Annotated in this window: 49 protein-coding genes (2 of these 49 running past the window's edge); 30 read left to right on the top strand and 19 right to left on the bottom strand. The window is 42.6% G+C overall.

The window, feature by feature from the left end; translation table 11 throughout:
- The 4 genes from HNR44_RS12365 to HNR44_RS12350 form a co-directional block, all read right to left on the bottom strand.
- Positions 1-498 carry the 5' portion of an AAC(3) family N-acetyltransferase gene (locus HNR44_RS12365; protein ID WP_184404604.1) on the bottom strand. The gene continues 327 nt to the left of window position 1, outside the view, so only the first 498 of its 825 coding nucleotides appear in the window; the start codon lies at positions 496-498; the stop codon falls past the left edge of the window.
- Positions 499-656: 158 nt separating this feature from the next.
- Positions 657-2,927 (bottom strand): 5-methyltetrahydropteroyltriglutamate--homocysteine S-methyltransferase, encoded by a 2,271-nt coding sequence (gene metE, locus HNR44_RS12360; RefSeq protein WP_281381421.1) that lies wholly within the window; start codon positions 2,925-2,927, stop codon positions 657-659.
- A gap of 269 nt (positions 2,928-3,196) precedes the next feature.
- A complete protein-coding gene (gene hemQ / locus HNR44_RS12355) occupies positions 3,197-3,943 on the bottom strand; it encodes a hydrogen peroxide-dependent heme synthase (protein WP_184404602.1) in 747 nt (248 codons plus the stop codon).
- Between the two features lie 163 nt (positions 3,944-4,106).
- Entirely contained in the window at positions 4,107-4,862 is a 756-nt protein-coding gene (locus HNR44_RS12350; protein ID WP_184404601.1) for an enoyl-CoA hydratase/isomerase family protein, read from the bottom strand.
- Between the two features lie 283 nt (positions 4,863-5,145).
- Here HNR44_RS12350 and HNR44_RS12345 point away from each other — a divergent pair, with 283 nt between their 5' ends.
- On the top strand, positions 5,146-6,585 hold the full coding sequence (locus tag HNR44_RS12345; protein WP_184404600.1) for an SLC13 family permease: 1,440 nt from the start codon (positions 5,146-5,148) through the stop codon (positions 6,583-6,585).
- A gap of 54 nt (positions 6,586-6,639) precedes the next feature.
- Here HNR44_RS12345 and HNR44_RS12340 read toward each other — a convergent pair whose 3' ends face one another.
- Entirely contained in the window at positions 6,640-7,467 is an 828-nt protein-coding gene (locus HNR44_RS12340; RefSeq protein WP_184404599.1) for a lipoate--protein ligase family protein, read from the bottom strand.
- 116 nt (positions 7,468-7,583) lie between these two features.
- Between HNR44_RS12340 and HNR44_RS12335 the strand changes: the two genes are divergently transcribed.
- The 3 genes from HNR44_RS12335 to HNR44_RS12325 all read left to right on the top strand — a co-directional run bounded on the left by HNR44_RS12335 (position 7,584) and on the right by HNR44_RS12325 (position 9,705).
- The gene (locus tag HNR44_RS12335) at positions 7,584-7,787 is read left to right on the top strand and encodes a hypothetical protein (RefSeq protein WP_184404598.1); all 204 of its coding nucleotides are present in this window, start codon (positions 7,584-7,586) and stop codon (positions 7,785-7,787) included.
- Between the two features lie 72 nt (positions 7,788-7,859).
- Complete coding sequence (locus HNR44_RS12330; RefSeq protein WP_246407367.1) at positions 7,860-9,173, top strand: HD domain-containing protein; 1,314 nt, start codon at positions 7,860-7,862, stop codon at positions 9,171-9,173.
- Positions 9,174-9,186: 13 nt separating this feature from the next.
- A complete protein-coding gene (locus tag HNR44_RS12325) occupies positions 9,187-9,705 on the top strand; it encodes a YwgA family protein (RefSeq protein WP_184404597.1) in 519 nt (172 codons plus the stop codon).
- Between the two features lie 44 nt (positions 9,706-9,749).
- On the opposite strand, the gene HNR44_RS12320 is transcribed toward HNR44_RS12325, so the two are convergent.
- Positions 9,750-10,697, bottom strand: a complete 948-nt coding sequence (locus HNR44_RS12320) for a bile acid:sodium symporter family protein (RefSeq protein ID WP_184404596.1) — start codon at positions 10,695-10,697, stop codon at positions 9,750-9,752.
- A 529-nt stretch (positions 10,698-11,226) separates the two neighbouring features.
- On the opposite strand from HNR44_RS12320, the gene HNR44_RS12315 reads away from it, so the two are divergent.
- The 8 genes from HNR44_RS12315 (at position 11,227) to HNR44_RS12280 (ending at position 23,427) form a co-directional block, all read left to right on the top strand.
- The gene (locus HNR44_RS12315) at positions 11,227-11,922 is read left to right on the top strand and encodes a C40 family peptidase (RefSeq protein ID WP_221434293.1); all 696 of its coding nucleotides are present in this window, start codon (positions 11,227-11,229) and stop codon (positions 11,920-11,922) included.
- 170 nt (positions 11,923-12,092) lie between these two features.
- Positions 12,093-12,644: a YwhD family protein gene (locus HNR44_RS12310; RefSeq protein WP_343069488.1), complete on the top strand. Its 552-nt coding sequence runs from the start codon at positions 12,093-12,095 to the stop codon at positions 12,642-12,644.
- A 405-nt stretch (positions 12,645-13,049) separates the two neighbouring features.
- A complete protein-coding gene (gene nagE, locus HNR44_RS12305) occupies positions 13,050-14,975 on the top strand; it encodes an N-acetylglucosamine-specific PTS transporter subunit IIBC (protein WP_184404595.1) in 1,926 nt (641 codons plus the stop codon).
- Positions 14,976-15,051: 76 nt separating this feature from the next.
- A complete protein-coding gene (locus HNR44_RS12300) occupies positions 15,052-17,106 on the top strand; it encodes a glycoside hydrolase family 3 protein (protein WP_184404594.1) in 2,055 nt (684 codons plus the stop codon).
- A 278-nt stretch (positions 17,107-17,384) separates the two neighbouring features.
- The gene (locus tag HNR44_RS12295) at positions 17,385-19,493 is read left to right on the top strand and encodes a glycoside hydrolase family 3 protein (RefSeq protein WP_184404593.1); all 2,109 of its coding nucleotides are present in this window, start codon (positions 17,385-17,387) and stop codon (positions 19,491-19,493) included.
- 560 nt (positions 19,494-20,053) lie between these two features.
- On the top strand, positions 20,054-20,947 hold the full coding sequence (murQ, locus tag HNR44_RS12290; protein WP_184404592.1) for an N-acetylmuramic acid 6-phosphate etherase: 894 nt from the start codon (positions 20,054-20,056) through the stop codon (positions 20,945-20,947).
- 17 nt (positions 20,948-20,964) lie between these two features.
- Positions 20,965-22,326: a PTS transporter subunit EIIC gene (locus tag HNR44_RS12285; protein ID WP_184404591.1), complete on the top strand. Its 1,362-nt coding sequence runs from the start codon at positions 20,965-20,967 to the stop codon at positions 22,324-22,326.
- An 18-nt stretch (positions 22,327-22,344) separates the two neighbouring features.
- Entirely contained in the window at positions 22,345-23,427 is a 1,083-nt protein-coding gene (locus HNR44_RS12280) for a MupG family TIM beta-alpha barrel fold protein (RefSeq protein WP_184404589.1), read from the top strand.
- 36 nt (positions 23,428-23,463) lie between these two features.
- Here the strand turns inward: HNR44_RS12280 and HNR44_RS12275 are convergent, their stop codons facing one another.
- Both HNR44_RS12275 and HNR44_RS12270 read right to left on the bottom strand, forming a co-directional pair.
- Positions 23,464-25,872: a penicillin acylase family protein gene (locus HNR44_RS12275; RefSeq protein ID WP_184404588.1), complete on the bottom strand. Its 2,409-nt coding sequence runs from the start codon at positions 25,870-25,872 to the stop codon at positions 23,464-23,466.
- Between the two features lie 177 nt (positions 25,873-26,049).
- Positions 26,050-28,131: a PBP1A family penicillin-binding protein gene (locus tag HNR44_RS12270; RefSeq protein ID WP_184404587.1), complete on the bottom strand. Its 2,082-nt coding sequence runs from the start codon at positions 28,129-28,131 to the stop codon at positions 26,050-26,052.
- A gap of 658 nt (positions 28,132-28,789) precedes the next feature.
- Here HNR44_RS12270 and HNR44_RS12265 point away from each other — a divergent pair.
- Genes HNR44_RS12265 through HNR44_RS12250 form a run of 4 tightly spaced genes read left to right on the top strand, consistent with a single transcriptional unit; the run spans position 28,790 to position 31,957 of the window.
- Positions 28,790-29,809, top strand: coding sequence for a TRAP transporter substrate-binding protein (locus HNR44_RS12265; RefSeq protein ID WP_184404585.1), 1,020 nt, complete (start codon positions 28,790-28,792; stop codon positions 29,807-29,809).
- Positions 29,810-29,830: 21 nt separating this feature from the next.
- Positions 29,831-30,412, top strand: coding sequence for a TRAP transporter small permease subunit (locus HNR44_RS12260; protein ID WP_184404584.1), 582 nt, complete (start codon positions 29,831-29,833; stop codon positions 30,410-30,412).
- On the top strand, positions 30,412-31,683 hold the full coding sequence (locus tag HNR44_RS12255; RefSeq protein ID WP_184404583.1) for a TRAP transporter large permease: 1,272 nt from the start codon (positions 30,412-30,414) through the stop codon (positions 31,681-31,683). The genes HNR44_RS12260 and HNR44_RS12255 overlap by 1 nt, the downstream gene beginning before the upstream one ends.
- A gap of 16 nt (positions 31,684-31,699) precedes the next feature.
- Complete coding sequence (locus tag HNR44_RS12250) at positions 31,700-31,957, top strand: HPr family phosphocarrier protein (RefSeq protein WP_184404582.1); 258 nt, start codon at positions 31,700-31,702, stop codon at positions 31,955-31,957.
- Positions 31,958-32,068: 111 nt separating this feature from the next.
- On the opposite strand, the gene HNR44_RS12245 is transcribed toward HNR44_RS12250, so the two are convergent.
- The 4 genes from HNR44_RS12245 to HNR44_RS12230 form a co-directional block, all read right to left on the bottom strand.
- Positions 32,069-32,563 (bottom strand): shikimate kinase, encoded by a 495-nt coding sequence (locus HNR44_RS12245; protein WP_184404697.1) that lies wholly within the window; start codon positions 32,561-32,563, stop codon positions 32,069-32,071.
- A gap of 295 nt (positions 32,564-32,858) precedes the next feature.
- On the bottom strand, positions 32,859-34,358 hold the full coding sequence (locus tag HNR44_RS12240; RefSeq protein ID WP_184404581.1) for a tripartite tricarboxylate transporter permease: 1,500 nt from the start codon (positions 34,356-34,358) through the stop codon (positions 32,859-32,861).
- A gap of 12 nt (positions 34,359-34,370) precedes the next feature.
- Positions 34,371-34,856 carry a tripartite tricarboxylate transporter TctB family protein gene (locus HNR44_RS12235; protein ID WP_184404580.1) on the bottom strand — a complete coding sequence of 162 codons (486 nt, stop codon included), beginning with the start codon at positions 34,854-34,856 and terminating at the stop codon, positions 34,371-34,373.
- A gap of 18 nt (positions 34,857-34,874) precedes the next feature.
- Positions 34,875-35,918 (bottom strand): tripartite tricarboxylate transporter substrate binding protein, encoded by a 1,044-nt coding sequence (locus HNR44_RS12230; protein ID WP_184404578.1) that lies wholly within the window; start codon positions 35,916-35,918, stop codon positions 34,875-34,877.
- A 464-nt stretch (positions 35,919-36,382) separates the two neighbouring features.
- Between HNR44_RS12230 and HNR44_RS12225 the strand changes: the two genes are divergently transcribed.
- From HNR44_RS12225 to HNR44_RS12185, 9 genes are all read left to right on the top strand, one after another.
- Positions 36,383-37,153, top strand: coding sequence for an IclR family transcriptional regulator (locus HNR44_RS12225; protein ID WP_184404577.1), 771 nt, complete (start codon positions 36,383-36,385; stop codon positions 37,151-37,153).
- Positions 37,154-37,167: 14 nt separating this feature from the next.
- A complete protein-coding gene (locus HNR44_RS12220; protein ID WP_184404576.1) occupies positions 37,168-38,016 on the top strand; it encodes a citryl-CoA lyase in 849 nt (282 codons plus the stop codon).
- Positions 38,013-39,443, top strand: coding sequence for an aldehyde dehydrogenase family protein (locus tag HNR44_RS12215; RefSeq protein WP_184404575.1), 1,431 nt, complete (start codon positions 38,013-38,015; stop codon positions 39,441-39,443). Before HNR44_RS12220 ends, HNR44_RS12215 begins: the two co-directional genes overlap by 4 nt.
- A 14-nt stretch (positions 39,444-39,457) precedes the next feature.
- The gene (gene aroD, locus HNR44_RS12210; protein ID WP_184404574.1) at positions 39,458-40,225 is read left to right on the top strand and encodes a type I 3-dehydroquinate dehydratase; all 768 of its coding nucleotides are present in this window, start codon (positions 39,458-39,460) and stop codon (positions 40,223-40,225) included.
- Complete coding sequence (locus HNR44_RS12205) at positions 40,215-41,219, top strand: zinc-dependent alcohol dehydrogenase (protein WP_184404572.1); 1,005 nt, start codon at positions 40,215-40,217, stop codon at positions 41,217-41,219. Before aroD ends, HNR44_RS12205 begins: the two co-directional genes overlap by 11 nt.
- A complete protein-coding gene (locus HNR44_RS12200) occupies positions 41,219-42,976 on the top strand; it encodes a thiamine pyrophosphate-binding protein (RefSeq protein WP_184404571.1) in 1,758 nt (585 codons plus the stop codon). Before HNR44_RS12205 ends, HNR44_RS12200 begins: the two co-directional genes overlap by 1 nt.
- A gap of 56 nt (positions 42,977-43,032) precedes the next feature.
- Positions 43,033-43,857, top strand: a complete 825-nt coding sequence (locus HNR44_RS12195; RefSeq protein WP_184404570.1) for a sugar phosphate isomerase/epimerase family protein — start codon at positions 43,033-43,035, stop codon at positions 43,855-43,857.
- A gap of 81 nt (positions 43,858-43,938) precedes the next feature.
- Positions 43,939-45,147: a CaiB/BaiF CoA transferase family protein gene (locus tag HNR44_RS12190; RefSeq protein ID WP_184404569.1), complete on the top strand. Its 1,209-nt coding sequence runs from the start codon at positions 43,939-43,941 to the stop codon at positions 45,145-45,147.
- Positions 45,148-45,386: 239 nt separating this feature from the next.
- Positions 45,387-46,679: a hypothetical protein gene (locus HNR44_RS12185; RefSeq protein ID WP_184404568.1), complete on the top strand. Its 1,293-nt coding sequence runs from the start codon at positions 45,387-45,389 to the stop codon at positions 46,677-46,679.
- Between the two features lie 167 nt (positions 46,680-46,846).
- Here HNR44_RS12185 and HNR44_RS12180 read toward each other — a convergent pair whose 3' ends face one another.
- The 6 genes from HNR44_RS12180 to HNR44_RS12155 all read right to left on the bottom strand — a co-directional run bounded on the left by HNR44_RS12180 (position 46,847) and on the right by HNR44_RS12155 (position 52,869).
- Complete coding sequence (locus HNR44_RS12180; protein ID WP_184404566.1) at positions 46,847-47,971, bottom strand: zinc-dependent alcohol dehydrogenase family protein; 1,125 nt, start codon at positions 47,969-47,971, stop codon at positions 46,847-46,849.
- Between the two features lie 167 nt (positions 47,972-48,138).
- Entirely contained in the window at positions 48,139-49,179 is a 1,041-nt protein-coding gene (locus tag HNR44_RS12175) for a ribonucleotide-diphosphate reductase subunit beta (RefSeq protein WP_184404565.1), read from the bottom strand.
- The gene (locus tag HNR44_RS12170; protein WP_184404564.1) at positions 49,172-49,615 is read right to left on the bottom strand and encodes a class Ib ribonucleoside-diphosphate reductase assembly flavoprotein NrdI; all 444 of its coding nucleotides are present in this window, start codon (positions 49,613-49,615) and stop codon (positions 49,172-49,174) included. The genes HNR44_RS12175 and HNR44_RS12170 overlap by 8 nt, the downstream gene beginning before the upstream one ends.
- Positions 49,615-51,921, bottom strand: coding sequence for a ribonucleoside-diphosphate reductase subunit alpha (locus tag HNR44_RS12165; RefSeq protein WP_184404563.1), 2,307 nt, complete (start codon positions 51,919-51,921; stop codon positions 49,615-49,617). The genes HNR44_RS12170 and HNR44_RS12165 overlap by 1 nt, the downstream gene beginning before the upstream one ends.
- A gap of 141 nt (positions 51,922-52,062) precedes the next feature.
- Positions 52,063-52,284, bottom strand: coding sequence for a hypothetical protein (locus HNR44_RS12160; protein ID WP_184404561.1), 222 nt, complete (start codon positions 52,282-52,284; stop codon positions 52,063-52,065).
- Between the two features lie 78 nt (positions 52,285-52,362).
- Complete coding sequence (locus tag HNR44_RS12155) at positions 52,363-52,869, bottom strand: hypothetical protein (RefSeq protein ID WP_184404560.1); 507 nt, start codon at positions 52,867-52,869, stop codon at positions 52,363-52,365.
- Positions 52,870-53,087: 218 nt separating this feature from the next.
- On the opposite strand from HNR44_RS12155, the gene HNR44_RS12150 reads away from it, so the two are divergent.
- The 3 genes from HNR44_RS12150 (at position 53,088) to HNR44_RS12140 (ending at position 55,616) form a co-directional block, all read left to right on the top strand.
- Positions 53,088-53,516, top strand: coding sequence for a YwiB family protein (locus tag HNR44_RS12150; RefSeq protein ID WP_184404559.1), 429 nt, complete (start codon positions 53,088-53,090; stop codon positions 53,514-53,516).
- A 4-nt stretch (positions 53,517-53,520) separates the two neighbouring features.
- Positions 53,521-55,197 carry an arginine--tRNA ligase gene (argS, locus tag HNR44_RS12145; protein WP_184404558.1) on the top strand — a complete coding sequence of 559 codons (1,677 nt, stop codon included), beginning with the start codon at positions 53,521-53,523 and terminating at the stop codon, positions 55,195-55,197.
- A 254-nt stretch (positions 55,198-55,451) separates the two neighbouring features.
- Positions 55,452-55,616 carry a hypothetical protein gene (locus HNR44_RS12140; protein ID WP_184404556.1) on the top strand — a complete coding sequence of 55 codons (165 nt, stop codon included), beginning with the start codon at positions 55,452-55,454 and terminating at the stop codon, positions 55,614-55,616.
- Positions 55,617-55,655: 39 nt separating this feature from the next.
- Here HNR44_RS12140 and HNR44_RS12135 read toward each other — a convergent pair whose 3' ends face one another.
- On the bottom strand, positions 55,656-56,393 hold the full coding sequence (locus HNR44_RS12135) for an aspartate/glutamate racemase family protein (protein ID WP_184404555.1): 738 nt from the start codon (positions 56,391-56,393) through the stop codon (positions 55,656-55,658).
- Positions 56,394-56,551: 158 nt separating this feature from the next.
- Here HNR44_RS12135 and HNR44_RS12130 point away from each other — a divergent pair, with 158 nt between their 5' ends.
- Together HNR44_RS12130 and HNR44_RS12125 are read left to right on the top strand one after the other, a co-directional pair.
- Complete coding sequence (locus HNR44_RS12130; RefSeq protein WP_184404554.1) at positions 56,552-57,331, top strand: alpha/beta fold hydrolase; 780 nt, start codon at positions 56,552-56,554, stop codon at positions 57,329-57,331.
- Positions 57,332-57,390: 59 nt separating this feature from the next.
- Positions 57,391-57,671, top strand: the 5' portion of a protein-coding gene (locus tag HNR44_RS12125; protein ID WP_184404553.1) for an ABC transporter ATP-binding protein. It continues 514 nt past the right edge of the window; the window shows 281 of its 795 coding nt (coding positions 1-281); it begins with the start codon at positions 57,391-57,393; the stop codon falls past the right edge of the window.

Raw genomic sequence — 57,671 nt, 5'->3', positions numbered from 1 at the left:
TTCATATATGCTAGCCAATGGAGAATTTTCTCCAAGTCCATTCTTTAAAGAGTGATGATCAATGATCGTGTCACGATGTTTGCCCCAAGCCGCAAAGGAATGAACGGGGTGATAGCTTCGTTTTACATCAGGAAATGATCGGAAAGTTTCTGCAACACTTCCCATGGCCAGTGTTGGGGTTATATTCGGATCAAATGCTGGCATTTCTTCCCTTACCGTTGTCACCCAAGATTTAGGAATGGATGGATTGCCCCACTCTTTTGGGTCAGAGACATTCGCACTGTGTGTTGGCATCACAAGCGTTCCATTTGCGGTAATAACATCTTGTATAGATTGGATAACTGCTACGGGCCCCCCACATACCCAGCCGAGGGCACTCATAGAGGAGTGAACAATTACTATCATTCCCTCTTTCAAACCTAAATCTATTAGGCTATTGGACAATGAAGTACGCGTTTGCGGTGATAAAGATGCTTGAATGACTTTTTCTTCAGACATTATCTTTTCCTTTCTAAATAGAATATTAATAACTATTATACTAGAAAAAAAGGCCGATTCTTATTCCCTTAGAAACGAGCCAGGCACGCAACCGTCTATTCATCATAAAAGAAAAGCCTCCGCGACCTGTGTCGTCGGGAGGCTTCACTATCGATTCCTTAGCTCGTTACCTTGTTTCGTGCTTTTTGAGCGGCACTGACCATTTCTTTCAATGCTGCAATCGTTTCTTCTTCATTACGGGTTTTCAAGCCACAGTCAGGGTTGACCCAGAAAAGATCGGCAGGCAGAACACTGAGTGCACGGTCGATCACGTGCAGCATTTCATCTTCCGACGGCACGCGCGGACTGTGGATGTCATAGACCCCGAGACCAATTCCTTTGTCATAGACGTTGTCTTCGAACGTTTCCAGGATGTCTCCCTGACTTCTCGAAGTTTCAATGGAGATAACATCAGCGTCGAGAGCGCTAATAGCTGAGATGATATCCTGAAATTCACTGTAGCACATATGAGTATGGATTTGTGTCGTGTTTTTCACGTGGGATGAGCTCAGGCGGAACGCATGAACAGCCCAGTCCAGATACGTTTGCCAATCTTCCCGTTTAAGGGGGAGCCCTTCTCTTAAAGCAGGTTCATCGATTTGGATCATTTCAATGCCTGCATCTTCCAATGCGCTCACTTCTTCCTTGATTGCTTCTGCAATTTGGAAAGCAACTTGTTGTTTTGGCAGATCATCCCGTTCGAAAGACCAATTAAGAATGGTTACTGGACCGGTTAACATTCCTTTGACCGGTTTATCAGTTAAAGATTGAGCATACAGCGTTTCTTCAACCGTCATTGGTGCTTTGAATCGGACGTCTCCGTAAATGATTGGCGGCTTTACTCCACGTGAACCGTACGATTGTACCCAGGCGTTTTTCGTAAATGCAAAACCATCTAAGCGTTCTCCAAAAAATTCTACCATATCATTACGCTCAAACTCCCCATGTACAAGGACATCCAAGCCAATCTCTTCCTGGTGTTTGATCCACGTTTCGATATGAGATTTAATTGCTGCCTGATACTCCAGATTGGAGAGTTCGCCTTTTTTAAAACGGGCGCGTAGGCGACGGACATCTCTCGTTTGCGGAAAGCTGCCAATGGTTGTCGTTGGAAGAGTTGGCAATTGCCACTTCTCCAGTTGCTCTTTTCGGCGTTCTTCATAGGGAAGGGTTCGGCTGACTTCTTTAAATGCAGTGCGATCCGGCTCTTCTTGCCGCCAACCTTTGGCTTTAAGGTCTGCAAAAATTTGTTCATTTTCTTGTAATTCGATAGAATCTGCCGAAGCTTCATTTGCAGCCAGCTTTTGAAGGGTAGAAATTTCGATCATTTTCTCATCCGCAAATGAAAGCGCCTGTATCAATGTTTCGTCAAGGTCAGGTTCATTTTTTACGGTGACAGGTGTGTGTAATAAACTTGCTGAAGGCTGGAGCCAAATCTGGTCGTCATTTTCAACAACTTTTTGGATTTCCTTCAACAATACAAGTTTATCTTTCATTTTCGCTTTCCAGATATTTCGCCCATCAATAATTCCGGCGCCGAGGACTTTGTCTTTTGGGAACCCTTGTGATTGAATCGCATGAAGATTCTTTCCTTCATCATGGACAAAGTCCAAGCCAAGGCCGGCAACAGGGAGCTGACTTACTTTTTCATAATGACTGACAGCATCAAAGTAGGTTTGCAAAAGTAGATTGAGTTGTGGCACTTCTTTATTGAGAGTTTCATAAGTTTTTGAAACAAGTGTAATGTCTTCTTCCGGAATTGTAGTCACAAGCGATGGCTCGTCTACTTGGACCCATTGAACCCCTTCATCGGCAAGTTCTGTAAAAAGTTGGCTATATACTTTTGTCAGATTTTCGAGCAGTTCAGGAAAATCGCTGTGCTTATAATGCTTCGCTAATTTAAGGAAAGAATAAGGTCCGATGATGACAGGTTTTCCTTCAATGTCTAGCTCTTCTTTTGCTTCTTTATAGGCGTTGAGCAAGTAATTTTCCGTTAAGGATGGGGTTGTGTTTTCAATCTCAGGTACGATGTAATGATAGTTCGTGTTGTACCATTTTGTCATTTCTGCAGCATGGATTTCTTTATTCCCGCGCGCCATTGCAAAGTAAGTATCTAAAGGGACTTGCCCGCCTTCGTAGTCGAAACGTTCAGGGATAAAACCAAACATTGTGGCTGTATCCAAGATGTGGTCATAATAAGTAAAATCACCAACCGGGATCCATTCTACACCAGCATCTTTCTGCTTTTGAAGATGGCTTAAACGGATACGTTTCATTTCTGCATGAAGTTCCTCTGAGGAGGTGTCACCTGCCCAGTGGGATTCCAATGCTTTTTTCCATTCCCGTTTTTCTCCAATGCGGGGATAGCCTAATAGACTTGTTCTCAACATCATCGCCTCCTACTTGTGATAGAGGATGTTCAAAAGTCAGGGAAATAGAGCCGTTATTCACTGCTTCTGTATTCCTCAACCATTTGTTAAGGTTCTCGAAGTTCAGTTTTCTTTGGCTATTCCGTCATTCTAAACATCATTGATAGTAAAAAAGGATATTTTTACCCCAATGGAAGGTAAAAATATCCATTGTTCCTAACCATTTGTATTTACGTGTATACTTTAAACAATAAAAGAAAGAAGGAATTCTGTCAAGGGTATTCCGATAATTATACTTGGAAATACACTTCAATCTCGTCCTTCTTCAATACGTTCCCGATGTAAAAGGGTCCAAATTCACTAAACCGTGCAGATACTTCGTCAAAACGCATTTCATAAATGAGTTTCTTAAACTGAAGCACATCATGGGCAAACAAGGTGACCCCCCATTCCCAATCGTCAAAACCGGTAGAGCCAGTGATGATTTGTTTCACGTGTCCGGCGTACTTCCGGCCAATCATTCCGTGGGAATACATCAATTGACCGCGTTCTTTCGCAGGTAGCGAGTACCAGTTATCGTTTCCTTCCCTTTTTTTATACATGGGATAGAAACAAACATGTTCCCATTTCGGCAGGATGGGGAAAACGCGTTCCCGGATGCTTGGATCTTCGAGAGGATCTCCTTCCCCTCGGAACATATATTTACCAAGTTCAACAACTGAGACATACGAATATGCGGGGATCGTGTATTCAGCTAAACGTGTTTTGTTAAAGGCTTTTTCAATTTGTTCTAGTTCTTTCATGGTAGGGCGGAGTAACATGAACATAATATCCGCTTTTTGTCCGATGATAGAGTAAAGGGCATAGCTGCCTTCTGCCCTATTTTCATTGTCTGCCCATTCTTCAACCATGGAGATAAATTCCGCTAAAATGCTATGTCTTTCATCTGCCGGTACTCTTTTCCAGGACGTCCAATCAATAGAGCGGAAGTCGTGGTAACAATACCAGCCGTCAATCGTTTCTGCTGGCTCACCCATAAGGCTATACTCCTTTCTTTCTCTTAAAGGACCCTAGTCTGTTGGATAGAAAGGTTGTTGGTCTTCTATCACCTGTCGACTTTTTTATTGCCCAACTTATGTTTATACTCCCTATCATAGCACATTTGCAGAACGTAAAAAAATTATAGCCAGCGAGTATTAATTAATGTGTCGATCTTCCGAGAAATTGTTGAAGGGCTGCCAAATGTTCTTCGGAGGATCCTGCTTTGCTTTGTGCTGTGACTTCCATTTCTAGCACCTCAGCAAGGCTTTTCTCAAACCCTTCTTTCATGTTTTGTTTCATCCATCCATACGCTTCAGCCGGGGTATTCGCTAATGAAGCGGCTAACTCATCAGGTGAACCAATTTTGTTAATCAGGTTAATACGGTAGGCTTCTTCTGCGGTTAAGGATTCGCCTAAAGCTAATTCCATTGCTTTTCCAAGCCCTACGAGTCGGGGGAGAAAATAAGAAGCACCCGCATCCGGGACTAGTCCAATTTTTAGAAAGCTTAAAGCTACTCTTGCATCATAGGAAGCTACACGAAAATCACAAGCAAGGGCGATGCTTAATCCTGCACCAACGGCTGTACCGTTGAGATAAGCAATGATCGGCTTAGGGATATCTGAAATGAAAAGAATAAGCCGGTTGTACGTTTCGCGTAAATAATGGCCGTAGTCAATGTTCTCCCGATCTTCAAGAGAAAAACTTTTTAAATCAGCTCCGGCACTAAAAGCATCACCTGAACCACGTAGGATGATGACTTTGACATTATTGTCGTGATTTGCTTCATTGAAAGCCGCAAATAATTCATCATGCATGGCAAAATTAAGGGCATTTTTCACTTGTGGGCGATTCAAGGTGATGGTCGCCACATTGTCATTCATTTCATAAAGCACTGTCTCTTGTTTTAGTGTCATCTCTCATCCTCCATTTACACTGAATCATTATTCATTTTATTGTACCATTATTTTGAACTATTTGCAGGGAGAAGAAGAGGGCAAAAATACACTTTCATTTCCTATACTCTATGTATTGTCAATTTAATCTATTATGAGTAACATTGATACATATCTGTGTTTGTCGAAAAAAGTCGAATTCTCTAATTAATACTGAAAGCGGGTACAGAGATAAAAAGTGATGTTTGATTCTTATATAATTTTACACAACGAAGATTGACTGGAGAGAGGGTGGAATGTATTCATGCAAAAACGTCAAGTCATAGGACTCGTACTGGGTCCTCTTTTATTTTCTTTATTTTACTTTGTACCAGATATAACAGGGCTTGATGATTCGCCAAGAGCGGTGTTAGCTGTAACGGCTTGGGTAGCTAGCTGGTGGGTCACAGAAGCTCTACCTATTCCTGCGACCTCGCTTTTACCGATTATTTTGCTGCCGTTAACAGGTGGCACTGATGAAGAAACGGCTACAATGGCGTATGGGGACCCCATCGTTTTTATGTATATGGGCGGATTTACGATTGCACTTGCGATTGAAAGATGGAACCTCCATAAACGTATCGCTATGACTATTATTGCGATGATTGGGACAAGCGGTCAAAGGATTATTTTAGGTGTTGCTGTTTCAACCGCACTGTTGTCCATGTGGATCTCCAATGCTGCTACAGCGCTTATGATGTTACCGATTGCACTGGCGTTAATTAACGAAGTCAAAGACAAAAACTTTTTTGACGAACGCTCTCTAAATAGCTTTGCTAAAGGTCTATTATTAACCGTTGCCTATTCTGCATCCATAGGAGGACTTGCTACCCTTATTGGCTCGGTTCCCAACGCAGCGTTTGCAGCTGTTGCCAACAATATGCTTGACACAACGGTGACGTTTGCAGATTGGTTTTTGTTTGGTTTTCCTGTGACGGTTATTTTGATCACTGTTTTGTTCTTTTATATTACCCGGATTCAGTTTAAAGTCACCCAAAGCGGAGAAATATCTGAGGACTTTGCAAGAAATCAATTGAACGAACTTGGCCCGATGTCTTATGAAGAAAAAGCGGTGCTTGCCATATTCAGTGTAACTGGATTTCTGTGGCTTTCGACTGGGTTTATACCAGAAGATTGGCAAGAGGTTCTCAATATATCAGACACATCGATTTCCATTTTTGGAGCCCTCGCGATGTTTTTAGTGCCCAGCCGTCAAGAACAAGGCGGTTTGATGACTTGGAAGAATATGAAGGAACTCCCCTGGGGATTGTTAGTGCTTTTCGGTGGTGGATTGTCTCTAGCCGCTGCTTTTGAGGATTCTGGTTTAACCGAGTGGTTCGGTGATTTGTTAGAAGCTGTAGAAGTTCTACCTTATGTACTCATTTTAATTGTTCTAGCAGCAGCCATTTTATTTATGACCGAGATTTTGTCTAATACAGCGCTTGCTAATATGATGATGCCCATTAGTATTGGGCTTGCACTGGGTATTGGTGTGGACCCGTATAGTATTATGGCCATCGTTGCACTTACCGCTTCCTGTGCGTTCATGCTTCCGATTGCGACACCTCCAAATGCAGCAGTGTTTAGTTCTGATTACTTGCAGATGGATGATATGGTTAAAGCTGGTTTTTGGATGAATATCATCGCAATTATCGTAATTGTTGTGTTTGTTTATTTCTGGCAGCCTATTGTTCTAAGTTTTTGAGTTGGCTGGCACAACTGAGCGCCGCATCACTAAGGAAGTGGTGCGGCGCTTATTTTAGTCCCGTAACACTTTCTCATTTCGTTCAGTGACCAGTCTTAATCGTTTATGAAAACGGTGGGTTTCATTAGGAGACAAAGAGGTTTTTGTCAATTTCATACCATAATCTCCAAATACGCGAAGCATGCGTTCCACGCTCTCAGCGACAGTTATTGGACGCTGGTAAAGTTCTGATAATGATGCCATCGTTTCAGGCTGGACGGATGGTGTTGAGGTGCGGTATTCTCCACCCGCTGTTTGATAAAAGTCACGAACAACCTCAGCCCGTTCAGAGCCGGAGCCTGTAATTGCAAGGTAGACCTGTACGGAAATGCCATTCCGAAGCCGTCGCTGCGAAATGCCCGCGAATTTTTTGCCATTAATGCTCAGATCATAATTACCCGGGCAATACGAGCCAACAATTTCCCGGGCAATAATCGCTTTTGTCGAATCGTTGTACATTTCTTGAACAAATGCATGCATTATTGCGTAACTCGTATCAATAGAAAGATCTTTTGTATCTTTCATGATAAGAGAGATATTGAGAATGCCTGGATCAAGATAAACGGCTAAGCCTCCGGAGTTACGTACGATTACTTCGACACCTTTTTCATTTTGTTCTTTAATCGCTTCATGTATATATGGCAGTCGACTGTCTTGCGTACCTAATACAATAGTTGGGTGATGAACCCACGTATGTACCACGGGGTGAGAATATTCTTTGCCAACACTTTCGCAAATGGTATCATCATAGGCAAATGAATGCAGTGGACTATAGTAAAGAGCTGCTTTTGAATGATCTAACCAACGCCATTGCTTGCCCTGTAACGATTTAACACTAGTCATTCATCGATCTCCGTTCCAAATATAATTCAAATCTCTTCATAGTATAACATGTTAACAATATACCGTTTTATGAGATTTATAATACGGGTATGGATTAATATAAAGGTGGGATCGAAATGAGGAGCTTGAAAGCGATTATTACGACCGGTGCAATTATTGCTGTTTCACAATTTGTTCTCACAGTTATCTATCAAGGGTTATTTGCTGAACAGATCCATTGGCCGTTTGTTATCGTTAGTACATTGATTATGGCTATTTTGGTGATAACCACAGCTATTGCTCGTAAGAGAATGGTGAAAGAAACTGAAGAAAAACCTTGAATTAAAACTTGCATGTAAATCATACCTTTCATTTTATCTTCCTCTTTCTTCCGTTATAATAGAGGAAAAGAGATGGAAAGGCTGGCTTTGCCCATGGTTAGAGGCAATGCATTATTAAAAGAGGAAAAAGTATTTAAAGATCCGGTACACCGTTACATTCATGTTCGTGATCAGCTGATCTGGGATTTGGTCGGAACGAAAGAGTTTCAGCGATTGCGGCGTGTTCGCCAGTTAGGCACAACATTTCTTACGTTTCATGGGGCTGAGCATACACGTTTTAATCATTCGCTTGGCGTGTACGAAATTATGCGCCGGATGATTGAAGTGTTCAATGACCATCCCCATTGGAATGAAGACGACCGTTTACTTTGCTTGGCGACGGCACTTCTACATGATATTGGCCACGGTCCCTTTTCCCATTCGTTTGAAAAGGTGTTTGAAACGGACCACGAAAGTTGGACTCGCGCTATTATTACGGGAAAAACGGAAGTGAATGCGGTTCTTCGCCGTATGGGGGATGAGTTTCCACGTGAAGTAGCAGATGTTATCGAGAAAACTCACCCAAATAAACTCGTCGTGAGTATGATTTCTAGTCAGATTGACGCGGATCGAATGGATTATTTGCAACGGGATGCATTCTATACCGGTGTTAGTTACGGCCATTTTGATATGGAGCGGATCTTGCGTGTAATGCGGCCGACAGAAGATCAAGTTGTCATTAAAAGTACCGGAATGCACGCGGTGGAGGACTATATTATGAGCCGCTACCAAATGTACTGGCAAGTGTACTTTCATCCTGTCACACGGAGTGCCGAAGTCATTTTAAATAAAATATTACGACGAGCGAAAGCACTGTATGAAGAAGGATATGCATTTGAACAAGCTCCCCATCATTTCATTCCTTTTTTTGAAGGAGAAGTGACCATTTCGGATTATTTAAAGTTGGATGAGTCTATCGTATTTTATTACTTTCAAATGTGGGAAGAAGAAAAAGATGGCATACTCGCTGATTTGTGCAGCCGTTTTCTCCATCGTCGATTGCTTCAATATGTTGAATTCGATCAAAATTTTATTATGAACGAATGGGCTGGGTTGCAAGAGCGATTTAAAGCGATCGGCATTGACCCTAATTACTATCTAGTCGTTGATTTTTCTTCTGATTTGCCTTATGATTTTTACCGGCCTGGTGAAGAGGAAGAACGAATGCCGATTCATTTACTTATGAACGATCAGAAACTCCGTGAGTTGTCGCGGGAATCCGATGTAGTAGAGGCCATTTCTGGAAAAAAACGGACAGATCATAAATTGTATTATCCTAGCGATATTTTAAAAACACCGGGACAAGAAGAAGAGAAACGTAAAATCATGGAGATTTTGTCAGGTTGAGGAGGGACGCGGCGTGTTAGAACAGCATGTCAAAGTCATGTCGCTACTAAAGAGTGTTGGAGAAATAACCGGGCGTAAAAAGTTTCAAAAAATCATCTATATCAGTAAGAAAATGGGGATGCCTTTTCAGGAAAAATATGACTTCCATATCTACGGGCCTTATTCAGAAGAATTAAGCATGCGTATCGAAGAACTTCAGCAATTTGGGTTTGTTTCGGAAGTAAGAGAAGAGAAAGCGGGATACCACCAGTATCGATATCAGCTGGCAATGGCTGGTGAACAGTTTCTTGAAACCAATACCCAACGACAGTCTTTTGAGCAAGAAAAGACAGTGATTGACGAAATGAACGCCTGCACCTCCAAATTTCTTGAGCTTGTGTCTACGGTTTTATACTTAGAACCTGCCCCAAAAGAAGAAGTGGTTGAGAAAGTACATACATTGAAGAAAACACAAAATTACTCTCGTGATGATATCGAGGAGGCTTTTGCCTACATTAGACAATGGCGTCATAAGGCAAATAGTGAAACGTAAGGCTATGCCGATCATGTTCGGTACAGCCTTACGTTTTTATCATTTCATTTCATTGATTTTTTAGCTGGAGGAAGAGGTCTCCGGTTCCAGAAATTTACTAATATTGGACCGGAAATATTATGCCAAACGCTGAAGATCGCCCCAGGTAATGCAGCTAGCGGACTGAAATGTGCACTCCCGAGACCGGAAGCTAGTCCTGAATTTTGCATTCCAACTTCTATAGAAATTGCACGGCATTGAGCAGGACTTACCTGCAGGATTTTTGCAATCAAGTAACCAATGAAGTACCCTCCACCATTATGCAGGATAGCTGCTGCTAAGACCGGAATACCTACTTCATAAATGTTATCCGCATTCGCTGCTACAACTCCCATAACAATCAAAATGATAGTGGTAACGGATATAAGAGGCAGAGCGGGTGTAACCTTTTGCACTCCTTTTCTAAAAAAATAGTTGCAAATAACACCGAGGATGATGGGGATCAGGACAATTTGCGTAATCGAAAGGAAAAGATCTAAAGGATTTACTGGAAGCCAGTTATTCGCGAAAATATACATAATAAATGGAGTGGCTACTGGTGCAATTAACGTTGCAATGGTAGTCATGGTAACGGATAATGGTAAATCTCCTTTTGCTAGATAAACCATAACGTTGGAAGCTGTACCTCCAGGCACTGAACCCAGCAAAATAATCCCTACAGCTAATTCAGGGGGAAAATTGAACAACCAGACAATTAACAATGCCAGCAAAGGCATCAGGGTAAATTGAGCGCTTACCCCGATAATGACATGCGCAGGTTTTTTGAAAACCATGGAGAAATCTGTTGCCCTCAAGGTTAACCCCATCCCGAACATAACTATACCAAGAAGAATGTTAATTGCGTTCGAAAGCACAGATAATTCAGTGAAAAAATAAGCGAAAACGGCAGTTGCGATGACAAGAGGTGCAAAATATTTACCTGACCAGTTACTCACGCTTTCTATTGTATTCAAGAAAACGGCCTCCTTCTTTATCGCGATAAAGTTTTAGTATAATCATAATGTAGTAAAATGACAAACTTAAAGCAATAATATTGATAAGTTTACTAAAGAATATTTCATGTTCGAGCTCGTACACTTTGTAATAAACAATACCTAGATTCTTTACAATTTTCTGCTGGATACTTAAATCAAAAGGGAAAGTATGAGGAGAATTACATGATTTTAAGCTTATTATTAATCAAGAACTATAATAAATATATAAGTCTCTCTATTACACTGAGATAACAAACGTGTAATAGTTATTGTGAGCCTCTAAAATACAATCTATAATGCAATTTGTGAGTGACAAGCATTGGCTTGATAAAATTATTATTAAAACTGGAGGTGTAGATTCACTCTATCATATCGTTCGTCTTACACCTTTAAGAGTTTCACATCAGGAATTAATAGAGTTACATATGGAGTCAAAACTCGTCGCATTTAATAAATACAACATACAACTGATGCTCCAATGCGAACAACAGATGAGTGAACAAATGTTATGATGAAAAAATATGTAGTTAGTACGGTGGTTGCAGCAGGGATCGTATTTGCACCAAGCGTTACGGATGCAGCACTTCTAGACAACGGTTCCATGGAATATGGGGATGTCAATAGCTCCGTTAATGTTCTTCAGGAAGAACTAAAAGCAAAGGGACACTTTGAGGGATCAACAGGCAACCGATTCGGTCCTCGGACGCTAAGTGCTGTGCAATCCTATCAATCTGAAAATGGGATCTCCTCATCAGCGGGGAACTTCTATGGTGTAGCAGGACCGGCTACCCAGAGCGCAATTTGGGATGGTGAAGTTAAAGGAGCCTCTACGAGTGACAGCAGCAGTGGTTCCAGCGATAGCGGGATCATTTCTACAGCTAAAGATTATGTAGGGGTGCCTTATTCATTTGGCGGAACTTCTCCAAGCGGTTTTGATTGCAGCGGCTTCTTGAACTACGTCTTTGATCAACATGGAAAAGATATTCCACGTACTGTATCGGCCATCTATAGCGCAAGCACAGAAGTTGCAGACCCAAGCCCCGGAGACATAGTTTTCTTTGATACAAGAGGCGGCGCTTCCCACGCTGGAATCTACATTGGCGGTAATGAATTCATTCACACCAGTTCTTCTAACGGTGTAACCATCGACAGTCTCGACAACTCTTACTGGGAGCCACGTTACATGGGAGCGGGAACTCTTTAAATCTTTAAAACGAAGCGGTGTACTACTTTAGTGCACCGCTTTTTACTTATGGATTTACGGCATTGACGACAAGCTAGTTTCCCTAAGGTAAAAGCCATCACTGTTTATGAACAGGGTGGTTGTGATACACTAAAAGTTAAAGAAGAGTTCTTTAGGAAGGAGATGATCCCGTGGGAAATCCTTTTAGGAAAAATATAGAGAAGCGACAAGGATCAGGATTCAATATATTAAGCGGCGACTCGACGGACGGCCATGGCGGCTTTGGCGTCGGCTCCCTTAGTCTTGATAATTTAACCCCTGTTATTATTGACCCGGTAGAAGAACGTGTCTTCCTTGATATGGGCGCAATTCATGCGCGTTCAGAAATTGAAAAGAAAGTAAAACTGCTTGAAAATAAGGAAGAACTCAACGATCCAAGGGAATACTGGATGGTTTGGGTGACAACGGCTCATACAGATGAAGGCGAACCAAAGTATCATGGTATCGGAGCTTGCCGATTTTATCGTGAGGTCGAGCCACCCGAAGGTAGTCGTTTTTGTAGAGGGTACAAAAGCATGCCTGAACACGTCAACCATATGGATAAAGCATTAAAAGGCCATGTGATTATAGATCATATGGATGATAAACCCCGCTACATGCTAAGGGAGTATTTAAAAGGGTTTAGTGAGGATTACTGGAATAATGCGGATGAAAAACTTAGAGAAGCTTTTGTAGATGAATAAAATATGAACGATTTGTGAACAAAAACGTCACTTCTTGTAATTATCGTCAAAAATATGTACCCTATTACTAGACCTTATTTTTACAAGACTAAGACACTAAAGTGCGCAGAGGGAAAAGAGCCCCTGCGCGTTTTAGTGTCTTTTGTTGAGAATGGACTTTCTTTAAAGAGTAGTCGATGTAAATTTTTATACCTTGAAAATGGGCGGATGTGTGACGTTTTCAAATGAATGTGATAAGATAAAATATAATTTCAAACGCTTGTTGGTAGGATAGGGAATGGTACAAGTCCAAAGCAATTTTCTTCAATATCAGAAAATAGAGACATAAACTGAGAAGAAACTTTTCAAGAGACAGGCTAATCGTCATACATATATTAATAATAGTAATAGAAGGGTGGTATATGAATGTTGCGTAGCTTAGGGCAATTTCTTCAACGTATCGGTCGTTCGTTGATGTTGCCAATTGCTGTTCTTCCTGTTGCGGCGTTGTTATTAAGGCTAGGGGCTGATGATGTACTCGATATTCCGTTTATGCACGAGGCTGGTGCTGCTTTATTTGATAACTTGCCATTAATTTTTGCAATCGGGATTGCTATAGGGTTTTCGAAAGATGGACATGGTGCTGCAGGTTTGGCTGGGGTTGTTGGTTACTTAGTCTTGGATTATAGTATGGCAGCTATTGATGATTCCCTGGATATGGATGTTTTGGCGGGGATCTTAGCTGGTATCGTTGCTGGTATACTCTATAATCGTTTTAAAGACGTAAAGCTGCCAGAATGGCTTGCCTTCTTCGGGGGGCGACGGCTGATTCCGATATTAACAGCGTTTGCAATGGCATTATTTGCTTTTTTACTGGGTTTTTGGTTATGGCCTCCAATGCAGGCGTTAATCGATACTGTTGGGGACTGGGTTACACAAGCCGGGGCTCTAGGTGCTGGTGTATATGGAGTGATGAATCGTCTTTTGATTCCAACTGGTCTTCATCACATCGTCAATAGTTACGTTTGGTTCGTCTTTGGAGAATATGAAGGCACAACGGGTGAGATTAATCGGTTTTTTGCTGAAGATCCTTCAGCCGGGCTATTTTTAGCTGGTTTCTTCCCGGTTATGATGTTTGGGATTCCAGCTATCTGTTTAGCGATGATTTTTGCGGCTAAAAAAGGTCGCAGGAAAGCAACTGCAGGCTTTTTAGGAGGCTTGGCATTTACGGCATTTTTAACCGGGATTACCGAGCCGGTGGAATTTTCATTCATGTTTTTGTCACCACTGTTGTATGTCGTACACGCTTTGTTGGCGGGTTTAGCTTTAGCAACAGCTTTCATGCTTGAAATGAGACATGGATTTGGTTTTTCCGCTGGTTTTATCGACTACGTGTTAAGTTTTAATATTGCTGAGAATCCTTTAGGGTTGCTAGTTGTAGGTCTCGTCTTTGCGGTCATTTATTTCCTTGTTTTCTATACATTGATCCGTGTATTGGATCTTAAAACGCCAGGACGTGAAGATGATGAAGGAGAGAGTGTCATTCCTAGTAGCGGAGATGATTCGGATGACGACGAGTTTCAGCAAAAAGCCGCTAACTTCTTAATTGGACTCGGCGGGAAAGAGAATTTGCGAACGCTTGATTATTGTGCGACTCGGTTAAGGTTAGAAGTCGAGGATATGGAAGAAGTGAACGAAGGGCAACTGAAAAGAAGCGGCGCAAATGGAGTCATGAAGGTAGGCGGCAATGGACTACACGTGGTTGTCGGTACGCAAGTAGAATTTGTCGCAAATGCGATGGAATTACTGATGAAACAAGGAGATGGGAAAATTACAGAAAAAGCTCAGGCTGATTCTTCAAGTTTCAGTGATTCCACATATAAAGAAGCAGAAATTCAGAAAGACGAATTTTCGGCACCGATAACAGGACGTATTTTACCTCTATCAGAAGTTCCAGATGATGTATTTTCAAGCTATATGATGGGGGATGGATTCGCGATAGAGCCGAACGATTCCAAGGTTGTATCTCCTGTCGATGCAGTGATTGATAACATTTTTCCGAGTAAGCATGCCATTGGTTTGAGACTCACAAATGGCCTGGAAATTCTCATTCATATAGGGTTAGAAACTGTGCAGTTAGAAGGGAAAGGCTTTAAGGTTTATGTGAATGAAGGGGATCAGGTGAGAAAAGGTGATCTTTTAATGGAACTCGACCTTGATGTTATTAATCGAGAAGCTGCTTCCACGATTTCTCTAATTATATTCACGAATCTACCGGAAGGAAAAACCATAGAAATGCTAAAAATCGGCAAGGTTCAAGGAAAAGAAGATCAGATTCTCCACTTAAAATAAAATGAGAGATGAATATCCCCTGGGTAACCGGGGGATTTTATCATTGATCAGGGATTTTGATTAAGGAGAATTTGCCATGAGGCAGCCTGTTAAAAAAAGTACCTTTTTTCTTTTACTTGGTGTACTATCATTTTCACCTCACAGTCATTCTCAGGCCGAAGGTAGTGTGCAAGACTTTATCCTTTATGAAAATATTGAACAAGCCGATGTTCAGCCAGGAGAAAGTACCACTCTTCAAGGAATGAATATTTATGAGGATGGGCATTTTACATTTGTTGATGAAGATATTATGTGGAGTTCGACGAATGAAGATGTAGCTAGGGTCGATCAAGACGGGCACATTACATGGACAGGACGACCTGGAAAAACATACATAGAAGCCTCCAATGGGAATCATGAAGATCGAATTGTACTCCAAAATGGGGAGAGAACTAAAATCATCAAGCAGACCGACGATAGGCATAAGCTCATCGACAACGCGATCGCTGGGATGACGATAGAAGAAATGGTGGGGCAAATGCTTATGCCGGATTTTCGCACATGGGGGAAAGAAAATGTGACTGAAATGCCCCCAGGTATTGAGCAGCTTATAAAAAATTATCATCTAGGCGGTGTGATCTTTTTTGGGGAAAATATAAAAACACCCGCACAGGCAACAGAGCTGATTGCTGATTATCAAGCTGCCTCGGAGAAATATGCGATGCTCACCACGATTGATCAAGAAGGGGGGCTTGTCAATAGGCTGCAAGCAGGAACGAGTATGCCCGGGAATATGGCACTCGGAGCCGGAAATGATCTGGGTATGTCATCGAAAGTAGGAAGAGTCATTGGAGCAGAATTAGAATCCCTTGGCTTCAATATGAACATGGCTCCGAGTATGGATGTCAACAATAACCCTGATAACCCAGTCATCGGTATTCGTTCTTTTGGTGAAGACCCATCGTTAGTAGCTAATCATGGCGTAGCTTTTATGGAAGGTATGCAAGAATCGGGAGTAGCAGTAACAGCAAAGCATTTTCCAGGTCATGGGGACACGGATATAGATTCACATGTTGGGTCTCCAAAAATTTCCCATGATCGGAATCGGTTATATAATGTTGAATTGTATCCTTTTCAATCAGTGATGGATCATGATGTGGACGCGATCATGACTGCTCACGTTACACTTCCTGAAATCGATAGCAGTACGTTCGAAGGTACAGAGAGCCTTATTCCTGCCACTTTATCGGACAAGGTTATAACGGGCCTTATGCGCGAAGAAATGGGTTATGATGGAGTCATTTTCACGGATTCATTAAAGATGAATGCCATTTCTTCCCACCACCCCCCTGTAGATGCTGCCATTCATGCAGTGCAAGCTGGTTCAGACATTGTACTGATGCCTGTAGACGTTGAAGAGGTCGCTGAAGGGATGATCAATGCCGTCCATCAAGATGTGATTTCTGAAGAACGTATGAAAGAATCGGTAGCGCGGATTTTAGAGTTAAAATTAAAACGGGGGATTGTCAAAGAAGAACATCCCTTACCATCAGAGGAAAAAGTAGCTCAAGCTGAAGACACTTTGGCCTCAGAAGAACATTTAGAAATAGAAAGGCAAGCGGCTAAGCAAGGCATTACCGTTGTTAAAAATGAAAATCAAACGCTCCCTCTCAACCTGAGGGAAGATGAATTGGTAGTGGTCATTGGCAATGAACTCATAGATGGACTTTCTAGCGCGATAACCGCTCACCACCCTAACGTAGAAACGATGGCTTTACCGGAAAATGGTCAATTAAATGGAATCCAATGGGAGAAAATCTGTCAAGCCAGCCATGTCATTGTTGGAACGTATACCTCAGATTATGAGTCAAGACAGTCGAATCATCCACAAATGGAAATCGTTCGTCGTATCCAAGCAGATATCGAAGGTCCTTTAATTACGGTCGGGATTCGTAACCCCTATGATATAATGGCTTACGCAAATACGGATGTTTATCTTGCCCAATACGGATTTGCAAGGGCTAACTTTGAAGCAACAGCAAGTATATTATTTGGAGAAATAGATTCGGTAGGAAGATTACCAGTCACAATCCCTTCACTCGAAGGAGGTGTTCTTTATAAAGAAGGGCACGGCTTATCGAATAGGGAATAGATTTTAAGGGGATGCCCAAAGCCGGGTGTCCTTTTTTTGGGCAGATAAGAAAGTATAACTCAACTTTCTTATCTGCATAAGTACAACCAAGGCTTTCACCATAAAAGCTTGGCGAACAGCTAAGTTTTCTAATGTTACCATGTTCATTTTGTGACGGATATGCTCTATTCCCTTCGTAAGGTGTCTAATAATATTTTTTATTACGAATAGTGCTAGACAATCAATCATTTGGTAGATAGACTCATGATAACCTTTAAACATCCAAAGGAGAATCTGAAATGATACGCTATGTAAACAAAATCACGCTTATTGTTTTTATTAGTTTCTTCGCATTGTCAAGTTGGACTATCCACCATTCGCTAGCTGAAGATCAAGAACAGATTAAAGATTTCATCCTTTATGAAAATATTAAAAAGATTGATGTGCAGCCGGAAGAACGCATGTCTCTTCAAGGTATGAATGTTTATGAAGATGGGCATTTTACCTTTGTTAATGAAGGTATTACATGGAATTCGACGAATGAAAATGTGGCAACTGTTGATCAGGATGGCCAAGTAGAGTGGACAGGCCAGCCTGGAAGGACCTACATAGAAGCTTCAAATGGAGCACACCAAGATCGTATCGCTTTTCATCATCGACCGGAGCAAGCTGGAGGTTCTGAAATCATAAAAGAGACAGATGATAGACATGCACTGATCGATGATGCCATCAACGGGATGAAGATAGAAGAAAAAATTGGCCAGATGCTAATGCCGGACTTTAGAACGTGGAATGGGGAAAATGTGACTGAAATGCTTCCGGAAATTGAGCAAATCGTCAAAGATTATCACTTGGGAGGGGTTATTCTATTTGCTGAAAATGTAGAAACGACTGCACAGACCGCTGAGTTAGTTGCTGATTATCAAGCCGCATCTGAGAAATATGGAATGCTTACTACCATTGATCAAGAAGGAGGTACGGTGACAAGGCTGCAATCGGGTACAGATATGCCGGGCAATATGGCACTTGGAGCTGGAAATGATGTAGAAATGACTTCTAAAGTGGGAGGGGCAATTGGAGCAGAATTAGAATCTCTTGGTATTAACATGAATTTGGCCCCAACCGTAGATGTTAATAATAATCCCGACAATCCGGTGATTGGGGTGCGTTCGTTTGGAGAAGATCCTTCATTAGTGGCTGATCATGGCGTGGCTTATATGGATGGTATGCAAGAATCCGGAACAGCGGTCACGGCTAAGCACTTTCCGGGTCATGGAGACACAGATGTAGACTCCCACGTTGGTCTTCCCGAAATCCCACACGATCGGGATCGTCTATTTGATGTCGAACTTCCTCCGTTTCAAGCAGCCATGGACAATGATGTTGATGCAATTATGACTGCTCATGTTACATTTCCTGAGATTGATAGCAGTACAGTCATTTCTAAGGAAACAGGTGAGGAAATCACTATTCCTGCTACCTTATCAGAAGAAGTGTTGACTGGCCTTATGCGTGAAGAGATGGGTTATGAAGGTGTGATTTATACGGATGCTCTAAACATGGATGCCATAGATGAACATTTTGAACCGGTAGATGCAGCAATCCGGGCAGTTCAAGCAGGATCAGATATTGTATTAATGCCTGTAGGATTAGAAGATGTAGCTCATGGGCTGCTCGAGGCGGTGAACAACAAGGAGATTTCTGAAGAACGCATTGAAGCGTCCGTTGAGCGAATTCTGGAATTGAAATTAAAACGGGGGATCGTAAAGGAGGAAAATCCAACACCTGTAGAAGAAAAAATCGCACAAGCTGAAGAAATCGTAGGTGCAGAGGAACATCTCGAAGTAGAAAAGCAAGCAGCCGAGCAAGGGGTAACGCTTGTAAAAAATGAAGGGGACGTACTGCCTCTCAACTTGGACGAAGATGAGTCGGTCGTCGTTATTGGAGATGAATATGTAAAGCAATTATCAGATGCTATTGAAGCCCATCATTCAGAAGTAGAGGCAATTGAACTCCCGGAAAGTGAAGATTTTAGTGAGGGACAATGGCAGATGATTCAGCAGGCCGATAAAGTAATTGCAGGCACCTATTCCGCTGATAATGAAGCGAGAGAAGTTAATCATCCTCAAATGGAAATGGTTCGTAGTGTACAGGAGGAGGTGAATACCCCCTTAATCTCAATAGGCATCCGTAACCCCTATGATGTCATGGCGTATCCGGAAGTAGAAGCGTATCTAGCGCAATATGGATTATTAGAGGCGAATTTTAAAGCGACCGCCAATATATTATTTGGAGAAACAGAGCCCGTAGGTCAACTGCCAGTCACGATCCCAACTGTAGATGGGGGTGTATTATATGAAGCAGGCCACGGTTTATCTTACGAAAGAAGGGAAGAAGGGGAGACTTAGCTTAAGCTAGTGAAATGTTTCAAAAGAGCTTTCCTTGAAAAGGGGGAGGGCGAATGATCGAGCACGAGCAAAATGGGATTGGGACGGGGGTGGATTTTTCGGCGCAGCAACACATTTATTCGGCGTACTAGGCACTTTATTCAGCGCTTGAGGAACTTTTTCGGTACGGCACTCGGTAGGTAGATCCATGCGGATATTTTATCGCATGGATCTTTTTTTACGTTTTTATTCACTCCTCATACTCTTTCCAAATTGAAAGAAATAAGAAGACCTCTGACGGTTACCTGATCATCAATCTCAACATACTTCTCAAAACTTTCCATATCCATATTGAACCTCCGCTCTTCACTTTAATTCCGATTCGTTTTCGATACAATCTCTCCGTTGGATGCAGCAACGGAATCTCCTTCTTTCTCCGATAGTAAAGATCTTCCCGGAAACTTCTGTGTTACAAGTGAATTATTTTATTAAATTTTAAATATTAATTGATATTTTATTTCAGATTGTCATATAATTTATGAAACCGCATTCATTTTTTGTTAATAAAGAGAGGTCGTTTTATGTTCAACAACTTGACAACCGAAGCAAGAAATCCCATGACCATGAATTTGGATGAGATGTCCATTTCCGAGGTTCTTTATACGATGAATGAAGAAGATCAGGGTGTTCCGAAAGTGGTAAAGGGTGCCATTCCCAAAATCGAAGTACTCGTGAAAGAAGTCGTTCAGTCTTTAAAGGGAGGAGGGCGCCTGATTTATGTTGGCGCGGGAACGAGCGGACGACTTGGAGTCCTCGATGCCGTCGAATGCCCCCCAACGTTTGGTGTACCTTCTTCTACCGTCATCGGGCAAATCGCGGGAGGAGATGCTGCTTTTACAAAAGCAAAGGAGGGGGCTGAAGATTCAAAGGAAGCTGGTCAAAAAGATTTAAAACAACTTTCATTGACCTCTAAAGATGTCGTCATCGGGCTCGCCGCCAGCGGACGAACGCCTTATGTGATTGGAGCCCTTCAATACGCCCAAACATGTGGAGCTGTTACTGGAAGTGTTTCTTGTAACGTATCAGCGACGGTGAGTGAATATGCGGATTATTCGATCGAGGTAGACACAGGTGCTGAAGTACTCACGGGCTCGACCCGCTTAAAAGCTGGCACTGCTCAGAAGTTGGTACTTAATATGATCTCTACCTCCGCTATGATCGGAGTAGGCAAGATCTATGAAAACTTAATGGTGGATGTAAAAGCAACCAACAACAAGCTTATCCAACGTTCCCACAATATTATTATGGAAGCAACAGGGGTTGACGAAAAAACAGCTGCAAGGGCATTTCATCAATCTGGTCAGCATGTGAAAACAGCTATCGTTATGATTCTTGCGGATATCTCAGAAACAGAAGCGAAAAGCAGACTGACAGAAGCCAACGGTTTTATTAAAAAGGCAATCCAGGAGCCGTAAAAAAGGAGGAATCAAAAATGAAAAAAGAAAAAGCGATTGTGCGGGATATACTCCCCCTTTTAGGTGGAAAGGATAACATCACTTCGTTAGCCAACTGTATGACGAGGTTACGATTGAACGTAAAGAATTACGAAAAAGTCCAACTCGACGAGCTCCGTAATACAGAAAACGTGCTAGGTGTCGTCGAGGATGAAACATTACAAATTGTACTTGGCCCAGGAACCGCGTATAAAGTGGCAACAGAATTATCTAAAACGACCGGTCTATCTGCCGGTGATGCTGAGGATGACCATGTAGCCGAAGATACCAAGGCCAAAGTGCAACAAAGGAATAAGACGCCGATTAAAAACTTTCTCAAACGGATCGGAAACATTTTCATCCCGCTTATCCCAGCTCTCATTGCATCCGGGCTTATTAACGGAGGCGCTAGTTTTGCAGAAAACGCAGGTGTGGACCCTGAAACGACTTGGCTGCAGATTCTTCTTGTCATCGGTGGAGGGCTGTTTTCTTTTCTCAGTATACTTGTGGGCTGGAATACAGCACGGGAATTTGGCGGAACTCCAGCACTTGGTGCGATTGCCGGTATTTTAATTATTAATCCTGAGCTTGAACAAATTACTCTTTTTGGTGAACAACTTGTGGCAGGCCAAGGTGGTATATTTGCCGCTATATTAGCTGCATGGGTAATGGCAATTTTTGAAAAGTTGGTACGAAAATTTGTACCAGGAAGCCTAGACGTCATCCTTACACCGTTTATTACCGTGCTCGTTGTCGGTGTCGCTACGATTCTTGTTTTACAACCGATTGGCGGTGTGATTTCAATGGTTATTCAAACAGGAATTAATGGTGTATTGGAAATTGGCGGTGCCTTTGCTGGCGCAGTATTGGCCGGTACATTTTTACCATTGGTTATGGTAGGAATGCATCATGGTCTAACCCCGATTCATCTTGATTTTATTGAAAATCTGGGAAATACACCGCTCCTCCCAATTTTGGCCATGGCAGGCGGCGGTCAAGTGGGTGCAGCCATTGCTGTCTATGTAAAAACAAAAAGTCAAAAGTTAAAAAACACAGTGAAAGGGACACTGCCTGTTGGTTTTCTTGGTGTTGGTGAACCTTTATTATATGGGGTGACCCTGCCGCTTGGCCGTCCTTTCATAACGGCATGTTTAGGGTCAGCTGTTGGTGGTGCCTTCCAGGCAATTATGGCTACAGGAGCTACAGGTGTGGGAATTTCCGGCTTATCCTTAATTCCTTTGATAGATGATGGACAATATCTTTCCTACTTTATAGGCCTTGTGATTGCTTATGCATTTGGTTTTATCTTTACGTATTTGTTTGGTTTCAAAGAGGAAATGGTACAAAATCTTGAGAAGTAAGGAGAGAGAGTCTTTTCTATGAAGGGGTTTTCTATCTATTTAGGACAGCAGTCAGAGGAAGAACAGTATCATACGCTGAAGAAGATGAAAGATGCCGGTTTTCAATCGGCCTTTACATCCCTTCATATTCCTGAAGATCATCCTGAGATGTACAGAAATGCTTTGGGGGTTTTGGCAAGGCAAGTACGCGAATTTGATTTGGAATTATTCGCAGATATCTCACCTGAGTCACTTTCCCATCTTGGCTTAAGCTGGGATAATGCTGACGACCTTTTAAAATGGGGGATCTCTGGTTTACGGGCGGATTACGGGATTGACCCCTCGCTACTTGTCTCGCTTTCCAAACAGATGACCATTGCATTAAATGCCAGTACTTTGGATGAATCAATGTTGCAAGGGTATATAAGGAAGGGTCTCTGTTTGGAAAATATTGAGGCATGGCATAATTTTTATCCACGTCCAGAAACCGGGTTGTCGCTCACCGATATTGAACAAAAGAACAGGATGTCTCATTCATACGGTATACGTACAGCAGCCTTCGTTCCGGGAGATGACCTGAAACGAGGACCTGTACACTTCGGTTTGCCAACTGCTGAACATAATCGACGTATCAACCCTTTTGCAGCTACTCTTGAGCTTTGGCGAAAAGGAAATACAGATAAAGTGCTGATTGGGGATCCTGCTATATCAGAAAAAAGTCTTGAATCGTTTAAAACCTTTGAGGACGGGATCGTGCCCATTATGATCGATATGAAACCTTTAGAGAACGATGCCATCAAGGGCCTCATTCTCCAGCCTCATCAACAGCGCTTGGATGCGGCACGTGACGTTATTCGCTCCGAAACGTCGCGACCCTACGCTCAACGTGAAAAAATGATGATCCCTGCATCTGGGGGAGAGCCTCGCCCTATAGGGAGTATAACGATTGACAATAAGCACTACGGCCGTTACCAAGGAGAATTGCAAATCACCAAAACTGACCTTCCGAGAAATGAGGCCGTCAATGTTATCGGTCAGGTATTGACGGGGGATCTGCCTTTGTTGCATGTTTTAAGGAAAGGAGAAAAATTTACATTCACTCCGGTGGAAGCGAGAAACTGACGGAGACTTATTGAAAAACAAACAACCTCCCTTTCCTTATTGCTCTGGTACTAATCGTAAATGATCACTATCTGTTTGATATTCCGCCATATTCGTCGTATGGTACTCACCTTCAACCCAATCGAGCAATTGATCATGATAATGATCACCCATAACATGTCCGGACTGTCCTGGCGCGACGATGTGGTAACTTTGACTTAAATCAGATAGGTCCATAACACCACGCCATCCGGCTCCGTGGATCATGTCACCGGTTTGATTATCAAAACTTGCAGCCATTACTGTAATACTGCTGCCATCTACAGGCTGAGGGCGCGGATTAAAGAGTAAGTTTAGGGGTGCCATAGCCCCGAGAGGATGAGCAAATGTTGCCCGATGATAATCTCCCCAAAGCCAATTCTCTGGTGACTCACCCTGAAGGTCTTTAGCATAATCAGCCGCGATCTGTAAGGATTCAGTTGCTACTGTCGCTAAGCCTCCATTTTTTTCAATCCAGGGCCCTTCATTCCCCTGGGCTGCATCCCGTAGTAACTGATCAACCACGTTCGCTTCACCTTCAAAAATGTCGAGAATACTTTCTGGAATATCGGATGAAAACAACACATGAGGAATGGCATTCATCCATAAATGGAAGATGAAAGGGCCTGCTTCTTCCTTTTCGTCAACTTTATTCCAATCTCCTAATACATCAAGCACTTCTTTATCAATGTCGCGCAGTTCTTCTTCTGCCACAGCCTTCGTGAGGATGGGGACGAACTCTTCTGCTTGTAAATTCTGTGTATCCATCTGCATCGCTTGCATATCTTCGACTGTAAAATCATTTCCTGCCTCAAGCATTTCCAAAATCCGCTGATGACGATAAGGTTGAGCCCATGTATGTGAAAGGTGATAGTCATAATCCTCATCGTCGATCTGATTATTTGCCGTTGAGATCATCCCTGAATCTGGGTTGATTATGGTTGGTAATTCGTCCCAGGGAATGTACCCTTGCCAATCATGTTCGCCAGTCCACCCAGGAACGGGTAGAAATGCATCATCGTGAGGGCGAATAGGAATTTTTCCGTTGGCACGATAGCCAATGTTACCATTTGTATCCGCATAAACAAAGTTCTGTGCGGGGGCGTGGAAGTGTTCTAACGCCGTCGTAAAGCTCTCCCAATCATCCGCTCGATTAATGTTCATGATCGCCTGCAGCTCTGTCGACGGTTCGTGAGCGGTCCATTTTAACGCGAGGGCTTCATCGATTATAACGCCTTCCTCATGGGCGTATTCGGAGATCAATGGGCCATGTCGTGTGATGACGGTTTCATGTAAAAAAGGTTCGTCATATCCATCAACTTCAATAAATTCCTCAGTCACTTCCGCCTCATACCATTCGTCTTCATATAAAAATTGATGCGGATCTTCCGGATGTCTCCGCTCGATATATAATTCTTGTACATCGGGGCCTACATTCGTTACGCCCCAGGCAATTTCTTCGTTGTGCCCGAGAATAATTCCTGGGACGCCGGCAAAAATCACGCCAGTAACGTTCACCGATGGTGATTGCAGATGGGTCTCATACCAGACCGATGGCGTATCCAGTCCGAGGTGGGGATCGTCCGCGAGTAAGGGGGCGCCGGAAGCTGTATGTTCTCCGGAAATGACCCAATTATTACTGCCGTTAAAAGGCTCTGGCTGATAATTGCCGACGTCAGCAAATACTTCTGCCATATCGATCGTTGTATCTTTGGCCATGTCAAGAATTACGGGGCCGTCATCTGGGTATGTGGGCATTAAGTCGAGCGCCTCTTCTTCGCTCACATTGTTCACGAGCCAATGGCGAAAAGCTTGACCTTGCCAATTCCCGCCAAGGTCATATGCCATAAATTTACCTATCGTTAGTGAATCGAGCGCGGTCCACGGTTCAGGTTCGTAACCGAGAAGGCGGAATTCTACTGGAAGTTCATTTTCCGAAAGGGCATGCGTAATGTATTCGTTCACACCGGCGGTGTAAGCATCAAGCGCGGTGAGGGCTTCCTGATCATAGGCATTAACGGAAGCCTCAGCTGCGCGCCGTAAACCAAATGTACGAAAATAACGATCTGAATCGAGGGCGTCCTTACCAACCACTTCACTGAGCATCCCCGACGCTTGCCTGCGACTCATGTCCATTTGAAACATTCGATCTTGCGCTGTCACGAACCCTTGTGCATAATACAAATCTTCCTCGTTTTCAGCTTCGATATGAGGGACCCCGTTCTGATCACGATAAATATTAACTTCTGCTTCTATTCCTACCACGTTGTGATCACCTACCACTTGTGGCAAGCCGCTCATTAGTTGGGTGTAGCCCCATGTAACTGCACCACCGACCAATAGTAGCAATACAAGTAAGACCCCCCAGGTAATCTTCCAAAAGTAGAATAATCGCTTCCGTTCCGGCTTATGTACGGGTCTGCTCATTCGTCTTTCACCGCCTTTACCTATATAGGTATAGATTCGCTTTATGAAAAAAAGAATCCTGCTTTTATGTAGGAGAAAAAACTTGACTTATTTTCAAGCCTAAAGCGGAAGTTTTGGTTTTTCTATACGAAAAAAATCGCCCAAGAAGTCTGGGCGAATTCAAAATTAATTCTTTTATTATTCTTCGTGGGTGCTAAACCAACGTTTTAGTTTATCCATCAGTTTTTCGTTTTCTCTTTCTTCCTGTTCTTCCTGAGCCTCTTCGTCTGCCTCTTTATCTTCAATCATCTCGACGCATGAGTCTTGTGGTGCTGTATTCTCTAAAAAAGCAACGGTATAGGAAGGGCCACAAGCTTCATCAGCTAATAATCCTGTCCCAACGTCGATGTCGACTTCTTCGACGCCCTCTGGTGTTGAAAAATCTTGTTTGAGGCCATCATCCAGACTGCCTTCAAGAGTATTGATCCAAATACGTTTGGCTGTCTGGCCGTGTTCGCTATGCTCAAGTTCGGTGTTATCATCATATCCGACCCATACACCGGTCACAAGTTCAGGTGTAAAACCTACCATCCAACTATCAGACGGCGTTGACCCACTTTTCCCAGCTGCTGGTCTTTGCAAAAGGTGGGCAATTGAATGCCCGGTAACAGATGTATAATCATTCATGCGGGTGTCAAACATTAACGTCATTAAATCGGTCATGATGTAGGCAAGGGCAGGATCGAAGACTTCTTCTTTTTCAGGCTCAGTTTCCAGCAGCACATTGCCCTTGTGATCTTCTACACGCTCAATTAAGCGATGTTCCACATGTTCGCCGCCGTTAGCAAAGGGACTGTATGCGTTCGTTAACTCGAGAACACTGACTTCAGAAGTACCAAGGGCAAGTGAAAGGTTGGGGGATAAAGGACTTTCAATCCCTGCAGCCTCTGCAGTTTCAATCAATGCTTCAGCTTCTTGCAGGACGTGGGTTTTTACCGCAAATATATTGTCGGAATAAGCGATTGCTTGTGCTAGTGTGATGAAATCGTTCGCATAGACTCCTTCATAATTGCCGGGCTCGTAAGGGTCTTCCCCATCTGGGTTCGGAAAAGATGTCGGTTCACTTTTAAGCGGAGTGGCCGGTGTGAAACCATTTTCCAGGGCTGCATAATAAAGAAAAGGTTTAAAAGCAGATCCTGGGGAACGCCTTGCATCAACAGCTCGGTTAAACGGGCTTTCCCTGTAATCTTTTCCCCCAACCATTGCTTTTACATCACCGCTGTGCGGGTCCATTGAAACCACTGCCCCTTGCACGGGATCGTCCCCTGGAAGTTCTGATTCCATATAACGTTCTGCAGTTTCCTGAAGATCAGGGTCAAGGGTGGTATAAATATTCAAGCCACCGGCTTCAACGATTTCCGGATCAAGATCATAACGCTCGACAAGCTCCCGTTCAACGGTATCTTGAAAGTATGGAGCAACCGTGGATTGTTCATCTTCCGATGTTTCATACGTCAATTCGTAATGGATCGCTTCTTCGTATTCTTCAGTGCTTAGAACATCTTGTTCATGCATCATTGATAGAATCAATTCCTGCCTATCTTCCGCGCGATCAGGATGGGCATACGGGGAGTAATAAGAAGGCCCCCTCGGAAGACCGGCTACTAATGCTGACTGGGCAGCATTCAATTCAGAAGCGGGGGTGTCAAAATACATCTGTGCCGCTTGCTCAATGCCGTAAGCACCGTGACCAAAGTTTATCGTATTAATATAGCCTTCAAGTATATCTTCTTTTGGTACATGCCACTCAAGACGCAGGGTATAGAAGGCTTCGCGTATTTTACGATCCCACGTTTTATCATGATTTAAGAATAAATTCCGCGCGTATTGTTGCGTAATCGTACTAGCTCCTTGCGACATGGACAGCGTCTGGATATTTTTCAAAACAGCTCCGGCGATCCGGGTATAATCAAACCCGTGATGCTCATAGAACTTGCGATCTTCTACTGAAATAAAGGCGTCTATTACGTAAGGGGAGACATCCTCAAGATCCGTCCATTCTCGTTGCCGTCCTCGGTGCTGCTCATTAATCACTTCCCCATCAGCACTATAAAGAGTGGTAGATTGTGATAACTCCATCGGAGGGGGTCCTAATGTATAAGCATATATAAATATAAAGAGTAAACTTAAGACGCCAACAATCGCTAGCACCATCGTTAAACGAAAGAGTCCACGAAGTTTACTTTTGCGCGTTTTTCCCCGTCTCGTTGTAATCTCCACATTCAGCACCTCATCTATTATTAAGATATGAGACTGCTAACAGCTTCGACTTATTAGAAGGAAAATAAACGTGGAGATGGGTACGGTTTTGGTGCGTTGAAGTCTGTGGGCTTACAAGGAAAATACTTTTGAAAGGTTCGTACTGTATTAAAAAACCCTTGAAATCGCTAACATTTCGTTTTAAAATGACATTTAAGTTTCATTCATATGAATGTGATTCCGCTAAATGGAATTTGTGGGCACTTTAAAAAATAAAAGGTATTACAGTTTCAGAAAAGCGAAGAGATCAACAAAGTCTAATAAATATGTATATCTTCCATGAGGTGAAGGACTCTGCTTCTGTTATGCTTGAGGCAAAAAATGGTGCGGTAATTAACTGTTTCATCTCAGATGGCGTTCCTGCTCCTTGAATTTAATCTTCATGAAAATCCTAAATATCATTATTATGACGAGGATTGTTATCACTTCTTTGGTACAGAGGGGAGTAACGCATTTCCTAGCTTCAGAATGTTTTCATATGATGATAATCATTATGGTTGGGAACACGAATTAATTAGAGAGGATTTTGACGTTTTATTCTATCGACTGAACAGCAGAAAAAAGTCACGATTCCAAGTAACTTTTAGAAAAATAACAAGTATAAATGGAGGTGGGTATTATGCGAAAACGTACACATATTCTCCTGATGGCTAGTATTTTCCTGTTGCTTTCAGCATGCGAAAGTTTAGGGGAAGCATCGGATAGAGAAGACGATAAAAAAATGAGATTGGCAAATGCAACACCAGAGGGGAGATCCTTGAGTGATGCCTTATATTTATTTGGAGACATTGTAGAGGAAGAGACAGATGGAGAGATTGATGTTGAAGTTTATACAAACAGTCAAGTAGGCGGAGACCGAGAGGTCTTTGAAGGTATGCAAATCAATACGATTCAAGGTGCAACGATCTCAACAGGACCTATTTCCCAGTTCGCACCCCGTTTTGATGTTTTGGACTTACCTTTTTTGTTTCCTGACGAAGAAAGCGCATATGAGGTTCTGGATGGTCCCATTGGGGAAGACCTTTTAGCAGATCTGCCTGATCAGAATGTTATTGGGCTAAACTATTGGGAGAATGGATACAGGACGTTAAGTAATGATATTAGGGAAATTGAAACTTTAGAAGATGTTCAAGGACTAGATTTGCGTACGCTGGAGAGTCAAATGCATATACGTTTGTGGCAACAGCTAGGCGCAAACCCAACTCCTATTAATTATGGTGAACTATACTTGTCGATGGATCAAGGTACAGTTGACGGGCAAGAAAATCCAGTTGGAAATGTGGTCAATGATAACTTTTATGAAGTTCAACAGTATATAACACGAACGGACCATATCTATAATGCAAGTCCCTTAATGTTAAGTAAACCTTTTTGGGATTCCCTTACAACAGAGGAACAAGAAATTATTTCAGAAGCTGCCGATAAAGTGAGGGACTACCAAAGACAATTAAACAGGGAAGAAACAGAGGATAGTTATCAATATTTAGAAGAACAGGGGATGACAGTAACCGAATTATCTGAGGAAGAGCAAGAACGTTTTCATGAAGCGGTTGAACCTATTTATGAAAGCTATGAACAAAGTGAGAATGGAGATTTAATGAAACGAATCCTTAAAGAGGTTGAAAGTGTTGATAATTGAAGCGGCTAAGGGGGGAATGGGGTGCAAATAATAAAATGGTTAAATGAACATATTGAAGAATGTTTGCTTGTGATTTTAACCTCAATCATGGTAATTATAACAGCTTTACAGATTTTTATGAGATTTGTACTCGGCTCTTCACTTGAATGGTCTGAAGAACTAGCCAGGTATTGTTTTATCTGGATGATTTATATAGGAATTAGTTATGGAGTCAAAAAACAACGTCATATAAAAGTTGATGTACTAATGCTCCTTTTTAAAGACAAAGGAAAAGTCATTTTAAATATGATCGCAAACGTTATATTCCTGGCATTTGCTATTTTTATAGTCATTTATGGCACGAATATAGCGGTGCAAATTTTTGGTTGGGGACAAACTTCTCCTGGCTTGGGTCTTCCAATGGCATTTGTATATTTCGCTACACCGGCAGGCATGAGCTTAACTGTGATTCGTCTCATTCAGCAATTGGTAAAGCAATGGAAGTTCTTACAAGGATCTTACGTGGATAAAGATGAAGTTATTGAAGATCGAGAAACCGATTTATATGGAGCACAGGATAACTTGAACGATAGAAAGATCTCAGCTAATGAGGGGGGAAGGTAATGACAGCAGGTGTTTTATTTGGAAGTTTTGGGCTTTTATTGTTACTAAGTGTGCCCATTGGTATCGCCTTAGGTGTCGCTTCCTTAATTGCTCTCATTTATTCAGGTACGCTGCCAGTTGAATTTATCGTTCAAGGTCTCGTAACTTCTGTAGATTCCTTTCCTATCATGGCAGTTCCTTTCTTTATACTAGCTGGTGAGATTATGGGAAAAGGAGGAATTACCAACCGATTATTTAATGTAGCAAACACCTTAGTAGGGAATAAAACAGGTGGGTTTGCGATTGCTACTGTGATTACCTGTATGTTCTTTGCTGCCATGTCAGGATCTGGGCCTGCAACTGTAGCGGCGATCGGAGGAATTATGATCCCAGCTATGGTTTCAATTGGTTATGATAAAAAGTTTGCTACTGCTCTTATAGCAGCTGCAGGTTCTTTAGGTGTTATCCTTCCTCCTAGTATTCCGTTAATCATGTACGGGACCACAGGTGGATCTTCTGTAGGTGACCTTTTTCTTGCAGGTATTATACCAGGTATTTTCGTTGGTTTTGGCTTAATGGTTTTCGCGTACTTTTATTCTAGGAAAAACGGTTATCATGGGACAGGTATACCTTTTGATTTCAATACGTTTGTAAGAGCCAGTTGGGAAGCAAAATGGGCACTGTTTATTCCCATCATTATTCTCGGGGGAATATATGGAGGTATTTTTACACCAACAGAGGCTGCCGCTGTGGCGGTTATATACGCTTTAATTACTGGGATGTTTCTATACAAAGAGATAAAAATTAAAGATTTACCTAAAGTTATGGTGGACGCATCTCTAACAACAGCGACTGTATTATTAATTGTAGGAGCGGCTACCTCATTTGGAATCTTATTGACGATTGAACAGATCCCAGAACAAGTTACTGAAGCGATGTTAGCACTTTCGGAAAACCCAATCATTATTGTAATAATTATTACACTTCTTTTATTAATCGTTGGGACATTTATGGATACAGTAGCAGCAATTATTATTTTAACGCCAATATTACTCCCCGTTGTTTCAGAATTAGGTTTTGATCCTATCCATTTCGGAATCTTGATGGTTGTTAATCTTGCTATTGGATTTATTACGCCACCGTTAGGGGTAAATCTTTTTGTTGCTTCAGGGATCTCGGGGCTTTCTATAGAGTCGTTATCCCGTGCTATTATACCATTTTTTGTGGTAATGCTTATCACGTTATTAGTCATTACATTTGTTCCGCAATTGTCCTTGATGTTTTTGGAGTGATAAAAAAGGAGAGTCTATGTACGAACGAAAGGAAGAAATCACTGTTAATATTTCGGAAGAGCAAACGATTATTGAGTTAAGTAATTGCATGCAGCCATTTAAATCGGAACTATATATACAGAAAGTCGTTCAAGGAAGTGTGTATGAAATTAATTTAAAAAGTTTACTGGGGTTGATAAATTTGCAGTTATCAAATGGTGATTACATCTCCGTTAAGGCGATAGGGGTTGATGCCGATAATGCATTAAGTAAGGTAGTAAATTATTTAACCTAGAAGTTAGATCGCATAATTGGTCAGGTAATATAGTGGATTAATTTTACCGATCAATAACCCTGTATTCTGGGCAGGGTTATTGATCTCATATGAAATCAGTAGGAACATGAATTAATTATATAATTCCCACGATGTTTTTAATGAATCAATGACGTACTGACTAACTTCTTCAACATTGAGGTCATCAGTATTAAGTTTTGAATTGTGTAGCGCGTATATACCTTTACGATTATAGAAAAGCTCTCTAATATCATCAATGGAACGTCCTTGTAAAACAGGACGGCTTTCCACGAGAATATCAAGCCGATCTTTCCAAGAATCCCAAGATAAATCAAGGAAAAAAACAATACAATTCTCTAAGCAAGTATTTCTAATTTCCTCTTGCAAAAAAGCACCTCCCCCGACGGAGATAACTTTTAAGCGATGTAAACTATATTTTTTTATGAGTGCTTTTTCTCTTTCTCTAAATTCTTCCTCACCGTATTGATTAAATATCTCTGTCACAGACAACCCATACTCGGACTCAATCGTTTGGTCAATATCGATAAAATCTCTATATAATTTTTTGGCAACGGCTTCTCCAATCGTCGTTTTTCCCGATCCCATAAAACCGATAAAAACGATACTTTTTTCTTTATAAGGTACACTGTTTTGGATCACAGAGCATGTCTCTCCTTTAGAAATGGCTGACTTATTTAATAAATATTGTAACAAAAATTATAGAGGGAGTGACAGTTAAAAATAAACTGATGTAACGACCCATCAAGTTGAAAGATGGTACTCCTTAGGAAAGGACCGTGTATTGGAACAAGTGATATGAAATGAGGAGAGTAGGACCGCATAGTACCAGACAATCGGAGAATGCCGAAGGAGGGGAGACATTGTAATATGTCCCCACCCCTCAACGTTCTTTCAATTTTCTTTTGAAACGTTCATACCAAGTGGTCTGAGAGAATAAGGTGAATACCAAAGCCAAGGTCAAAATCAGACTGATGGGGGAATTGACAAATCCCATTAAAAATTCTGGAGTCCCTTGGGCAGCCATGTAAGCTCGACGGAAGGATTCATCAATCAATGGCCCCAATATTAAGCCTAACACGAGCGGTGCGACTGAGAAGTTATGCACTTTCATGAAGAAACCGACAAGACCAAATCCGAGCAACCAGTAAACATCGGTCATGTTGTTATTCATAGCATAAGCACCGATGACTGTAATGACCGCAATAATAGGAAGGAGAATCTGCTTGGGGACGGTTACAACCCGTATAAAAATGGATACAATCAATAAGCCAAAGATTAATAAAAAGACATTGGCAAGGACGGAAGAACCGACCATGACCCAAAACAGATCACCGCTTTGTTCCATCAAGAGGGGGCCGGGTTGAAGACCATGAATAAATAAAGCTCCAATGAAAATAGCGGTCACCGCGTCTCCAGGAATTCCGAGGGTAAGCAAAGGAATTAATGCTCCTCCAATAGCGGAACTGTTGCCGGCCTCTGGAGCGATTACCCCCGCATAAGCCCCTTGCCCAAACGGTCGATTCGGCTTCTTGACCGTTCGTTTCGCATGATCATAAGAGAGCAAGGCCGCAATTTCTCCCCCTGCTCCAGGAAGAGCACCGATGAGCACACCCATAACGTTCACTCTGAGGGAAAGAGGGAGAAACTTAAACACTAACCGTAAGGGAGGAACTATCATTTTCTTCAACGTGATAGTTTGTCCTTTTTCATTTAATGTTTTCAGCTGATATAAAATTTCGGCCATACCAAACAGGCCTAAAATTGCTACTACAAAATCAATTCCGTTCATTAATTGAAGGGAACCAAACGTAAAACGAGTGCCTCCGCCAATGGAGTCCATGCCCACAAGGCCTAATATAATCCCGGCCCCCGCGGCAAAAATACCTTTGGCCACGGAGCCTTGACTCAGACTGCCGATTAATAAAAGCCCAAGTATAGCAAGGAGAAAATAATCGATCTGCCCAAACTGAATAGCAATCGTCGAGACGAGGGGAGCAGCGGTCGCTAATACGATAACGCCAAAGAGCCCTCCAATAAAGGAAAAGATGGTTGTTAAAGTGAGAGCGGTACGTGCTTCGCCTCTTTGGGTTAGAGGATATCCATCCAATGACGTTGCCACATTCGAAGGAGCCCCTGGGATATTCACTAAAATAGCAGCTCTTGAGCCTCCGAACACCCCGCCGAAATAGACACCCAGCATGAGAGCAAGAGCTGGAAGCATTTCCCATGAATAAGTTAGGGGCAGTAAAAGAGCAACGGCCATCGTTACCGATAGGCCCGGAATGGCCCCAATAAAAATACCCGCAAACGTCCCAGCTGCGACTAATAGAAATAATTCGACATCTAGAAATGGAATCAGGAATTGTTGAAGGATGTCCATGCTAAAATCTCCTTACGGGAACACAATATTAAACAGTTCCGAAAATAAGAAATAAATAACGAAGATGGCTCCAAGAGAGACAAGAAGATTTATGCGCCATGAAACGCCCTTGAGAAAAAATATACTCGTCACTAAAAATAGAAAAGCGGCCGGGAAAAAGGAAATTATCGGAAGTATCACGACAAACCCAATCACCAGGCAATAATAAAGGAGAACCAGTTGATAGTCCTTTTTATCAAATGTATTTGTTGTGGAAGCTACGTCTGGATCGTTGGTGCCTTCTGTCTCTGTGTTCCCATCAGAAGGGGTAGATCGTCGCTCTTGCAAGAAGGTAACTCCTCCGGTTACAAACATAATCAAGCCAACGATGGCAGGGAAGAAGCTGCCGCTTGCTGGGTCAAGGATGGATGTATCATCCATCCCTATGGCCTGGCTTAAAACGATCAGACTAATCATCATCATCAGAAGACCAGGGAGCAATGATTTCAATGTTTTCATAGTTATTCTCTCCTTGAGCTACTGTTGATCTACTCGTGGAATATCAAATTCCTCAGGAGAATTTTCAGCTGCTCCTGCATCGTATAGCATCCAGCTGGAAGTAGAGCGATTTTGTTCTAAATATTCAATGGCTTCTTCACCGTTAATATTTAAGGGATGTACACCTAGGTTTTCTAACGTCTCTTGAAACTCTTCATGTTCTTGTGCATTTTCAAATGATTGCGTAAGCTCGTTTATAATTTCATCCGGCGTATCTGTGTGAGCGAACACTCCTTGAAAAGGCCCCCAAGGGAGGTATTGTTCAAACTCAGGGTACTTCTCGGTAATTGCTGGAGTGTCTGGGGTAGAATCTAATCGTTCATCGTGAATGACAGAGAGCATCCGAAAGTCCCCAGCTTCAACATATTCTTGGGCTGCTGAGACAGCAAGAATGGTAGCATCAATTTCATTCCCTAATAAAGCGGTCGCTAACGGTCCGTCCCCATCATAAGGAACCTGGTTAAACTCGGTGTCTAACTCAGCCTGGAGCATTGCACTCGCAACATGAGGAAGACCACCCTCACCAGATGTACCCATCGTAATGTCACCAGGGTTTTCCACAGAATAGTCAATCAAGTCTTCTAACGTTTCAAAATCGGAACCTTCTCGGACTACGATCCCTGCATAGCTTTGTCCAATAATGGTGATCGGTTCGAAGTCAGTCAGATAATCTCGTTCAGAAATGCCAAGCACTTGATAAAGGTTTGGGTTTTCGGCTCCAAAAAGCAAGTCATACCCCTCTGCAGGTTGATCGTATACGTATTGTGCACCAGTTGCTCCCGTAGCCCCTTCAATATTCTGCATTACCATTGAAGCGCCCAATTCGTCTTCAACGAGTGGCGCTAAGGTTCTAGAAATATTATCCGTAGCTCCACCTTCTCCCCATTGAATAATGCCGTTTATATCCTTTTCTGGATAATCGGACATATCTTGCCCAGCTTCTTCACTAGAAGCATTACAAGCTGTAAGTAGAAGAAACGATACCAGAAGTGTTGTACCTCCGAATTTGAAGTTTCTTTTCATCGTGTTTTCCTCCTCGTAGTATTTTCAATTGTTAACTATTATCACAACTTCATAGTGTTTCGATACGAATACATCCCCTACCTTTCCAGTCAAAATATAGAAAACGCTTACATTAAATGGATTTCAATGCGATTCCGTTAAGTGGAATTGTGTATTGCTAAATAGAACTTTAATTAAAAGTATTGTAGCAGGCAAAAGTGAGTATGTCATTAGTTATTAAAAAATTTTCGTATCTTAACACAATTTTATCGACAGAAAAGTAATTTTCTTTCCTAAAGATATGACTTTTAGTGAAGCAGGGACTTTTTACCATCCATGAACTGACGCTAACACCATTTTTTGAGGTGCTTGATACAAGGTTCTCTTAATTAAGGCTTGAAATTGTAATGAATGCATTTTAAAATATGATTAAGTTCCATTTAACTGAACTAACTTCCATTAAGTGAAACTAAGGAGGGGAACCTTTGGAAAAAAATGAGCCTCCGAAAGGTATACGTACTCTACAAAGAGCGATTGATATTTTAAATTGCTTCCATGTAGATGAAGCAGAGCTAACGCTTACAGAAATAGCAAACAAAATTGATTTAGCAAAATCAACGACAACAAGATTATTGGCAACATTAGAGCACAATCATTTTGTGGAAAAAAACCCAGTTACGATGAAGTATCGATTAGGGAGACAGCTGTATTTTATTGGTCATGTTGCGGGTCAATCGATTGAACTAAGATCAGTATCTGAATCCACTATGAAACGTCTTCGGAATCAAACGAAGGAAACGGTTAACCTCTATGTATTAGATGGTGAACAAAGGGTGTGCATACAGCAATATGAGAGTACGCAATCAATTAAACATATGGTTAGTATCGGTCAAAAACTCCCTATAACCGTAGGTGCCAGTGGAAAGGTACTTCTTGCTCATCAATCACAAAAATTTATTGAAGAGGCAATGGTTCAGCAACCGATGAAAAAAAATAAAGTGGACCTAAAAAATGAACTCAACATGATTGTAGAAGAAAAATATACAGTAAGTATCGAAGAAAGAGAAACTGGAACATCAGCAGTATCTTCTCCAATTTTTGATATCAATGGAAACATACTAGCTGCATTATCCGTTTCTGGACCGTCCAGCCGCTTTAAGCCCCAAGAGCGTCCGGAATTAAAAACAACTCTCTTGGCAGCTGCCATGGAAATATCCAATAATCTGGGTTATCCATTTAATCACACCGCTGAATAATAAGGAGGCACCCTATGTCTAAAAGAAGTGCTCTTGAATCGTATAAACAAGGAGAAGGCTGGTGGAAAACGGATATCAGCCAAATCAAAAAAAATGAGGTTAATATTCGAGGATATAAAATGGAAGAGCTTATAGGAAATGTTTCTTATAGCCAAATGCTTTATCTCTTATTGTGTGGGGATGTCCTCGATGAAAAGAAGGCTAAGTTATTTGAAAGCGTTTTAGTTGCAGGAGCTGATCATGGTCCACGCGCCCCTTCCATTGCAGCTGGTCGAATGGCCGCAACATGTGGTATCTCTTTTAACTCCGCGGTAGCGACAGGAATTAATTTACTTGGAGATTCACATGGAGGGGCCACAGAAAGAGGCATGAAACTGCTTTATGAAACTTGGGAAGAAGCTCTGGACAACGATAAAGAACTGGATCAAGTTATAGATGACAAACTTGAAGACATGCTTGCAAAAAAAGAAAAACTCCCTGGAGTCGGTCATCAGTTGCATGATGATGATCCAAGAGTACATCGTCTTTATGAATTAGCAGAACCAATGGTGGAAAATAAGGATATCTCAGGTGTTTATCTTCAAATCGCTGAACAATACCAAAGATTACTTGCTGAGAAAAAAAACCGTGAGATTACGATGAATATTGATGGAGTAGCGGCTGCCATTCAGTGTGAAATCGGACTTCCGGCTGAAGCTGCCAAAGGCATTTTTGCACTTTCTCGTGGCATGGGCATTACAGCTCATGCATTTGAAGAAATGAATACCGGAGTACTCGTAAAGGGTCCATGCCCGAATGATGAAGAATTAGTGAAATATACAGGTGTGGAAGATCGAAAGCTAGGGGGAAGGGAAGAAATATGATCATAAAAACAGCAAAACCACTCGTCAATGGAGAATGGCTTTTTGAAAATAGAGAGACGATACCGGTGCAGAATCCTTACTCTGGTGACACGGTCGGTGAGCAGGCGATTGCAACAATAGAAGATGTAGAACAGGCTCTTCAGAGTGCAGTGGCGGCCAAAAAAGAAACGGCTGAACTACCTGCTCATGAACGTTCCACTATTTTAAAAAAAGCCGCATCTTTACTAGAAGAACGAAAAGAAGAGTTTGCAAAACTTTTATCTATTGAACTAGGAAAAACAGTAAAAAATACAAGAGATGAAGTAGCCAGGTCTCTGGAAACATTGGAACAATCGGCAGAAGAAGCTAAACGTCTGACAGGGGAGACCATCCCAGGAAGTCCTTCCACCCGGGGAGAGCATGCGACAGCTATGACATTTCGAGTTCCTATGGGGGTTATAGCAGCTATTACTCCTTTTAATGCGCCTTTAAACTTAATGGTTCATAAAATAGGGCCTGCTTTTGCTGGAGGCAATACAATTATTTTAAAACCTGCCCCACAGACCCCGCTTATTGCTGCAGCTTTTGTAGAATTACTTCTTGAAGCCGGATACCCGAGAAATGCTATTCAAGTGGTATATGGGGGAGTAGAAATAGGCCAGAAAATCGTTGAAGATCCCCGTACAAATCTCGTTTCTTTTACAGGCGGTATTAAAGGCGGAAAGGACATCTCTAACCGCTCTGGAATGAAAAAGGTTCTTCTAGAGCTAGGCGGTAATGCTGGAACCATTGTACATGAAGACGCGGATATAGAGCGTGCAGCAACGCTTTGTGCCAAAACTGGGTTTAGTAATTCGGGACAAAGTTGTATCTCTGTACAAAGAATCTACGTGCATACGGCGGTATTGGAAAAGTTTAGCGAGATATTAACGGCAAAAGTAAAAAGTCTGAAAACAGGGGATCCGATTGATCCTGAGACGGATGTCGGAACTTTAGTAGACGAACCAGCAGCACAAAGAGTAAAAAGCTGGGTCGATGAAGCAAAAGAACAAGGCGCAAACATATTAACAGGGGGCAATATAAACAAAGCATCTTTAGAACCAACTGTTATATATAAACCAAAGAAACAGGCAAAAGTTGTGTGTGAAGAAGTATTTGGGCCAGTCGTTAGTATTATTCCTTATGACGATATCGATCAAGCATTGGATGAAGTGAATAATTCTGATACCGGACTACAAGCAGGTATTTTTTCAAATAGCCTCTCCGTTATACAAAAGGCAACGAATGCACTCGATGTAGGTGGAGTGATTATTAATGGAACATCAAATTTTAGGCTGGACCATTGGCCTTATGGAGGCGTAAAAAATAGTGGAATTGGAAGAGAAGGACCGAGATTCGCTATCCAAGAGATGACAGAAATGAAAATGGTTGTACAACTCGATCGTTAAAAGGAGTGAAAGGCATGGAAGGAAAAGAAATAAAAGTAAGGAATACAACTCTAGCTGGTGGTACTCTGTCTGTATGCTCTGCAATTGTAGGAAAAAACGAAGCACAATTACTAGAAGAGGCAGAGGAAATTTTTCCGAAAAAACCAGACTTAGTGGAATGGAGAGCTGACTTTTTTGAGCAAATCGATCATACGGACGCTGTTTTACGAGCGGCTGATCGTTTAAGGAAGAAGCTGGGTGACATTCCTCTTCTATTTACAATTCGTTCTGAAAAAGAGGGAGGAAAAGAAATTCCTCTCGATGAACAAGAAAAAGTTGCTCTTTTGAAAAAGGTATGCGAAACGGAAAGTGTCGACCTTATCGACTTCGAAGTCGACAATAAACAAGAAGACATTCAGGAGTTGCAGCAGAAAACCCAAGCTCAAGACGTAAAATTAGTCCTATCTTTTCACAACTTTAAAGAAACCCCTTCTGAAAATGAAATGCTCAGCAAGTTGGAGAAGGCAAAATCCTATCAGGCTGATATTGGGAAGCTTGCTGTCATGCCAAATGATATGTCGGATGTATTATCGTTACTTCAAATCACGCAGACGGCAGAAAAAAATTTAGATATTCCTGTTATTACAATGTCTATGGGAACAGATGGAGCGTTATCACGTCTAATAGGTTGGAAATTTGGCTCGGCTCTTACTTTTGCTGTTGGTAGTAAAAGTTCCGCACCTGGTCAAATCCCAATTGAAATTGTTCGGCAATTGGAAGGGTATTTGAGTCATGAAAACTAGTCAATCTCTTGTGATCACCTCACCGTACACAATTAGCAGTAAATCAACCGCTATCAAGTCAAAGGTAGCAGAAGGCTGTGCAAGAATCAGAATAGAGCTTGGTGGCATATGCGGTAGTGATTTGAGTGTTTACAAAGGGAGCCTATCCCATGCTAACTATCCAGTTGTGATGGGGCATGAATTATATGGAACCGTTTTTGAGGGAGATGCCAGCGGTTTATTTCCTCATGGACAAAAAGTCGTTGTGCAGCCGAATCTCTCGTGTGGGGAATGTGATTTATGCCTTAAAGGCAAAAAAAACATTTGCCGTCATAAACAAACATTGGGGGTTACTCAAGATGGTGGTTTCACCACCTTTATTGACGTACCCATTACCAACCTCATTCCAATCCCCGACGAAATGGATGGAAAATTAGCTGTCCTTATCGAACCATTAGCTGTAATTGTGCATGCATTTAGAAATGTTTCGATAGAAGTCGGTGATACCGTTGCAGTTATTGGGTGTGGCACAGAAGGAATGCTTTCTTCTATCTTAGCACAGCTATTAGGGGCGGAAGTTACCGCAGTGGACATCAGCCAAGACAAATTGGGCTTAATGAAGGGGTATGAAGGTATTGAGACAGGCCTGCCTGATATTTTAACCGAGGAATACGATCATGTGGTGGAAGCAGCTGGGGTACCAAAGGCGATCGAACAGTCCTTTGAAGTAGTAAAACCTGGCGGCAATATACTTGCGATCGGGATCACAGGTGAGTCCGTCAATTTCAATGCCAATAAAATTGTACGTAGTGAAGTTTCAGTGTTTGGTTCCATTATTTATGATTTTCCAGATGATTTTGATCAGGCGCTTCAGTTTTTGAAAAAATATCCGGATCAATTTGCACGTGTTGTCTCAAAGGTGTATCCATTTTCTGATTATGAAAGTGCTTTTGAAACCGCTATTTCAGGGAAAGTTGCGAAAGTTTTATTAGATTTCAAGGAGGGGCAAATGTAATGAAAAAGCTTATATCGAAGCAATTGGTTCATTATTTGGAGAGTAGAGAAGTTCAACACATCTTTGGCCTATGCGGCCACACAAATATTGCAGTACTTGCAGAGCTGGAAAACAGTTCAATTGATTTTATTGATGTGAGACATGAACAAATCGCTGCTCATATGGCAGACGGATATGCTCGGGCGAAGAAAGAAACAGCCGTTTTACTTAGCCACGTGGGGCCAGGACTTACAAACGCCTCAACGGGGGTGGCTAACGCGGCACTAGATTCGATCCCTATGGTTGTGATCGCCGGGGATGTCCCAAGTCATTATTATGGAAAACATCCACACCAAGAAATTAATTTGCACGCCGATGCTTCTCAACATGAGATATATCGCCCATTTGTAAAACGAACATGGCGTGTAGATCGCCCTGATTTGTTCCCGGAAATTTTACACAAAGCATTTCAACTAGCAGAAAGTGGGAATCCGGGGCCAGTCTTGGTTTCTGTTCCGATGGACATTTTTTCAAAAGAAATTGATGAGTCCCTTTTTGATAAAGTGAAGGCGCACACAAAAACCCTAACGAAACCTTCCATTGATGATGAGCAGGCGAAACAGATTATAGAAAAACTGCTGCAAGCAGAAAGCCCTATTTTTCACGTAGGCGGGGGAATCATCCTGGCCGATGCCGCTCAAGAACTTCGTGAATTGGCTGAACATCTAAGCATTCCAGTTAGTCATTCATTGATGGGCAAGGGAGCTATGTCTGATGATAGCGACTTGACGTTAGGAATGACTGGTTTCTGGGGTACAAAATTCATTAACGATAAAACGAGAAATGCGGACTGGATTCTAGCTTTAGGCACTCGTTTTGCCGAAGCAGACAGTAGCTCATGGGAAGATGAATATACCTTTAGAATTCCTGATACCAAACTTATTCATATCGACATCGACCCGAATGAAATTGGCCGTAACTATCCAGCAGAAATTGGCGTAGTAGCTGATTTGAAACAATCATTAAATGTTCTCCTTCGCGTTGCCAAAGAGTTGGAACCAGAAGGTCGGAATAACCAAGCTATTCGCGATGAAATTGTCAATTATCGAAAAGAATTTAATAAAGAGAACCAAGAATTAATCGAGGATAACAGTTATCCGATGATCCCACAACGTATTCTTGCTGAAGTAAGGAATGTGCTACCAAGAGATGCGTTCATTACAACTGATGTTGGATGGAATAAAAACGGAATGGGACAACAATTTCCCATTTATGAGGCAGGCTCTGTGCTCACGCCAGGTGGTTATGCAACGATGGGATTTGGTGCTCCCGCAGCAATGGGGGCGAAATTAGCGCTTTCCAATCATGTTGTCGTTTCACTCGTAGGGGACGGCGGTTTTGGACAAAACCCTGCACTCCTGGCAACGGCGGCTGAGGAGAATATTCCTGTCATCTGGATCGTTATGAACAATTCAGCATATGGAACAATTGCAGGACTTGAAAAGGCACATTTTGGTACCACTCATGGAACCGTTTTTCAAAGAGATGGTGAATCATATACACCAGACTATGCAGCAATCGCAAAAGCATATGGCATTGATAGTGTAAAACTTCAATCAGCTGAAGAGTTTAAGCCAGCTTTACAACAAGCTGTCAATGAAAATAAACCGTTTGTCATTGATGTAGCAATGGTGAATAACCCGGTACCAACAGACGGACATTGGAATATTATGGATATTTATTCCCCAGGGAAAAACGTCCATCATGCAAGCTCGTAAAAGGTTTCAGGGGGCTCTTTAAGATAAGGGCATAACACAAGTGGAGGGATCAACCAATGGCGAAAAAATTCTCATTAGCTCATCTGACAGCACTTGAATGTTCACCACCTGAACTGACCTACATCGCAGCGCGAGCGGGTTATGATTATGTGAGTCTCCGTCCCATTTACATGGGGCTTCCCGGTGAACCAAATTATGCATTAGCTGAGAAGAAAGAAATGAAAAAACAAACAAAGAAGGCTCTTAATGATACAGGCTTGGAGTTGCTTGATATTGAACTGGCACGTATCGATAACGGAATTAACCCTAAAGACTATGAGCCCGCATTTGAAGTAGCTGCTGAGCTTGGTGGCCGCCATGTTCTAAGCAGCATATGGACGGATGATCGCAGTTTTGCAATTGAGAGTTTCCATGAACTCTGTGACTTGGCTAATCCTTACGGCCTAACAATAGAATTGGAGTTTGTTCCTATTGCAGCCGTGTATGATCTGGCAGGAGCTCTTGATGTGCTAAAGGCCACAAACCAGCAAAATGCAGGTCTGATGATTGATGCTCATCACTTTAGTCGATCAAGAGATAGAGCAGAGGACTTAGATCAAGTGCCTAAAGAGTGGTTCCGGTATTTTCATCTCTGTGATGCACCTGGAAAAATACCAGATTCAAAAGAGGAAATGACTCATACCCTTCGTGAAGAACGTTTGTATGTAGGAGAAGGTGGAATTGATTTGGCTAATATGCTAAACCGTATTCCTGAGATTCCTTATTCATTAGAAATACCTCATACAAAGCGTGCGCAGGAGTTAGGATACGAAGAATTTGCACGGCGTTGCTTGCAGTCCGCGAAAGATTATCTTACTAACCATGTGTATAGTACTTCATAAATTCTGAACGTCTTAAAACCTTTAGTTCAAATATGATGTTATTCAGAATTGCACGTTAAAGATAAAGAGGGAGGAACCATTATGAGTAATGAAAACTTTGGTCCCTTAACGGGAGTCAAAGTGCTCGATATTTCTACCATGATTGCGGCACCTTATGCGGCGACTCTGTTAGCCGATTTTGGAGCTGAAGTAACAAAAATTGAACTACCGGGTAAAGGTGACACCCTTCGAACAGTGGGACCATGGAAAGATGACGAACCACTTCGCTGGCCTGGATTGGCAAGAAATAAAAAGTCAATTACCCTTGATATTCGTACTGAAAAAGGGAAGGAGATTTTCAAAAAATTAATTGCTCAATCCGATGTTCTTATTGAGAATTTCCGCCCCGGTACAATGGAAAAATGGGGTTTGGGCTACGAAGAGCTTAAAAAGTCGAACCCAGACCTAATTATGTCTCGCGTATCAGGGTATGGTCAAACTGGTCCTTATCGGGAAAGAGCAGGTTTTGGAACTCCCGGGACCGCCTTTAGTGGACATACTGCAATTTCTGGATATAAGGACCGTCCGCCTGTTAGTCCATCCTATTCCCTACTTGACTATATAACAGGTATTCACATGGGCTTGGCAACTGTTAGTGCCCTATATAGACGAGATGTTAATGAGGACGGAGAAGGTCAAGAGGTTGAGATGGGACTATATGAATCTATTTTTCGTATGCTGGAATTTTTGGTGGCTGAATATGACCAAAACCAAAAAGTGAGAGAGAGGAGCCCAGGTCTTGCTGGTCACTCAAGTCCAGCAGGAACCTATGAAACAAGTGACGGTAAATATGTAGTACTTGTTTGCAGTACTGATTCAACCTTTGACCGTCTGGCGGAAGCAATGGGTCGAGAAGATATGCTAGAGGATGATCGTTATTATACAAACGCAGTACGTCTAAAACACGATCACGAGGTGCAAAACATCGTTGCCCCGTGGATTCAAAAGCATACGCAAGATGAACTAACAAGTTTACTTGATAAGTACGGGGTACCCGTCAGCCCAATATTAACTATTGAGGATATTTTCCAAGATCCTCAATATAAAGAAAGGGAGAATATAGTTGAGGTAGAGCATCCTCGACTTGGAACAGTTAAAGTCCCTGGAGTTGTACCAAAATTTTCGGAAACGCCAGGAAGAATTCGTCGCCGTGCCCCTGAACTTGGTGAGCATAATGAAGATATTTTGAAGAATTCACTTGGGCTTTCCACCGATGATATCGCGGAACTTCAAGAACAAAAGGTGATTTAATCATTCATAGCGTTATTTTCCTAAACGTTCAAAGAAGTAGGGTAATGTTACCCTGCTTCAGTTGTTTTAGAGGTTCATTACAGTACAGTAAAACACATAGCAAAGATTTATTGAATGGATAGAGTTAAAGAGTTATTATACAATACATGAAGCGTAATCTTCAAAATAAGAAGGTGTAACCTATATTCTATTTATTCATCATCCTTATTTTCAGTTATTTGTTAAATGAAGTTCTCGCGTTGGAAATAATGGAATATATTATTGGTATTAGTTCGGCTTTCATCATTTTATTAACGGTAAAGAAAGCAGGTCCGCTGTATACATGGGTGGGCCTTTCTTTCTTGGCACTCGCGATTATTTCATATGTAACAGTGAGACCGATTGAGGCGCATTTTTTTTCATTATTTGGATCGTTGGCTGGGTTACTTTCATTGCTTTTTGTTTTGCCTTGTATGAGCGTTGTCATTTCTATTGGCCGTTATGATCAGGCGCTTGGAAAAATCATTAGCAATCGTCCCAAGCCAACTGCAACGGAACTTTATCGGAAGACGTCCCTTGTAACCTATATGCTCACGTTGTTTTTAAATGTGGCCACCATTCCGGTCGTTGTCTCTGCTGTGAATAACAAAATTCAATCTCTAGGAAAGGAAAAAATACAGCAATTTTTCTCCCATAGCTTACTTCGAGCATATGCGTTTGTATTATTATGGAGCCCGACAGAGATTTTGGTTGCAGCGAGCATCGATATTACAGGACAAAGTTATCTCACCTTACTGCCAACATTATTGGTGATTAGTTTGTTGTTCATGAGCGTAGACTGGTATCTCCACAGTAAACAATTAAAAGGGATAAATATTGAAACGAATATAGAGGGAACTCAAAAACCACCAACGAAGAAGCTTTTGCAATTAGGAATTGCGATCACGGTATTTATTTTGCTTGTCCTCTTATTTAATTCTTTAAGCACGCAAACGTTTCTATTTACCGTTACCGTCTTGATCATCCCGTTCACCCTTGGCTGGGCCCTGTCTTTAAAAAAAGGAAAAAGATTTCGGAAGTTGGCGAACGTGCGTTTACGAGCAAACGCCCGGCAAATGCACGGGTTATTTTTCCTGTTTTTATCGGCTGGTTTTTTTGTCGAGGTTTTTCCCTCTACAGGGGTTTTTGATCAAATGCAGGTGATGTTCCAACATGTCTATGATCATTATACTGTTTTGTTTTTTTATGCGATAATTGGCTTTTTTATCTTTGGGCTTGCGCTTGTTGGTTTTCATCCGTTGATCTCTATCTCGCTTCTCACACCATTTCTTGGCGATGTGATTGAGGCCTATCCATATGGGGTGAGCCTACTGTTAATAGGGGCAGGTTTGTGCACGATTATGATTGGGCCGTTGAATGTCACACCGACGATTCTTGCCATGCAATTGCAAGCCAATCCCTATACGATTATAAAAAGGAACATCGTCTTCGCCCTGTGCTTTTTGCTGTTTATTATTATAATGGCATATGGTTTTTCCATGCTTTTAAGCTGAATGTTTCACGGTAAACACTTCATTTTCTCATTGATGTTTTGAAACCAATCGGAAATCCTTTTTTGTGATCAGAAGACAGTTTCGCTTCCTTAGTGTTTCAGAAGCCTACAGGTATATGGATAAGCTAGCTTGGAAGGGGAATGCTTTCAAGCTAGCTTGTCTAAAACCTACATCTCTACAATAATCCGTGATACCTTACCACTGGCCAAACGGTCAAAGCCTTCATTGATATCGTTTAAAGAAATCCGATCACCGAGCAAATGATCAATCGGCAACCGCCCCTGTTTGTATAGGGAAATAAATCGTGGGATATCACGTGCGGGTACACAGCTTCCAAGGTACGATCCTTTCACGGTTCGTTCTTCAGAAGTGAGTGTCACTTGCGGAAACGAAAATTGATCTTGGGGGTCTGGAAGTCCGGAGGTGATCGTCATTCCGCCTCTGCGCGTGACATGATAAGCTGTCTCCATAGCAGGAACAGCGCCAGCAGTCTCAAAGGCGTAATCCACCCCTCCATCTGTATATTCACGGATGTTAGATACTACATTTTCATTTTGTGCATGAAAGGTTGCGGTCGCTCCAAGTTTTTGGGCATGTTGCAATTTTTCCTCATTCATATCGATGGCAATGATTTCTCTTGCTCCGGTAAGTTTTGCCCCAAGCAAAGTGTTCATGCCGATCCCGCCGAGACCAATCACCGCTACGGTGCTCCCCGGTTTCACTTCGGCTGTATTAATGACAGCCCCTAGCCCTGTAATGACAGCACAGCCAAAGACAGCGAGTTCATGAAAAGGGATGTCAGTATCCACTTTGACAGCTGAGTGTTTGGATACAACTGCGTATTCAGCAAATCCTGACACACCGAGATGATGGTGAATATCGTCTTCGTCCTTTGTTAAACGACGGTCGCCAGCAAGCATTTCCCCTTTATTATTGGCGGCTGCTCCTGATTCACAAAGGGCTGGACGTCCTTCCATACAAGGCAGACATTCTCCGCAGCTCGGAACAAAATAACATACGACATGATCGCCAACAGCAAAACCATCGCTGCCTTCACCAACTTCCACCACTTCGCCGGCAGCTTCATGCCCCAGTGCCATTGGTGTCGGTCTCTTGCGACTTCCATTTATGACCGATAAATCAGAATGACATAATCCTGCTGCCCGAACTCGAATCAAGAGCTCATTACGTCGCGGCGGTTTTAGGTCTAGATGTTCGATCTTTAATGGTTCTGTCTCTTTATAAGGACCTGCTACACCGGATTCATACAATACAGCTGCACGTGTTTTCAAATGTATTCACCTCTATAATTTTGAAGATAAAAACAACTTAATGAATGAGATTCCCGAAAAATCTATCATGCAAACGCATACAATTGTAACGTCTCGGCTCTTGTTGTCTTCCTTTTTGAACACGCACTTCAAAATAAAAGACCCTCCACATTTGGGAGGATCTTATTCTATAGTTCATCAAAGCCATTATCAGCGTCGACTTTTTCATAGCTGCGGTTACGGGCTTCGAAGAAATCGGTTTTTGTTTCGTCGAAATTGTCGACAAATGCCTTGATCCATGGCATGGCATTATCGTGAGCATCTTCATAGATCGGATCCATGCCGAGCATTTTCAACATTTTGTTGGCGCGATATTTAATATACGTGTGCATTTCACCGAGATCGATGCCAACAATCCCATCGAGTACTTCATCGGACCAGGTGATTTCTGATTCGACGGCTTCTCTAAATTCGTTTTCGATGAATTCATGGAGCTCTGCTGTGTTTAAATGGGGGTTTTCCCCGAGAACTGCGCGCAACAGCTCAGACATGAACTTGCCGTGCACGAGTTCATCACGGTTGATGAAACTGATGATTTGAGCTGTGGCATTCATTTTTTGTTGGCGCGCAAGATTATAGAAGAATGCAAAGCCGCTATAAAAGAAAATACCTTCAAGAATCAGTGAGTAAACGATGACGTGGATGAGTTTTTCTTCTGTGGGATCTTGAATGAAATCATCATAAGCGCGCATTACACGTTCATTTCGAGCGATAATTGTTGGGTTGCGCCTTGCTTCGTCAAAGATTTCTTTTTGTTCTTCGAAACTGAACAGCGTCGATAGGGCGTATGAATAGCTTTCGTTATGGACCACTTCCTGCTGCGCGATGATTGCCGCGATGGCATGAACACTATCGTCACTAACATACTCACTCACACCATGAATGAGCCGCGCTTGCGGTGTGTCCAAAGTAGCCAAGAGACCGATGGTTAACTTATAGGCGCGTAATTCTTCAGGGGATAACTCCACAATAGACTTGGCGTCAGGGCTCATATTTACCTCTTGTGGAATCCAGAAATTAGATAAAAGTTCACGATACGTACGGTAAAAAGATGGATAAGCGATGTCATTCCAGTTTAAAATACCACTGGATTTTCCGTTAATGATTCCCGTTGATTTCACAGGGTTTGCGGGCTCCATAATCGCTACCTTTTGCATAAGTTTAGTCATTATCTATCGCCTCCAACCATTGTTCAATCTTTTCCTGGTCACTGCTCGAGGGCATCTGTTCAATTTCCAAAACAGGGTAAGGGCTGTTATAGTGCCGTGCAACTGTGTGCGCAGCCAGGCAATACGTATCCCCCCACTGGGTGTCCCCGGTGCCGAAGGCAGCAATGTGTTGATCGGGAAACGAGTAAGTTTCCATTAATTCTTCAATTGGTTCCGGGGGCAGGTGAGTGTTGTCGGTATACGTGCCAATCAAGATCTTTTGGGTTTTTTGGGTGATCTCTTCAGCATCTGCAAACGATAAGTGGAGGAACGAGCGCAAGGGCATGCGCTCGATGACGGTTCCACCTTCTTCTAAAAATTCCCGAATAATCATAGCGAGTTGCGCCGTGTTTCCGCTTAAGGATTCGTATAAAATGAGGGCGCTTCGATCAGCCATCAGCTTTGGCACCATTCGCATTCGCGGATGTCCACTTTGCTGCTGCGTACATAATACGTCGTTTTCAACCTTGATTTCCAGGCGGTCAAGTGCAGGTCCAGCAATGTTTTGGCCTTAATCGAGGCCGGAACATAAAGGTTAAATGATTGTGATTGGTCAACATGCTTTTGCCGGGCAGCGTTATGACGAATGCTGGCAAATTGATCTTGCTGGAAGGCGGTTTTCTCATAGTATTTGTAGTTTTCCCCGCTAATATCAGGGGCTGTAACTGTGATTCTGTAATCCTTTTTCTCTTCTACATAGCTAGGGCCGAATGTAGGATCAATACCCGCTGTGCTTCCGGCGATGGTCGCAGTACTGCTGTTAGGTGCAACTGCTAGCAAGTAACCGTTCCGTATCCCCGTTTGCTGAACTTGCTCAGCCAGCGCTTTCCATTGTTCCTGATCCCCAAATGCAGCGTCTTCATCTTGGTTAAAATAACCATGGCGTTCAAAGTAGCGTCCGCTTTCCCACTCAGAACCGGGATAAGCCGGATAGGTACCTTTTTCGACGGCAAGGTCTGCGCTTGCCTGAATGGTACGATAGGCGATATCTTCATAAATCTGATCCGCGAGCTTTTCTGCTCTAGGGTCATCCCATTCCAAATGATTCTGGGCAAGTAGATGATGCCATCCGAATGTTCCTAAGCCGATCGCTCGGTATTTATGGTTTGTCATTTGGGCCTGCACAACAGGGAGGTTGTTAATATCGATGACATTATCGAGCATCCGTACCTGTATAGGGATGAGACGCGGGAGTACGTCGGCTCGAACAGCCCGTCCAAGATTGATCGAAGAAAGGTTGCAAACAACAAAATCCCCGGGCTTTTTACGGACGATGATTTCCCCGTTTTCTTCAATTTGTTCGACAACCACGGTCTCTGACATATTTTGCATAATTTCCGTACAGAGGTTTGAGCTATAAACAATTCCTTCATGTTTATTTGCGTTCATGCGATTCACTTCATCACGGTAGAACATGTATGGTGTGCCGGTTTCCAGCTGAGATTGCATGATACGTTTCATGACGTCGATAGCTTTGACCTTCTTACGGCTGGTCAGTTCGTTAGATTGCACACACTGCTCGTAGCGTTCGCGGAATGTTCCATTGCCTTTTTCCTCGTCATAACTGTCTTCAAGCGACCATCCGAATACTTTGCGAACTTCGTGAGGATCGAACAGATACCAATCTCCACGAGCTTCGACAGTTTCCATAAAGATATCCGGTAAGGTTACACCAGTAAAAACGTCATGGGCACGTTTACGCTCATCCCCATTGTTTAAGCGTAAATCAAGAAACTCAAAGATGTCAGCGTGCCAAACGTCAAGATAGACAGCCACTGCGCCAGCCCGTGTGCCGAGTTGATCAACGCTTACAGCGGTATTGTTAATTTGGCGAATCCATGGCACAACCCCGGAGGAAGTGTTTTTGTAGCCGCGAATGTCTGAGTTGGCCGCGCGGACTTTTCCAATGTATACCCCTACGCCGCCGCCATATTTACTAACGTTGGCGATATCGGTGTTGCTGTCATAAATACCTTGCAAGCTGTCGTCCACAGTGTCAATGAAACAGCTGGAAAGTTGTCCTGCTTTCTTCCCGGCGTTGGCAAGCGTAGGTGTTGCCACGGTCATATATAAGTTGGATAACGCCCAGTAAGCTTCTTTGACGAGTTCAAGCCGCTTGGAACGATCTTCCTGGGACATTAGTGTAAGCGCGATCGTAAGCCAGCGTTCCTGCGGGAGTTCGTAGACTTCCTTCCCATCATAGCCTTTTGCGAGATAGCGATCGTTTAGCGTACGCAAGCCGGCATATGTAAGAAGGTAGTCTTTCTCAGGATCAATAAACGTAGCGGCTTCTTCAATCTCTTCACGTGTATAGTCTCGCAAGATAGTAACGTCATAGATGCCCAACTGCCCTAAACGTTTCTGCAGCCCGTAATAGCTGCCATATTTTTGTTCTGCATCGTAACTGCGGTTGTATGCTGCTTTTTTGTATAAATCACGGAGAAAAATCTTAGAGGCTGTGTACGTCCATTCAGGCATATCGATGTCGTTATTTTCTGCTGCAGTTAAGAGTAAGAGCTGGGTAATATCTTCAGCGGCAAATTGTTCTTTTGCTTCGATCGTCTTTACGACCTTTTCTTTATAACGATCTATATAGGATTTTATTCGAATGTCGCTTGTCACTTCGTCAATAAATGCGAATAAGCGCTCTCGGTCAAATGGCATCGTACGAGAGCCGCTATGCTTCGTAATCGTCGTCATCATTCGCCACTTCCAATCTTTCGGTTATATGCACATGATACCATATATAGTGTGTGAAGGGAACAAACAATACTACAAATTGTGTCCGCTCTCTACTTCAAAAATGAAATACGCGCTTGTATCAGTGAAATTCGACGTAAACATTCACAACTCAATTGCAAAATAAAAGATCACTGCCAGTACCATTAAAGTAATACCTAGCAATAAATAAACAATCGCCACAAACCATTCCCGTTTTTCTTGTTTAAAATGATGGATACTTAGCAAACAGAGCGCCAGTCCAAAGGCGATAATCCCGGCAGTCATATGAAGAAAAGCGATTATAAATGAGATGAACAAGAGAGTAAGCCCAAAGGTTTTGGACAAAATGCATACGCCTCCTCGCCTGTGCAGAAAAAAACAACGATGAGAGAGGGTGCCGACGCACCGATCATCGCCGCTGCATTATTGGTAAGTAATATCGTGCTCTTCCATAAGAACTTCCATTTGGTTGATGAATTCATCTCTTTTTGCATCCACTTCATTGAGAAGTTCATCCCGTTCTTCTAGTAGCTGCTCAGATTGCTCTCCATCGTTTTCTTCCGATACAGCTTCGAAGGCTTCTTCCTCAGTCAACATTGATTCCAGATTCAGGCGGGTTTCTTCCACAAGGATATCGTGAAGATCTTGAACCTCTTCGTCTTCGACTGAAACACTTTCCACATGTTCCACCATCAATTCCAGCTGTGGGATAAGGTCTTCTTTGACAATAACGAATGCTTCCTCTTCATCATTGTCGGCAAGTGCTGCATCATACTCATCATAGAGAGAGTCGAGCTCCTCTTCCATATCAAGAAATTCGTCGTAGGGGCCGTTTAAGTAGTTGAGAAAATCTTCATCCTCTGACCCGCAGCCAGCGAGCACAAGCAAGGAAAATGTAATTGCTGCGACTCCCTTAAGTAAGTGGTTCATATTTTTCCCCTCTCCTGTTGCAAACAATAGCCAAGGTTATTCTATCATAGGGTACCGGAATTCGACATCAATGTCGTCGTTTTTCATACATCTATTTTTCTTTAGGTAGCAGGAATTTACTGCTAGTCTTGGCGAACTTATTAGCAGTGAACATTCAGTTGTTGCAACGGGCAAGAAGAAGGGATAAACTCTACAATAGGAAAGGGGACCCCACCTAAATGACGAATACAGGCATCCCGATTCATGTTTCGATGAGTACCAAGGTCAAGCAAGGAGACGAACACAAAGATCTCCATGTAAACGGGGATGGTGAACTCGTAGAAAAGGAACAGAGTACGTATGTGACATTTACAGAACAATTGCAAGATATTGGTGAAGTGAAAACGGTGATCAAAATTCAGCAGGATACGTTGACAATTATTCGTCAAGGAGCTGTTTCCATGCGGCAAGCCTACATGGAAGGGAAAGAGACTGAAGGGTCTTATAGCACCCCTTATGGAAGCTTCCAAACATTAGCCAAAACGAAGCGTGTGCAGGTGGAATATCCTGAGGATGCAGTCGTGAACATACAAATTGCTTATGATTTAGAATTACAGGGGCAAAATGCCGGGTTTTATCAGGTAACGATTGAAGGTAAGGAGACGTAGAAACATGAACATTTTGGACGAAACGAAGAAACAGATCAGAGAATCTTTATGCGATGCCGTGTTAGCCGCCGAACTGGCCACGTATGAACAGATCCCGGCGATTATCTTGGAAACACCAAGGGACAAAAATCACGGGGACTATGCCTCAAACCTTGCGATGCAATTGGCACGTGTGGCTAAGAAGAATCCACGTGAAATCGCGGAGGAGATCACCAAGCATTTTAATAAGGAAAAGGCCTCCGTCCGTACGCTAGAGGTAGCAGGGCCGGGGTTTATCAACCTATTTCTCGATCAACGGTTCCTCCGGCAGGTGGTTCCAACAGTACTTCGTGAAGGTGCGGCTTATGGACGCTCGAATGTCGGAGGAGGAACGTCCGTATTGGTAGAATTTGTTTCTGCCAACCCGACGGGGGTCCTCCATCTTGGCCATGCCCGCGGGGCCGCTGTGGGGGATTCCCTCTGTAATATCCTCGACATGGCCGGATACAACGTAAAGCGGGAATATTATATTAATGATGCCGGGAACCAGATCGACAACTTGGCTAAATCATTGGAAGTCCGTTACTTGCAGGCCCTTGGGAAGGATGCGGCGCTTCCTGAGGACGGCTACCAGGGTCAAGATATTATCGACATTGCAAACGATATCGCGAAAGCGCACGGAGAAGAGTTTGTTTCCCTTTCTGAAAAAGAAAGAGTGGATCATTTTCAAACGCTCGGCCTTGATCATTTATTGAAGAAATTACAAGCGGATCTAGAAGATTTCCGTGTATCGTTTGACACCTGGTTTTCAGAATCCTCTCTTTATACATCCGGAAAAGTGGAAGAAACCCTCGAAACGTTACGTTCCAATGGTGAAGTTTATGAAAAAGAAGGGGCGACCTGGTTCCAATCCACTCGTTATGGCGATGATAAGGACCGTGTCCTCGTGAAAAATGACGGCTCATATACGTACTTGCTCCCAGATATCGCCTATCATAAAGATAAAATGGATCGCGGATTTGATAAACTTGTCGACTTATTTGGTGCCGATCATCATGGGTACATCGCCCGCATGCATGCTGCTATCCAGGCTCTTGGCTATCCAAAAGCGAAGCTCGATTTTCAGGTCGGTCAAAACGTGAATCTGTTTAAGAGCGGCGAAAGAATGAAAATGAGCAAACGCACGGGCAACGCGGTGACGATGCGCGAGCTGGCTGAGGAAGTCGGCCTTGACGCCACACGCTTTTTCTTTGCCATGCGCAGCGTAGATACTCATCTAGATTTCGACATGGATCTGGCTGTTGAAGAATCAAACGAGAACCCTGTTTATTACGTGCAATATGCTCATGCCCGCGTGAGCAGCCTATTCCTACAAGCTGAGGAAAAAGGGGTTGCTTATGATAAAAGCGCCGAACTGGATTTAGCGCTCATTGATTCAGAAAAAGCGTATGAGCTATTGAAAAAAATCGGAGAGTTTCCAACGGTTGTCGCAGGAGCTGCCGAGCAATACGCACAACACCGGATTCCAAATTATTTGCATGAACTTTCGTCAACATTCCATAGTTATTACAATGCAGAAAGAATTGTTGACCCGGGTCACCCAGGTTTGACACAGGTCCGCCTGGCGCTAGCGAACGCAACACAAACCGTTTTACGGAATGGCCTTAACTTGATCGGCGTTCAAGCACCCCAAAAAATGTAAATCAAGCAAATCCTGGATGAGCTCTTTCATCCGGGGTTTTTCTTGTCCGTTGCCCTCACTTGTTCTTGTCGTAATCTTGATGTTCGAGGATATCACAATGCGAGGATTGCTCCAGGGCTCAGTGGTACTTCTTCATATTCAATTTTTCCGCTCATTCATTCTTTTGGCATGATGATCGACCGAGAGCCGTATTTATGGGTAATGTATAGATCGGCGAATGTCTTCACTGAATCGAGAAGGAAGGAGGAGATTTTTTGCCTTATGAATTTTATCCAGAAGTAACGTTGCTCACATTAGATGAATCTGATGAAGAGGTCACCATGAGGTATATAGAAGACTCATGGCCGATGCCCAAAATTGGAATGAGACCGCCTTATTATACGAATCCTCGTTATGAACCGTACTATCCGCTAATTTAACAGTTGCCACGTACAGCCGTGACCCTCCCGTTATCCGTACTAAAAGTGGAAACGGGGGGTTTCTTTTTTAACAAATGCGTCGAAAACAAAGTTTGTTAACGTGATATAGTCAAAGACGGGGCGTTGGACACGTTCTTGTAGCGCCTTGGAGTAGGGGGAAAGAATGCTGCATTCCAGTACAAACATAGCGATCTCTGGATGATTATGGACAAGTTCTAATGCAGCTTCTACCACTTCCTCTTCAAGGATTGTAGTGTTAAGAAATCCCATCTCTTGAATCGCAACTTCGGCAAAATGGGGCTTGTCTTCTAATCCCATTATGTGCACGTTTTCTGGGTTTGTATCGACGGCATGTAAAAAGTCGGTGCTCAAACGATATGATTCTGCCGTGATGATGCCTATTTTATGATGAGGAGTATTGATCATCTTTTCCAGCAAAGACAACTGCATCAAACTGGACATAAACACCGGAACACTCAGGTTATTCGCAAGTTCTTTTTGAAAAAGAACGAAATAGCCGCAATTACCGGTGATCGCCTTAACCCCTCCTTCCTGAATTAATTCCTTTCCTGCCTCAATTAGTAGAGGGAGAACATCCACTTTTTCTTCGTACATTTTTTGCACTGTTAATCCATTGACTTTTTTATATTTGACAGGGTAAGGGAAAGTCGTGGCATTTCCAATATCGCCAGGGATAAAAGGAACGTGGGTGTCAAGCATTAGAATTCCGATCGTCTCCCCGTAATTCACTTGGCCTTTGTTTGCATGAAAAATCATCCTTATTCCTCCGAAATTGTCAGGTCTCGAATATTATTTTCCCCAAAAAACTATGCTCATTACCATGAAATGAGTGAAAGCCTATGGGCCATTCGGCCCGTTGTTGCGAATAAGCCTTGCAGCCTGGGGGATCTTATTATAGTAAGGAGGTGAGCGGCTTGTTTTTGTTTCATGCAAAGGATGGTACAAGACTTCATTATGATAAAAAGGGAAGGGGTCAGGCAATTTATTTTTTCCATCCACCCGGGATTGGAGCAGCTGTTTTTCGTCATCAGGAGCCACTTGCGGATCATCTGAAGCTCGTCGCCCTTAATGGTCGTGGTCACGGGGCAAGTGAGGTCGGCTTTCAACCACTTACGATCGAATTATTAGCGGAAGATACGTACACGCTTACCCAGCACGAAAATGACGACCAAGTGATCGTCTGCGGTTACTCTTGGGGATCTTTAGGGGCGCTCGCGTTTGCGCTTCGATATCCCGAACGTACGAAAGGTGTTGCTTTGATCGGTGGTTTCCCCTTTGTAGATACATGGGTATTGGAACATTTATTTCACCTTGGAATTTGGGCGTCGGACCATCACTGGCAGCCGCTGATGTCCTATGCACTCTCTCTTTCGCATACCTTTAACAAAACGACCCGCAGGAGAATAGCTGCGACGATCAATAGCGTACAAGCAGGTGTTTTAAAGCGTTGGTATGAAGTCGGAGAAAAGGCAGATTACAGAGATGAATTGCCCCGGCTGATGGCGCCGCTGCTTTTGATATACGGGGAACATGATCCCTATGCACAAGGGTATCAAAATACGTTTTATTCGCGTGTAAAAAAGGCTGCAGTCAAATCTGTTTACATAGAAGGGGTTGGTCACCAAGTGCCGACATGGCGCTCGGAAGAGTTAAATGCAGTGTTAGCTCGTTTTGTGAAAGAGCTCAACGATTGACAATTGTTCAGAATTCCTTACCATAATGAGTATATTACTTGGGACGGGGGATGAGAACAATGCTCATTGATATTGAAGGCCTTACAGTTACAAGGAGTAAACCCATCCTTAAAGATGTAAATTGGCAAGTTAAGCACGGGGAACATTGGGCGATTCTTGGCATGAACGGGGCGGGCAAAACAGCACTTTTAAACGTCATTTGCGGTTATCAGTTCCCGACGAAAGGAAGCGTGCGCGTGCTCGGAGAAGAGTTCGGGCAGTTTCCCTGGCAAGAACTACGCAAAAAAATCGGTTGGGTAAGTTTTTCTTTTTCCGAACAAATGCATGACCAACAACAAAA

Source organism: Geomicrobium halophilum (genome assembly GCF_014207655.1).
Lineage (GTDB): Bacteria > Bacillota > Bacilli > Bacillales > Marinococcaceae > Geomicrobium > Geomicrobium halophilum.
This window is presented reverse-complemented; position numbering and strand designations above follow the sequence as displayed.

Excerpts from the sequence above, each read along its gene's own strand:
- HNR44_RS12170 (WP_184404564.1), bottom strand. The coding sequence starts at position 49,615 with ATGGCTGATCGAAGCGCCCTCATTTTATACGAATCCTTAAGCGGAAAC.
- HNR44_RS12200 (WP_184404571.1), top strand. The coding sequence starts at position 41,219 with ATGAAAAAGCTTATATCGAAGCAATTGGTTCATTATTTGGAGAGTAGA.
- argS (WP_184404558.1), top strand. The coding sequence starts at position 53,521 with ATGAACATTTTGGACGAAACGAAGAAACAGATCAGAGAATCTTTATGC.
- HNR44_RS12195 (WP_184404570.1), top strand. The coding sequence starts at position 43,033 with ATGGCGAAAAAATTCTCATTAGCTCATCTGACAGCACTTGAATGTTCA.
- HNR44_RS12315 (WP_221434293.1), top strand. The coding sequence starts at position 11,227 with ATGATGAAAAAATATGTAGTTAGTACGGTGGTTGCAGCAGGGATCGTA.
- HNR44_RS12205 (WP_184404572.1), top strand. The coding sequence starts at position 40,215 with ATGAAAACTAGTCAATCTCTTGTGATCACCTCACCGTACACAATTAGC.
- HNR44_RS12175 (WP_184404565.1), bottom strand. The coding sequence starts at position 49,179 with ATGACTAAACTTATGCAAAAGGTAGCGATTATGGAGCCCGCAAACCCT.
- HNR44_RS12165 (WP_184404563.1), bottom strand. The coding sequence starts at position 51,921 with ATGATGACGACGATTACGAAGCATAGCGGCTCTCGTACGATGCCATTT.
- HNR44_RS12240 (WP_184404581.1), bottom strand. The coding sequence starts at position 34,358 with ATGGACATCCTTCAACAATTCCTGATTCCATTTCTAGATGTCGAATTA.
- HNR44_RS12335 (WP_184404598.1), top strand. The coding sequence starts at position 7,584 with ATGAGGAGCTTGAAAGCGATTATTACGACCGGTGCAATTATTGCTGTT.
- HNR44_RS12280 (WP_184404589.1), top strand. The coding sequence starts at position 22,345 with ATGAAGGGGTTTTCTATCTATTTAGGACAGCAGTCAGAGGAAGAACAG.
- HNR44_RS12300 (WP_184404594.1), top strand. The coding sequence starts at position 15,052 with ATGAGGCAGCCTGTTAAAAAAAGTACCTTTTTTCTTTTACTTGGTGTA.
- nagE (WP_184404595.1), top strand. The coding sequence starts at position 13,050 with ATGTTGCGTAGCTTAGGGCAATTTCTTCAACGTATCGGTCGTTCGTTG.
- HNR44_RS12150 (WP_184404559.1), top strand. The coding sequence starts at position 53,088 with ATGACGAATACAGGCATCCCGATTCATGTTTCGATGAGTACCAAGGTC.
- HNR44_RS12275 (WP_184404588.1), bottom strand. The coding sequence starts at position 25,872 with ATGAGCAGACCCGTACATAAGCCGGAACGGAAGCGATTATTCTACTTT.
- HNR44_RS12330 (WP_246407367.1), top strand. The coding sequence starts at position 7,860 with ATGGAAAGGCTGGCTTTGCCCATGGTTAGAGGCAATGCATTATTAAAA.
- HNR44_RS12265 (WP_184404585.1), top strand. The coding sequence starts at position 28,790 with ATGCGAAAACGTACACATATTCTCCTGATGGCTAGTATTTTCCTGTTG.
- HNR44_RS12215 (WP_184404575.1), top strand. The coding sequence starts at position 38,013 with ATGATCATAAAAACAGCAAAACCACTCGTCAATGGAGAATGGCTTTTT.
- metE (WP_281381421.1), bottom strand. The coding sequence starts at position 2,927 with ATGTTGAGAACAAGTCTATTAGGCTATCCCCGCATTGGAGAAAAACGG.
- HNR44_RS12340 (WP_184404599.1), bottom strand. The coding sequence starts at position 7,467 with ATGACTAGTGTTAAATCGTTACAGGGCAAGCAATGGCGTTGGTTAGAT.
- HNR44_RS12135 (WP_184404555.1), bottom strand. The coding sequence starts at position 56,393 with ATGATTTTTCATGCAAACAAAGGCCAAGTGAATTACGGGGAGACGATC.
- HNR44_RS12230 (WP_184404578.1), bottom strand. The coding sequence starts at position 35,918 with ATGAAAAGAAACTTCAAATTCGGAGGTACAACACTTCTGGTATCGTTT.
- HNR44_RS12255 (WP_184404583.1), top strand. The coding sequence starts at position 30,412 with ATGACAGCAGGTGTTTTATTTGGAAGTTTTGGGCTTTTATTGTTACTA.
- HNR44_RS12155 (WP_184404560.1), bottom strand. The coding sequence starts at position 52,869 with ATGAACCACTTACTTAAGGGAGTCGCAGCAATTACATTTTCCTTGCTT.
- HNR44_RS12285 (WP_184404591.1), top strand. The coding sequence starts at position 20,965 with ATGAAAAAAGAAAAAGCGATTGTGCGGGATATACTCCCCCTTTTAGGT.
- aroD (WP_184404574.1), top strand. The coding sequence starts at position 39,458 with ATGGAAGGAAAAGAAATAAAAGTAAGGAATACAACTCTAGCTGGTGGT.
- HNR44_RS12350 (WP_184404601.1), bottom strand. The coding sequence starts at position 4,862 with ATGACACTAAAACAAGAGACAGTGCTTTATGAAATGAATGACAATGTG.
- HNR44_RS12220 (WP_184404576.1), top strand. The coding sequence starts at position 37,168 with ATGTCTAAAAGAAGTGCTCTTGAATCGTATAAACAAGGAGAAGGCTGG.
- murQ (WP_184404592.1), top strand. The coding sequence starts at position 20,054 with ATGTTCAACAACTTGACAACCGAAGCAAGAAATCCCATGACCATGAAT.
- HNR44_RS12250 (WP_184404582.1), top strand. The coding sequence starts at position 31,700 with ATGTACGAACGAAAGGAAGAAATCACTGTTAATATTTCGGAAGAGCAA.
- HNR44_RS12235 (WP_184404580.1), bottom strand. The coding sequence starts at position 34,856 with ATGAAAACATTGAAATCATTGCTCCCTGGTCTTCTGATGATGATGATT.
- hemQ (WP_184404602.1), bottom strand. The coding sequence starts at position 3,943 with ATGGGTGAGCCAGCAGAAACGATTGACGGCTGGTATTGTTACCACGAC.
- HNR44_RS12345 (WP_184404600.1), top strand. The coding sequence starts at position 5,146 with ATGCAAAAACGTCAAGTCATAGGACTCGTACTGGGTCCTCTTTTATTT.
- HNR44_RS12245 (WP_184404697.1), bottom strand. The coding sequence starts at position 32,563 with ATGGGATCGGGAAAAACGACGATTGGAGAAGCCGTTGCCAAAAAATTA.
- HNR44_RS12190 (WP_184404569.1), top strand. The coding sequence starts at position 43,939 with ATGAGTAATGAAAACTTTGGTCCCTTAACGGGAGTCAAAGTGCTCGAT.
- HNR44_RS12295 (WP_184404593.1), top strand. The coding sequence starts at position 17,385 with ATGATACGCTATGTAAACAAAATCACGCTTATTGTTTTTATTAGTTTC.